The 51,825-nt window shown below is 67.7% G+C and carries 63 protein-coding genes and 2 tRNA genes (1 of these 65 only partly in view); 33 read left to right on the forward strand and 32 right to left on the reverse strand.

What is annotated here, in order from left to right:
• From EAO80_RS09360 to EAO80_RS09375, 4 genes are all read left to right on the forward strand, one after another.
• Positions 1-699: phosphopantothenate/pantothenate synthetase (locus tag EAO80_RS09360; protein ID WP_122089652.1), on the forward strand; the 699-nt coding region annotated here is incomplete at its 5' end.
• 140 nt (positions 700-839) lie between these two features.
• Entirely contained in the window at positions 840-1,415 is a 576-nt protein-coding gene (locus EAO80_RS09365; RefSeq protein ID WP_122089653.1) for a hypothetical protein, read from the forward strand.
• Positions 1,416-1,489: 74 nt separating this feature from the next.
• On the forward strand, positions 1,490-2,428 hold the full coding sequence (locus EAO80_RS09370) for a sulfide-dependent adenosine diphosphate thiazole synthase (RefSeq protein WP_122089654.1): 939 nt from the start codon (positions 1,490-1,492) through the stop codon (positions 2,426-2,428).
• Positions 2,429-2,545: 117 nt separating this feature from the next.
• Complete coding sequence (locus EAO80_RS09375) at positions 2,546-2,941, forward strand: acyl-CoA thioesterase (RefSeq protein WP_122089655.1); 396 nt, start codon at positions 2,546-2,548, stop codon at positions 2,939-2,941.
• Here the strand turns inward: EAO80_RS09375 and EAO80_RS09380 are convergent.
• From EAO80_RS09380 to dcd, 3 genes are read right to left on the reverse strand one after another with little or no spacing between them, the layout of a single operon-like run.
• Positions 2,936-3,586 (reverse strand): methyltransferase domain-containing protein, encoded by a 651-nt coding sequence (locus EAO80_RS09380; RefSeq protein WP_122089656.1) that lies wholly within the window; start codon positions 3,584-3,586, stop codon positions 2,936-2,938. The genes EAO80_RS09375 and EAO80_RS09380 overlap by 6 nt on opposite strands.
• Positions 3,583-4,485, reverse strand: coding sequence for a thiamine-phosphate synthase family protein (locus EAO80_RS09385; RefSeq protein ID WP_122089657.1), 903 nt, complete (start codon positions 4,483-4,485; stop codon positions 3,583-3,585). The genes EAO80_RS09380 and EAO80_RS09385 overlap by 4 nt, the downstream gene beginning before the upstream one ends.
• The gene (dcd, locus tag EAO80_RS09390; RefSeq protein ID WP_122089658.1) at positions 4,482-5,138 is read right to left on the reverse strand and encodes a dCTP deaminase; all 657 of its coding nucleotides are present in this window, start codon (positions 5,136-5,138) and stop codon (positions 4,482-4,484) included. Before dcd ends, EAO80_RS09385 begins: the two co-directional genes overlap by 4 nt.
• Before the next feature lie 83 nt (positions 5,139-5,221).
• Here dcd and pth2 point away from each other — a divergent pair, with 83 nt between their 5' ends.
• Both pth2 and EAO80_RS09400 read left to right on the forward strand, forming a co-directional pair.
• Entirely contained in the window at positions 5,222-5,560 is a 339-nt protein-coding gene (gene pth2, locus EAO80_RS09395; protein ID WP_122089659.1) for a peptidyl-tRNA hydrolase Pth2, read from the forward strand.
• Positions 5,561-5,613: 53 nt separating this feature from the next.
• On the forward strand, positions 5,614-6,249 hold the full coding sequence (locus EAO80_RS09400) for a DsbA family oxidoreductase (RefSeq protein ID WP_122089660.1): 636 nt from the start codon (positions 5,614-5,616) through the stop codon (positions 6,247-6,249).
• A gap of 1 nt (position 6,250) precedes the next feature.
• On the opposite strand, the gene EAO80_RS09405 is transcribed toward EAO80_RS09400, so the two are convergent.
• Positions 6,251-6,823 carry a small multi-drug export protein gene (locus EAO80_RS09405; RefSeq protein ID WP_245998547.1) on the reverse strand — a complete coding sequence of 191 codons (573 nt, stop codon included), beginning with the start codon at positions 6,821-6,823 and terminating at the stop codon, positions 6,251-6,253.
• Between the two features lie 27 nt (positions 6,824-6,850).
• Positions 6,851-7,192: a thioredoxin family protein gene (locus tag EAO80_RS09410; protein WP_122089661.1), complete on the reverse strand. Its 342-nt coding sequence runs from the start codon at positions 7,190-7,192 to the stop codon at positions 6,851-6,853.
• Between the two features lie 101 nt (positions 7,193-7,293).
• Between EAO80_RS09410 and mutS the strand changes: the two genes are divergently transcribed.
• Positions 7,294-9,915: a DNA mismatch repair protein MutS gene (gene mutS, locus EAO80_RS09415; RefSeq protein ID WP_122089662.1), complete on the forward strand. Its 2,622-nt coding sequence runs from the start codon at positions 7,294-7,296 to the stop codon at positions 9,913-9,915.
• Here mutS and nucS read toward each other — a convergent pair.
• Both nucS and EAO80_RS09425 read right to left on the reverse strand, forming a co-directional pair.
• Positions 9,912-10,649: an endonuclease NucS gene (nucS, locus tag EAO80_RS09420; RefSeq protein WP_122089663.1), complete on the reverse strand. Its 738-nt coding sequence runs from the start codon at positions 10,647-10,649 to the stop codon at positions 9,912-9,914. The two genes, mutS and nucS, sit on opposite strands and share 4 nt — an antisense overlap.
• A gap of 35 nt (positions 10,650-10,684) precedes the next feature.
• Positions 10,685-11,119 (reverse strand): DUF6735 family protein, encoded by a 435-nt coding sequence (locus tag EAO80_RS09425; protein ID WP_122089664.1) that lies wholly within the window; start codon positions 11,117-11,119, stop codon positions 10,685-10,687.
• Between the two features lie 263 nt (positions 11,120-11,382).
• Between EAO80_RS09425 and EAO80_RS09430 the strand changes: the two genes are divergently transcribed.
• From EAO80_RS09430 to EAO80_RS09440, 3 genes are read left to right on the forward strand one after another with little or no spacing between them, the layout of a single operon-like run.
• Positions 11,383-12,678, forward strand: coding sequence for a cobyrinic acid a,c-diamide synthase (locus EAO80_RS09430; protein ID WP_122089665.1), 1,296 nt, complete (start codon positions 11,383-11,385; stop codon positions 12,676-12,678).
• A gap of 34 nt (positions 12,679-12,712) precedes the next feature.
• On the forward strand, positions 12,713-14,044 hold the full coding sequence (truD, locus tag EAO80_RS09435; protein WP_122089666.1) for a tRNA pseudouridine(13) synthase TruD: 1,332 nt from the start codon (positions 12,713-12,715) through the stop codon (positions 14,042-14,044).
• A gap of 40 nt (positions 14,045-14,084) precedes the next feature.
• Positions 14,085-14,588 (forward strand): TspO/MBR family protein, encoded by a 504-nt coding sequence (locus tag EAO80_RS09440; protein WP_122089667.1) that lies wholly within the window; start codon positions 14,085-14,087, stop codon positions 14,586-14,588.
• 57 nt (positions 14,589-14,645) lie between these two features.
• Here the strand turns inward: EAO80_RS09440 and EAO80_RS09445 are convergent, their stop codons facing one another.
• Positions 14,646-15,413 (reverse strand): aldo/keto reductase, encoded by a 768-nt coding sequence (locus tag EAO80_RS09445; protein ID WP_122089668.1) that lies wholly within the window; start codon positions 15,411-15,413, stop codon positions 14,646-14,648.
• A gap of 77 nt (positions 15,414-15,490) precedes the next feature.
• Between EAO80_RS09445 and EAO80_RS09450 the strand changes: the two genes are divergently transcribed.
• Positions 15,491-16,216 carry a DUF2103 domain-containing protein gene (locus EAO80_RS09450; protein WP_122089669.1) on the forward strand — a complete coding sequence of 242 codons (726 nt, stop codon included), beginning with the start codon at positions 15,491-15,493 and terminating at the stop codon, positions 16,214-16,216.
• A 21-nt stretch (positions 16,217-16,237) separates the two neighbouring features.
• On the opposite strand, the gene EAO80_RS09455 is transcribed toward EAO80_RS09450, so the two are convergent.
• A complete protein-coding gene (locus EAO80_RS09455) occupies positions 16,238-16,678 on the reverse strand; it encodes a DUF5518 domain-containing protein (RefSeq protein WP_122089670.1) in 441 nt (146 codons plus the stop codon).
• 149 nt (positions 16,679-16,827) lie between these two features.
• Between EAO80_RS09455 and EAO80_RS09460 the strand changes: the two genes are divergently transcribed.
• The 5 genes from EAO80_RS09460 to EAO80_RS09480 are packed head-to-tail and all read left to right on the forward strand — an operon-like array spanning position 16,828 to position 18,186.
• Positions 16,828-17,100, forward strand: coding sequence for an eL43 family ribosomal protein (locus tag EAO80_RS09460; protein WP_122089671.1), 273 nt, complete (start codon positions 16,828-16,830; stop codon positions 17,098-17,100).
• Entirely contained in the window at positions 17,097-17,231 is a 135-nt protein-coding gene (locus EAO80_RS09465) for a DNA-directed RNA polymerase subunit P (RefSeq protein WP_122089672.1), read from the forward strand. Before EAO80_RS09460 ends, EAO80_RS09465 begins: the two co-directional genes overlap by 4 nt.
• Positions 17,228-17,497 (forward strand): KEOPS complex subunit Pcc1, encoded by a 270-nt coding sequence (locus EAO80_RS09470; protein ID WP_122089673.1) that lies wholly within the window; start codon positions 17,228-17,230, stop codon positions 17,495-17,497. Before EAO80_RS09465 ends, EAO80_RS09470 begins: the two co-directional genes overlap by 4 nt.
• Positions 17,498-17,535: 38 nt before the next feature.
• Positions 17,536-17,937: a prefoldin subunit beta gene (locus EAO80_RS09475; RefSeq protein WP_122089674.1), complete on the forward strand. Its 402-nt coding sequence runs from the start codon at positions 17,536-17,538 to the stop codon at positions 17,935-17,937.
• Positions 17,938-18,186 carry a DUF3194 domain-containing protein gene (locus EAO80_RS09480; RefSeq protein ID WP_122089675.1) on the forward strand — a complete coding sequence of 83 codons (249 nt, stop codon included), beginning with the start codon at positions 17,938-17,940 and terminating at the stop codon, positions 18,184-18,186.
• A gap of 30 nt (positions 18,187-18,216) precedes the next feature.
• Here the strand turns inward: EAO80_RS09480 and EAO80_RS09485 are convergent, their stop codons facing one another.
• The 3 genes from EAO80_RS09485 to EAO80_RS09495 form a co-directional block, all read right to left on the reverse strand.
• Complete coding sequence (locus tag EAO80_RS09485) at positions 18,217-20,118, reverse strand: DUF2070 family protein (protein WP_122089676.1); 1,902 nt, start codon at positions 20,116-20,118, stop codon at positions 18,217-18,219.
• Between the two features lie 82 nt (positions 20,119-20,200).
• Positions 20,201-20,749: a GMP synthase subunit A gene (locus EAO80_RS09490; RefSeq protein WP_122089677.1), complete on the reverse strand. Its 549-nt coding sequence runs from the start codon at positions 20,747-20,749 to the stop codon at positions 20,201-20,203.
• Between the two features lie 37 nt (positions 20,750-20,786).
• Positions 20,787-21,338: a DUF7097 family protein gene (locus EAO80_RS09495; protein ID WP_122089678.1), complete on the reverse strand. Its 552-nt coding sequence runs from the start codon at positions 21,336-21,338 to the stop codon at positions 20,787-20,789.
• A gap of 88 nt (positions 21,339-21,426) precedes the next feature.
• On the opposite strand from EAO80_RS09495, the gene EAO80_RS09500 reads away from it, so the two are divergent.
• Together EAO80_RS09500 and EAO80_RS09505 are read left to right on the forward strand one after the other, a co-directional pair.
• Positions 21,427-21,768: a DUF192 domain-containing protein gene (locus EAO80_RS09500; RefSeq protein ID WP_122089679.1), complete on the forward strand. Its 342-nt coding sequence runs from the start codon at positions 21,427-21,429 to the stop codon at positions 21,766-21,768.
• A 159-nt stretch (positions 21,769-21,927) separates the two neighbouring features.
• Positions 21,928-23,433, forward strand: coding sequence for a (R)-citramalate synthase (locus EAO80_RS09505; protein WP_122089729.1), 1,506 nt, complete (start codon positions 21,928-21,930; stop codon positions 23,431-23,433).
• On the opposite strand, the gene EAO80_RS09510 is transcribed toward EAO80_RS09505, so the two are convergent.
• The 10 genes from EAO80_RS09510 to EAO80_RS09555 all read right to left on the reverse strand — a co-directional run bounded on the left by EAO80_RS09510 (position 23,430) and on the right by EAO80_RS09555 (position 30,820).
• Complete coding sequence (locus EAO80_RS09510; RefSeq protein WP_122089680.1) at positions 23,430-23,750, reverse strand: HalOD1 output domain-containing protein; 321 nt, start codon at positions 23,748-23,750, stop codon at positions 23,430-23,432. The two genes, EAO80_RS09505 and EAO80_RS09510, sit on opposite strands and share 4 nt — an antisense overlap.
• Before the next feature lie 153 nt (positions 23,751-23,903).
• A tRNA-Ser gene (locus tag EAO80_RS09515) sits at positions 23,904-23,988 on the reverse strand.
• A gap of 95 nt (positions 23,989-24,083) precedes the next feature.
• A complete protein-coding gene (locus tag EAO80_RS09520) occupies positions 24,084-25,604 on the reverse strand; it encodes a cobyric acid synthase (RefSeq protein ID WP_122089681.1) in 1,521 nt (506 codons plus the stop codon).
• Positions 25,605-26,270, reverse strand: a complete 666-nt coding sequence (locus EAO80_RS09525) for a cob(I)yrinic acid a,c-diamide adenosyltransferase (RefSeq protein ID WP_122089682.1) — start codon at positions 26,268-26,270, stop codon at positions 25,605-25,607. It abuts the gene before it with no gap.
• A gap of 9 nt (positions 26,271-26,279) precedes the next feature.
• Positions 26,280-26,999 carry an adenosylcobinamide amidohydrolase gene (locus EAO80_RS09530; RefSeq protein ID WP_122089683.1) on the reverse strand — a complete coding sequence of 240 codons (720 nt, stop codon included), beginning with the start codon at positions 26,997-26,999 and terminating at the stop codon, positions 26,280-26,282.
• Entirely contained in the window at positions 26,992-28,002 is a 1,011-nt protein-coding gene (locus EAO80_RS09535) for a threonine-phosphate decarboxylase (RefSeq protein WP_122089684.1), read from the reverse strand. The genes EAO80_RS09530 and EAO80_RS09535 overlap by 8 nt, the downstream gene beginning before the upstream one ends.
• A 22-nt stretch (positions 28,003-28,024) precedes the next feature.
• On the reverse strand, positions 28,025-28,570 hold the full coding sequence (locus EAO80_RS09540) for an NTP transferase domain-containing protein (RefSeq protein WP_122089685.1): 546 nt from the start codon (positions 28,568-28,570) through the stop codon (positions 28,025-28,027).
• On the reverse strand, positions 28,570-29,304 hold the full coding sequence (cobS, locus tag EAO80_RS09545) for an adenosylcobinamide-GDP ribazoletransferase (RefSeq protein WP_122089686.1): 735 nt from the start codon (positions 29,302-29,304) through the stop codon (positions 28,570-28,572). The genes EAO80_RS09540 and cobS overlap by 1 nt, the downstream gene beginning before the upstream one ends.
• Positions 29,295-30,194: an adenosylcobinamide-phosphate synthase CbiB gene (gene cbiB / locus EAO80_RS09550; protein ID WP_122089687.1), complete on the reverse strand. Its 900-nt coding sequence runs from the start codon at positions 30,192-30,194 to the stop codon at positions 29,295-29,297. The genes cobS and cbiB overlap by 10 nt, the downstream gene beginning before the upstream one ends.
• Complete coding sequence (locus EAO80_RS09555) at positions 30,191-30,820, reverse strand: HAD family hydrolase (RefSeq protein WP_122089688.1); 630 nt, start codon at positions 30,818-30,820, stop codon at positions 30,191-30,193. Before EAO80_RS09555 ends, cbiB begins: the two co-directional genes overlap by 4 nt.
• A 176-nt stretch (positions 30,821-30,996) precedes the next feature.
• Between EAO80_RS09555 and EAO80_RS09560 the strand changes: the two genes are divergently transcribed.
• The 3 genes from EAO80_RS09560 (at position 30,997) to EAO80_RS09570 (ending at position 33,323) form a co-directional block, all read left to right on the forward strand.
• Positions 30,997-31,812, forward strand: a complete 816-nt coding sequence (locus EAO80_RS09560) for an ABC transporter substrate-binding protein (protein ID WP_211330672.1) — start codon at positions 30,997-30,999, stop codon at positions 31,810-31,812.
• Positions 31,813-31,817: 5 nt separating this feature from the next.
• Positions 31,818-32,867, forward strand: a complete 1,050-nt coding sequence (locus EAO80_RS09565) for an amino acid permease (protein WP_122089730.1) — start codon at positions 31,818-31,820, stop codon at positions 32,865-32,867.
• Positions 32,868-33,017: 150 nt separating this feature from the next.
• Positions 33,018-33,323: a phage repressor protein gene (locus EAO80_RS09570; protein ID WP_122089690.1), complete on the forward strand. Its 306-nt coding sequence runs from the start codon at positions 33,018-33,020 to the stop codon at positions 33,321-33,323.
• A gap of 195 nt (positions 33,324-33,518) precedes the next feature.
• Here the strand turns inward: EAO80_RS09570 and EAO80_RS09575 are convergent.
• Positions 33,519-33,592 (reverse strand) — tRNA-Tyr (locus EAO80_RS09575).
• Between the two features lie 132 nt (positions 33,593-33,724).
• Between EAO80_RS09575 and EAO80_RS09580 the strand changes: the two genes are divergently transcribed.
• From EAO80_RS09580 to ftsZ (EAO80_RS09590), 3 genes are all read left to right on the forward strand, one after another.
• Positions 33,725-34,225 (forward strand): double zinc ribbon domain-containing protein, encoded by a 501-nt coding sequence (locus EAO80_RS09580; protein ID WP_122089691.1) that lies wholly within the window; start codon positions 33,725-33,727, stop codon positions 34,223-34,225.
• 166 nt (positions 34,226-34,391) lie between these two features.
• Positions 34,392-34,571, forward strand: a complete 180-nt coding sequence (locus EAO80_RS09585) for a ribbon-helix-helix domain-containing protein (RefSeq protein ID WP_122089692.1) — start codon at positions 34,392-34,394, stop codon at positions 34,569-34,571.
• A gap of 3 nt (positions 34,572-34,574) precedes the next feature.
• A complete protein-coding gene (gene ftsZ, locus EAO80_RS09590) occupies positions 34,575-35,720 on the forward strand; it encodes a cell division protein FtsZ (protein ID WP_122089693.1) in 1,146 nt (381 codons plus the stop codon).
• A gap of 126 nt (positions 35,721-35,846) precedes the next feature.
• Here the strand turns inward: ftsZ (EAO80_RS09590) and EAO80_RS09595 are convergent, their stop codons facing one another.
• Together EAO80_RS09595 and ncsA are read right to left on the reverse strand one after the other, a co-directional pair.
• Positions 35,847-36,830, reverse strand: coding sequence for an aldo/keto reductase (locus tag EAO80_RS09595; protein ID WP_122089694.1), 984 nt, complete (start codon positions 36,828-36,830; stop codon positions 35,847-35,849).
• A 36-nt stretch (positions 36,831-36,866) separates the two neighbouring features.
• Positions 36,867-37,829, reverse strand: a complete 963-nt coding sequence (gene ncsA, locus EAO80_RS09600) for a tRNA 2-thiolation protein NcsA (RefSeq protein ID WP_122089695.1) — start codon at positions 37,827-37,829, stop codon at positions 36,867-36,869.
• Between the two features lie 78 nt (positions 37,830-37,907).
• Between ncsA and EAO80_RS09605 the strand changes: the two genes are divergently transcribed.
• Together EAO80_RS09605 and EAO80_RS09610 are read left to right on the forward strand one after the other, a co-directional pair.
• The gene (locus EAO80_RS09605) at positions 37,908-38,558 is read left to right on the forward strand and encodes a DUF7095 family protein (RefSeq protein WP_122089696.1); all 651 of its coding nucleotides are present in this window, start codon (positions 37,908-37,910) and stop codon (positions 38,556-38,558) included.
• Between the two features lie 69 nt (positions 38,559-38,627).
• On the forward strand, positions 38,628-39,095 hold the full coding sequence (locus EAO80_RS09610) for a DUF4442 domain-containing protein (protein WP_122089697.1): 468 nt from the start codon (positions 38,628-38,630) through the stop codon (positions 39,093-39,095).
• Between the two features lies 1 nt (position 39,096).
• Here the strand turns inward: EAO80_RS09610 and EAO80_RS09615 are convergent, their stop codons facing one another.
• From EAO80_RS09615 to EAO80_RS19685, 3 genes are read right to left on the reverse strand one after another with little or no spacing between them, the layout of a single operon-like run.
• The gene (locus tag EAO80_RS09615; protein WP_122089698.1) at positions 39,097-39,894 is read right to left on the reverse strand and encodes a class I SAM-dependent methyltransferase; all 798 of its coding nucleotides are present in this window, start codon (positions 39,892-39,894) and stop codon (positions 39,097-39,099) included.
• Positions 39,895-40,722: a deoxyribonuclease IV gene (locus tag EAO80_RS09620; RefSeq protein ID WP_122089699.1), complete on the reverse strand. Its 828-nt coding sequence runs from the start codon at positions 40,720-40,722 to the stop codon at positions 39,895-39,897.
• Positions 40,723-40,765: 43 nt separating this feature from the next.
• Positions 40,766-40,912: a hypothetical protein gene (locus EAO80_RS19685; protein ID WP_162993950.1), complete on the reverse strand. Its 147-nt coding sequence runs from the start codon at positions 40,910-40,912 to the stop codon at positions 40,766-40,768.
• A 288-nt stretch (positions 40,913-41,200) separates the two neighbouring features.
• On the opposite strand from EAO80_RS19685, the gene EAO80_RS09625 reads away from it, so the two are divergent.
• The 4 genes from EAO80_RS09625 to EAO80_RS09640 all read left to right on the forward strand — a co-directional run bounded on the left by EAO80_RS09625 (position 41,201) and on the right by EAO80_RS09640 (position 45,126).
• Positions 41,201-42,082, forward strand: a complete 882-nt coding sequence (locus tag EAO80_RS09625; protein WP_122089700.1) for a coiled-coil protein — start codon at positions 41,201-41,203, stop codon at positions 42,080-42,082.
• A gap of 133 nt (positions 42,083-42,215) precedes the next feature.
• Positions 42,216-43,211 (forward strand): signal peptide peptidase SppA, encoded by a 996-nt coding sequence (gene sppA / locus EAO80_RS09630; RefSeq protein WP_122089701.1) that lies wholly within the window; start codon positions 42,216-42,218, stop codon positions 43,209-43,211.
• A gap of 34 nt (positions 43,212-43,245) precedes the next feature.
• On the forward strand, positions 43,246-44,391 hold the full coding sequence (locus EAO80_RS09635; protein WP_211330673.1) for a DUF373 family protein: 1,146 nt from the start codon (positions 43,246-43,248) through the stop codon (positions 44,389-44,391).
• A 30-nt stretch (positions 44,392-44,421) separates the two neighbouring features.
• On the forward strand, positions 44,422-45,126 hold the full coding sequence (locus tag EAO80_RS09640; protein ID WP_122089703.1) for a diphthine--ammonia ligase: 705 nt from the start codon (positions 44,422-44,424) through the stop codon (positions 45,124-45,126).
• Between the two features lies 1 nt (position 45,127).
• Here EAO80_RS09640 and EAO80_RS09645 read toward each other — a convergent pair whose 3' ends face one another.
• A complete protein-coding gene (locus EAO80_RS09645; protein WP_122089704.1) occupies positions 45,128-46,105 on the reverse strand; it encodes a sugar phosphate nucleotidyltransferase in 978 nt (325 codons plus the stop codon).
• A 95-nt stretch (positions 46,106-46,200) separates the two neighbouring features.
• Here EAO80_RS09645 and EAO80_RS09650 point away from each other — a divergent pair, with 95 nt between their 5' ends.
• Positions 46,201-46,497, forward strand: coding sequence for a transcriptional regulator (locus EAO80_RS09650; RefSeq protein ID WP_122089705.1), 297 nt, complete (start codon positions 46,201-46,203; stop codon positions 46,495-46,497).
• 44 nt (positions 46,498-46,541) lie between these two features.
• On the opposite strand, the gene EAO80_RS09655 is transcribed toward EAO80_RS09650, so the two are convergent.
• Complete coding sequence (locus EAO80_RS09655) at positions 46,542-47,240, reverse strand: helix-hairpin-helix domain-containing protein (RefSeq protein WP_122089706.1); 699 nt, start codon at positions 47,238-47,240, stop codon at positions 46,542-46,544.
• 22 nt (positions 47,241-47,262) lie between these two features.
• A complete protein-coding gene (locus EAO80_RS09660; RefSeq protein ID WP_122089707.1) occupies positions 47,263-48,093 on the reverse strand; it encodes a shikimate dehydrogenase in 831 nt (276 codons plus the stop codon).
• Positions 48,094-48,193: 100 nt separating this feature from the next.
• On the opposite strand from EAO80_RS09660, the gene EAO80_RS09665 reads away from it, so the two are divergent.
• Complete coding sequence (locus EAO80_RS09665) at positions 48,194-49,513, forward strand: D-aminoacyl-tRNA deacylase (RefSeq protein ID WP_122089731.1); 1,320 nt, start codon at positions 48,194-48,196, stop codon at positions 49,511-49,513.
• 71 nt (positions 49,514-49,584) lie between these two features.
• On the forward strand, positions 49,585-50,742 hold the full coding sequence (gene ftsZ, locus EAO80_RS09670; protein WP_122089708.1) for a cell division protein FtsZ: 1,158 nt from the start codon (positions 49,585-49,587) through the stop codon (positions 50,740-50,742).
• Position 50,743: 1 nt separating this feature from the next.
• Here ftsZ (EAO80_RS09670) and EAO80_RS09675 read toward each other — a convergent pair whose 3' ends face one another.
• On the reverse strand, positions 50,744-51,825 hold the 3' portion of the coding sequence (locus EAO80_RS09675; RefSeq protein ID WP_122089709.1) for an iron transporter. The gene runs 1 nt beyond the window's last position; 1,082 of the gene's 1,083 nt are visible here — the last part of the coding sequence; its start codon straddles the right edge of the window (only 2 of its three bases are visible, at positions 51,824-51,825); the stop codon is at positions 50,744-50,746.

Here is a 51,825-nt window from a genome sequence, read left to right on the forward strand (position 1 = left end):
GTGACCCGCCACCGGATCGAGGACGGCGTCGAGAAGGGGATCACGAGCACGCAGGGGCTGATCGCACAGGGGCGCGGCGAGGCGTTCGACTACCTCTTGGGCGAACGGACCATCGACAGCGCCGACGCCGCCACCCGCGCCGCGGCTGCCCACCTTCTTTTGGCGCGCCACCCGGTACTTTCCGTCAACGGGAACGTCGCCGCGCTCTGTCCCGGCGAGATGGTCGACCTCGCGGAGGCGGTCGGCGCGGACCTCGAAGTCAACCTCTTCGGGCGAACCGAACAACGGGTCCAAGCGATCGTCGAGCACCTGCGTGACCACGGCGCAACCGGGGTCAAGGGGCTCGCGGCCGACGCTCGGATCCCAAACCTCTCACACGAGCGCGCGAAAGTGGATGCGGACGGGATCTACGATGCGGACGTCGTGCTCGTTCCCCTCGAGGACGGCGACCGTGCGGAGGCGCTGGGTGCGATGAATAAGACAGAGATCGTGATCGACCTCAATCCTCTCTCCCGCTCGGCCCGGGTCGCGGCGGTCCCGATCATTGACAACATCATTCGGGCCGTGCCGAACGTCGCACGCCACGCCCGCGAGCTTCGCGAGTCGGGTGCGGATCTCGAGGCGATCGTCGAGGCGTTCGACGCCGAGGCGACGCTCGCCGACGCCGAGCAGGTCATTCGTTCTTCGAGCGCCGACTGAGTTCGGCCGCTCGAGGGGAGATCGAACCGCAGGGCGACCGTGACGGCGGCGACGTATCGCCCGGGAAACGGGGCGGATGAACGGATACGGGCATCGACCCGGTCGACTAATGCGACGCTTCCCGTACGAACGGGTAGCCCATGGCCCACGACCCCTTTCCGACGGTGGACACGGATCGCCTCGAAACGGCTGGGTGGGTGCTCGACGAGCGAACCGACGATACCCTGTTCTCGCTCGCGTCGGTCCGCGTCGAGGGGCGGACACTCCTCTACGAACAGCCCGACCTCCGACGCCGGATCCGCGAAACCTGTGAGGAGGGAGACCTCCCGTGGCGGTTCTTCTTCGCGACCCGTCTCACGTTCGTGCCCCCGCTTGCCCCGGGGATCGGACCCATGAGCGTGTTTCCGATGGTGCTGTCCGAATCCCGCCGCGAGTTCGTCGCCGACCTCGAAGAGCAGGGGTTCGAGGCCGTCGAGCGCGAGCGAACCCAGCGAATGCGAATCGATTCGGGGGACCGGGTTCGACTCACGAAGTACGCCGCCCGATTCGAGACCGGCGACCTCGACACCGGGGTCGAGGCGTGGTTCGGCGTCTGGACCCGTTCCGGCGAGTTCCGGATCGCTGGCGGAGCCTACCCGACGGGCGAACTCCCCGTCGATCTCGATCCGACGAGCTACCGCGAGGAACTGCTCGACCTGATCCGGAGCGTCGCGTAGCTCACCGGTATCGTATCACTCCGACGAGAGCTACCGCAACGCCTTTCAACTACCCAGTAATATAACTTAGTGGTATGAGCCAGTACGAGCGCTTCAGCGACGTGGGCGAGGCGGACGTAACGCGCGCGATCGGCCAGGAGTGGACCGAGGAGTTCATGGACTTCTCGGATTCGGACGTCATCATCGTCGGGGGCGGCCCCTCAGGGCTGATGGCCGCGAAGGAACTCGCCGAGCGGGGCGTGAAGACGATGGTCGTCGAGAAGAACAACTACCTCGGTGGTGGGTTCTGGCTGGGCGGGTTCCTGATGAACAAGGTGACCGTGCGCCAGCCCGCTCAGGACGTTCTTGAGGACCTCGACGTCGACTTCAAGCTCGCGAGCGACACCGAAGGGCTCTACGTCGCGAACGGGCCCGAAGCCTGTTCGGGACTGATCAAGGCGGCGTGTGACGCCGGCGCGAAGATGCAGAACATGACGGAGTTCACCGACATCGTGATCCGTGAGGACCACAGAGTGGGCGGGATCGTGATGAACTGGACGCCGGTCCATGCCCTTCCACGGGAGATCACCTGTGTCGATCCCATCGCCGTCGAGGCGGATCTGGTGATCGACGCGACGGGCCACGACGCGATGGCGGTCACCAAACTCCACGAACGGGGCGTGCTCGATGCGCCGGGGATCGGCGACGCCGCGGCGAGTTCGGGCGGAATGGACGGGACCGACGACGATTCGTATGGCGCGCCGGGCCACGATTCCCCCGGACACGATTCGATGTGGGTCGGAAAGAGCGAGGATGCGGTCGTCGAGCATACCGGACTAGCGCACGACGGACTGATCGTCACCGGAATGGCGACCGCCACCACCTACGGTCTCCCGCGGATGGGCCCGACCTTCGGCGCGATGTTGCTGTCGGGAAAGCGCGCCGCCCAGGCCGCCCTCGACGAACTCGAAGTGGACTCCGATCCCGTCGAACTAACGGATCGGCAGGCCGCCGCGGCCGCGAGCGACGACTGATCAGCGATACGACCCTCAGTCCGAAAGGACCAGCATCTCCGTCGCCTCGGGCTAAAACTCGTAGGGAACCGGGACGGATCGCGGGAGTTATCTCCCTGATCCGTTTCGGACTACCCAATGGGTAGCTTCTCCTCCGACATTCAGGTCCGTTTTCGCGACATCGACGCCATGGGGCACGTGAACAACGCGGTCTACGCGACCTACGTCGAACAGGCCCGTACCGAGTACTTCAGACGGGTGCTCGACGAGGGCCTCGACGCCGTCTCGACCGTGCTCGCCTCGCTGGAACTCTCCTACGAGCGCCCGATCCTCCTCGACCAATCCGTGACCATCGAGATCGACGTCCCCGAGATGGGGCGGTCGAGCCTCCCGATGACCTACGAGGTCCTCGCCGACGGCGAGCGGGTGGCGACCGCCGAGTCGGTCCAGGTGTTTCTCGACCCCGAAACCGAGAAACCGAGTCCGATCCCCGAGCGCTTTCGCGAGCGCATCGCGGAGTTCGAGGGCTTATAGTACCGTCCCGGCGGTCAGCCGAACGAGTCCGAGCGCGCCGTCCGTGTGGACCGTCCGCTCACAGCGTCGTCCAACAGTTCTGTGCCCCACTGCAACCCGCCGGTCGAGTTCCTCGGTGGGATCGTTGAACCGACGCTTGCCCGGCGTCGAGGCGTAGACGAACGCCCGAAAGGGGAGGTTGATCAGCGGGCCGTACGCCCGGCGACTCCGTGCGGCGTTGAGCAGTGCGACCCGCCCGCCGGACCCGACGAACTCACACCAGCCCTCGACCACTGCCTCGGGATCGGGGAACATCCCCACGACGAAGGTGGCGACGACCGCATTCGCCCCCTGTAAGGGGGGAGCGGTGGCGTCCCCGCGCACGAGGTGAACGTTCTCCCAGCCCTCGCCGGCGACGTGCTCGCGTGCCCGGTCGAGCACGCCCCCCGAGACGTCCACGCCGATCACCGTTCCCTCGGGGCCGACTTCCTCTCTGAGAGAGGCGAGGTTCGCGCCGGTCCCACAGCCCATTTCCACGACTACGTCCCCGAGTTCGAGCTCCAGTGCCTCAGCCGTTCGTCTCCGCAACCCGGCGATTCCGGGGATCCCTCGCGAAACGTGATCGTAGAGGTCGGCCCACCGGGTGTAGAAGTCGGCGGCACTCATCGGAGCAGGGGTGTGATCGCCTCGGCTACCTCCGGGGCGTCCTCGCCGAGGACGTAGATCACGGGCTCGATCCCGAACCCGCCGGTCTGGGCGAGCACTGTCGCGTCGGGTTCCGATTTGAGCGCGGCGGCGATCGCCTCGTCCAGTTCCTCTTCGCCTTCGAACTCGACGACGGTGTGGCCCGTATCCGAGAGGAGCGCCGACAACGAGGGGTCGTACCGCACGTTCAGCGCCGCGTTCGCGTCGCTCCCGTGTTCTCGTGCCGTGAGGAGGACGTTCGCGACGTGCTCGCTGACGCCGAACTCCGGATCGCCGGGGATGGTCGCCCGCCCCTTCACGTCGAAGATCCGCCCCGGAACGCCCGCGACGTCGTCGATGGTGGTGGCCTCGGGGACGCACTCGACGAGGTTCGACCCGACGTTGGGGATCAGCCCCGCAAAGCCGCTTGCGTTCTCGAGGGCTCTGAGCCCCTGTCGGACCGACGAGAGCACTCGCTCGGTGGTCCGGAGTTCGCTTTCGGGATCGTGGATCCGGAACTCGCCCTCGTGGTCGGCGAGTTCGGGCATCGACTTCTCGTGGAGGCCCGCCATGAGATCCCCGCGGGTTTCGAGCCGGCGGATCAGCACTTCGGCCTCGATGAGTGCCTGCACCCGGCTCATGTCGCCCGTCGAGAGCCCCTCGCCGACCCGTGCGATGAGTTCCTCGACCCGGTCGTCCCCGAGGACGGCCTCGTTGCGGGCGACCTCGCCGTGGGCGTACTTCGAGACGGCACTCTGGCTGATACCGAGCATCCCCGCGACCTCGCTCTGGGTCAACCCCCGATCGCGGAGGTCCTCGGCGAGCATCGACCGGAAGGTCGGCAGGAACTCCTCGACGACGACCTCCTCGACGAACTTCATCGTCCCTTCCCCCCCGACTCGGCCGATCCGTCCGGAGCGGACTCGTCCTCACTGCCCTCGGCGGGTCGCTGATCGCCGCCGAACTCGTGATCGCCTTGAATCCGCGAGGCCTGTGGACCGCGCTGGTCCTGGTACTTCGAGCCGCGTCCCGACCCGTAGGGTCGCTCGGCGGGGTTTTTCATCTCGGTGAACACCAACTGGCTGATCCGCATCCCGGGGGTGAGCGCGACGGGCGCGGTCCCCAGGTTCGAGAGTTCGAGCGTGATCTGGCCCCGATACCCGGGATCACAGAGCCCCGCGGTGGCGTGGACCACGATGGCGAGCCGACCCAGCGACGAGCGACCCTCGACGTTGGCGAGCAGATCGGGGGGGATCTCGACGCGCTCCTTCGTGGTGCCGAGGACGAAGTCGCCGGGATGAAGGACGAACTCCTCGCCCTCGTCGATGACGGTTTCGGAGACGTATTCGGAGACCTCCTGCTCGCTACCCGGGTGGATACAGGGGATGTTCGCGCGCTGGAACTCCAGGAACTCGCGTCCGAGTCGCAGATCGACGCTCGCGGGCTGGATCTGCAGGTTGGGGTCGTCGAGGGGATCGATCACCAGATCGCCCCGTTCGAGGCGACGCAGGATATCGGCGTCCGAGAGGATCATACCCGAATCAATCGGGTGGGGTGGTGTAAACCTTCCCGATGGCGAGTAGCCACCGCTATAACCTTCGGCGAGCCAGAGACGATATGAAACAGGCGATCGTCGCCCGCACGGACATCGGCATGGGACAGGGAAAACTCGCCGCACAGGTCGCCCACGCCTCGCTGTCGGCCTACGAGGACACCGACAAGGGCGCGCGCACGGACTGGAAGGGCGGCGGCCAGAAGAAGGTCGTGCTGAAGGCCTCGGGCGAAAAGGAGATCTTCGAGCTCGCGGACCGCGCGGAGCGCGAGGGTGTGCCTCACGCGGTGATACGGGACGCGGGCCACACCCAACTCGAATCGGGCACCATCACGGCGCTCGCGGTCGGGCCCGCCGCCGACGATCGGGTGGATCGCGTGACGGGCCACCTCTCGCTGTTCTGATCCCGGGTCGCCGCGACCCGGCCGCTTTACCGGCTCGCCGCCCAACGGGAGCCATGAGCGAAACCACGGTCCAGAAGGAGCGGCTCACGATCTACGCCGACTACGTCTGTCCGTTCTGTTACCTCGGTCGAAAGTCCCTCGAACAGTACCAGGAAACCCGCGAGGACCCTCTAGAACTCGACTGGCAGCCCTTCGACCTGCGAAGCGACAAACGGGGGCCGGACGGTGAGATCGATCACTCGGTAGAGGACGGAAAGGACGAGGAGTACTTCGAGCAGGCGAAGGAGAACGTCCGGCGGCTACAGGAGGAGTACGGCGTCGAGATGGCCCAGGAGATCACGACGGCGGTCGACTCGCTGCCCGCACAGGCCGCCTCGCTGTACGTCAAAGAGCGCCACCCCGAGCGCTGGCAGGAGTTCGACGAGGCGATCTACGCGGCCCTCTGGACGGAGGGCCGGGACATCGGGGATCGAGAGGTGCTCGCCGACCTGATCGAGAACGCGGGACTCGATCCCGAGGAGGTACTCGAAGCGAGCGAGGACGACGAGATGCGCGAACGCCTCGACGAGCACTTCGCTGAGGCCCGCGAGCGAGGCGTGACCGGCGTACCGACCTTCGCCTACGACGGGTACGCCGCCCGGGGTGCGGTACCGCCCGAGCAGCTCGAACGATTGGTCGAGGGGGAGTGAGTCACAGTCCCGCGACGAAGTCGAAGCCGTAGTAGGAGACGGCGGTCAGGATCACCGTCCAGAGGGCGATGCTCGCTGTCAGCCACGCCCCGACGGCCCGTTTTTCGGAGCCGGTCGCGAGCGCGATGAGCGCCGCGAGATGCACCCCAGTGACCATCGGCGAGCAGAGCGCCAGCCCGGCCAGCCCGTAGCGGTCCCAGATGGCCCGTGCCCGACCTCCGGCCCGCTCGCGCGGCTCTCCCTCCGTCCGGCGCCTCGTCCACCAGGCCCGCACCCGGCCGTGGAAGGCGATGACCGCATAGACCGACAGGGCGTTCCCGAGGAAGGCGAAGACGGCGACAGCGACGGCGTTCATCCCGAGGCCGATCCCGACCGGGATCACGAGGAAGATCTCGAACCACGGGATCGCGGCGAACAGGAAGACCAGCGCGTAGCCCAGCGGTCCGCCCGATTCGACGAACAGGTCGGTGGCCGAGCGTGCGGCGGATACGGGTTCGATAGCGATCACGAGCAGTCCGACGACGAGCCATGGGGGGGACCGACGTCTCAGGATCGAAGCGACACGCATCGTCATCGTCTCAGACGCCGTCGGTTTTAGATCCTATCGATCGTCGGTGTGTTCCTCGATGAACCCGAGGATCTCCTCGGCGCCCTGAAAACCCTTCGCCAGCCGGGCCACCCGCTGACCGTCCTCGAACAGCACCAGCGTCGGGACGCTCCTGATGTCGTACTCCTCGACGAGCGAGAGGTCCGTCTCCGGGTTGAGCATGACGACCCTCGCGTCGGTCGCCCGCTCGACATTGCCCAGTACGGGCTCGATCGACTGACAGAGCGTACAGCCCTTGGTGTAGAACTCCGCGAGCACGACGTCGTGTCCGTCCACGATCCGGTCGAGCTCCTCGCCGGTATCGATTCGCAGCGGCGTTTCGGCGGTCGCGCTCATGGGTACCCTAGAAGCTCCATCCGGTTAGGTGGATCGCCCGGAATCGCCTCACGAGAGCTGGTTCCGAGGGGTATTTCCACCCGGAGAGCCTCCTCTCTCCCATGGACGCGGCGCTCGGCGCGCCGGAGAAGATGCGAGCGCGCCACGAGGAGCTGACGCCGATGATGCGCCAGTACTGCGATCTCTGTGCGCAGTACGACGGGTCGCTGGTGCTCTTTCAGGTGGGGGACTTCTACGAGACGTTCTGCGAGGCCGCCGAGGTCTCGGCGCGGCTCTTGGAGATCACGCTGACGAAACGCGAGGATTCCACAGGGAGCTACCCGATGGCGGGCATCCCGATCGGTAGCGCCGAATCCTACATCGAGACGCTGCTGGACGCCGGCTTCCGGGTCGCGGTCGCGGATCAGGTTCAGGACCCCGAGGAGGCGAGCGGCGTGGTCGATCGCGCCGTCACGCGGATCGTCACGCCCGGCACCCTGACCGAGGACGAACTACTGCGAAGCGAGGACAACAACTACGTCGCGGCGCTGGCTCGCGAGGGCGAGAGCGCGGACGGCGAGGAGTACGGGCTGGCCTTTCTCGACGTTTCGACCGGCGACTTCGTCGCCACTGGGTCGAGTTCGGAGGAGACGATCAGGGACGAGATCAGCCGCTTTGCGCCCGCTGAGGCGATCATCGATCCCGGGTTAGAGGGGTTCGACGGGTTCGACGCAGACTGCATGGTCACGCCGTACGACCCCTCGGCGTTCGAGCTCGAGGGGGCCCGCGAGCTGCTCGATTCGTACTTCGGCACCCCCGAAAAACGGCTGGCGAGCGACGCCGAGATCAGCGCCTGCGGCGCGCTGCTCTCCTACGCCGAGTACGCCCGCGGCGGGCAGGACGGCCGTCTGGACTACCTCAACCACCTCACTCGGTACGAGCCCCGCGAGTACATGCTGCTGGACCGGGTCGCACTCCGTAGTTTGGAACTGTTCGAGCCGCGGGCGGTCGGCGGCGACGGCGAGCACACTCTCTTGGGCGTTCTCGACGAGACCGCCTGCGCGCTCGGTCGACGAAAGCTCACCGACTGGCTGCGCCGGCCCCTGCTGGATCCCGACCGGATCGAGGCCCGACTCGACGCCGTCTCCGAGTGGACGACGCTCGTCGGCGCCCGCGAGGAGGTTTACGACCTCCTCTCGGAGGTCTACGACGTCGAGCGCCTGATCGCGCGGGTCTCGCGGGGTCGGGCCAACGCCCGGGACCTGCGCGCGCTGAAGGACACCCTCGATACGGTCCCGGAGATCCGCGCGGCGATGGAGGGCGTCGAGAGCAACACCCTCCGCGAACTCCGGGGAGAGCTCGACGAACTGGAGGAAGTGCGGGACTTGATCGACCGCGCGATCAGCGAGAGCCCGCCGATCGAGATCACGGAAGGCGACGTGATCGCGCCGGGCTACGACGCCGGTCTCGACGAGCTACGAGAGACCGAGCGCGAGGGCAAGGACTGGATCGACTCGCTCGAGAAACGGGAACGCGAGCGCACCGGGATCGACTCGCTGAAGGTCGGGTTCAACCAGGTGCACGGCTACTACATCGAGGTCACGAACCCCAACCTCGATCGGGTGCCCGAGGACTACACCCGCAGACAGACCCTGAAGAACTCCGAGCGCTTCTACACGCCCGAACTCAAGCGTCGCGAGGACGAGATCATGGCCGCCGAGGAGCGCGCCGACGACCTCGAGTACGAGCTGTTCGTCGAAGTGCGTCGGGAAGTCGCGGACGAGTCCGAGCGGGTGCAGGCGGTCGCCGAGACGCTGGCGACCCTCGACGTGCTGGTCTCGCTCGCCGACGTCGCCGCGAAGTACGGCTACGCCCGCCCCGATATCGACGAAAAACCGGGAATCGACATCGAGGGCGGTCGACATCCGGTCGTCGAGCGTACCCAGGAGTCGTTCGTTCCAAACGGGGCCGAACTCTCCCCAGAGGAACGCCTCGCGGTGCTGACGGGCCCGAACATGAGCGGGAAGTCGACCTATATGCGCCAGGTCGCGCTGATCGCCATCCTCGCCCAGATCGGGAGCTTCGTGCCCGCGAGCCGGGCTCGAATCGGGATCGTCGACCGGGTGTTCACCCGCGTGGGCGCGAGCGACGACATCGCCGGGGGCCGGTCCACCTTCATGGTCGAGATGAGCGAGCTCGCGACCATCCTCAGAGGGGCCAGCGAGCGCTCGCTGGTCCTGCTCGACGAGGTCGGACGGGGAACGAGCACCGCCGACGGGCTGGCGATCGCCCGCGCCATCACCGAGTACGTTCACGACGAGGTCGGCGCTATGACGCTCTTTGCGACCCACCACCACGAGCTCACCGCGCTCGCCGACGAACTCCCTAGTGCCTTCAACCTCCACTTCGCGGCCACCCAAACCGACGACGGCGTCACCTTCCGTCACGACGTCTCGCGGGGAGCTGCCACTGCGTCGTACGGGATCGAGGTCGCACGCGCTGCGGGCGTGCCCGAGCACGTCGTCGAGCGCTCGCGCGCGCTCGTCGCGGAGGACGCTCTGGAGAACGCGACCGACGGCGGACGCGCTGTCGGCGACGACGGTACGGGGTCGGCCCCGGCTCCTTCGGAACCGATGTCCGATCCCCTCGCCGATGAACTCCGCTCGCTCGACGTCGCGAACATGACGCCCATCGAGGCGTTGACGACGCTCGACCGGCTGAAACGCGAGGTCAACGAGGATTAAGGCGAGAGCGCGACGAACTCGAACCCCTTCTTCGCGAGCAGCCGGCGGGCACGATCCGTCACCGAGGGTGCGACCAGTATCCCGCGGATCTCGACGCCGGCATGGAGGTCGCGTTCGAGCGCCTCGGCGTAGCGGTTCAGCTGGCCGACCGCGTCGGGACCGACCCGTCGGCGTTTCAGTTCGAGGATCACGACCCGGCCCTCCCGGTCCTCTCCATAGATATCGATCGCGCCAGCCGGAGTGTTCCGTTCGGTGGCGAGCGGCCGAAAGCCCGCCTCGATCAGTTCGGGCTCCTTCAGGATCCGGCGTTTCATGTCCTCCTCGGTCCCCGTCACCGAGAGCTCCGCGCCGCCCTCGCCGTCGGCCCCGACGTCGAAGACCGCGAGATGGGCGACCCGCTCGAAGCGCACCGCGAGCTTCTCGTCGGGGTTCGAGCGCCGGCTGTGGAGTTCGAGGGTTCCGTCCTCGAGTCGCGCCTCCTGCTCGCTGCCCGGGGGCTGCCAGTTGATCGGCTTCTGGCCCTCGTCGGTGTGGACCAGTACCGTTCCGTCGGGTTTGCACATGACGTGGCGTCGTCCGGGTCCCAGGCTGCTCTCCGCGCGGCCGTCGTACTCGACGGTGCACTCGCCGAAGAGCGTCGCCAGCGCGCCCCGCTCGATCGCGCTCGCCAGCCGGTCGTGGGCCTCCGCGGCGCTCGGTTCCGAGAGCGCGACGATCTTCTCGGTCGCTGTCACTGTCGTCCCTACCGACTCCGCGGGTAAAAGCCACGCTATCGCTGCGGAACGACCACTTCCGTCGTCCCGGCGAACCCCCGGACCCGGCTCTCGAGGTAAACCCACGCGGCCCGTTCGTCGAGCAACCCCGATTCGATCGCGTCGCCGAGCGTTGCCTTTATCGCATGGGTCCAGCCCCTGAGGTACTCCTCGCTCAGTCCCGCTTCGGGCCTGAGAGCGATACAGGCCCCGCCCATCGGGGTCAGGGAGTCGGCCGTTGGGACCGAGAACGGGAGGACGAAGTAGTCCGTCTCCCGATCCTCGCGGACGACGACCGTTTCATGGCTCCGAAAATCGACGGACTCGAAGACCGCGCGCCGCGAGAGGGCGCTCGCGACCGGCTCCGCCTCCCGCTCGGAGTGCTCGCGGCACTCGGCGAGCGTGTAGGCGCCGTTGGCGAGCCGCTCGGCGACGAGGGTTCTGCGGGCCACGCCCCCCTTGGCCCCGCCATCGCGTATAAACCTCCGTGGCTATCCGAACCGGGCAGGCGAGAGCGGCTTGAGGAGTCCCCTGTCGTTCCCGAGCAACCGATCCGCGAACAGGTCCGCCACCGCCGGCGCGAGGTCACGCCGAGCCCGCTCATGGCCGTCGCAATGGGGAGTCCTCGATCCTTGTCGCGCCGACCAGCGGTCGTCCGTCGGGGGTGATAATAGTTCCCGTGGCGTTGATACCCCGGGGCTGCGTGTGTCGGGGTATGAAGGGATTCGTCATCGCGGGGACCGCCTCGGGCGTTGGGAAGACCGTCGCCACGCTCGCGGCGATCCGCGCGCTTTCCGCGGCGGGCTACACCGTCCAGCCGGCGAAAGCCGGCCCCGACTTCATCGACCCGAGCCACCACGCTGCGGTCGCCGGGCGCGCCTCGCGCACGCTCGACCCGTGGCTCTGTGGCGAGTCGGGAATGGCGAGAAACTACTACCGCGGCGAGGGCGAGGTCTGCGTCGTCGAGGGGATGATGGGGCTGTACGACGGCGATACGAGCACCGCCCGGATCGCCGAACGCCTCGATCTGCCCGTCGTCCTCGTCTGCGATGCGAGCGCCGGCATGGAGAGCGTCGCCGCGAGCGCCCTTGGCTTTCAGGAATACGCTTCCTATGCCGGCCACGACATCGACGTGGCGGGGATCGTCGCCGGGCGGGCCCACGGTGGGCGCCACGAGCGGGGGATCCGCGAGGCGCTGCCCGATTCGCTCGCGTATTTCGGACGGGTTCCGCCGACCGAGGGGCTCGAGATCCCTGAACGCCACCTCGGACTCCACATGGGCGGGGAGGCCCCCATCGATCTCTCGACGCTCGACGAGGCCGCCGCCCACCTCGATAGCGAAGCGCTCGCCGAGGTCGCGCGTGCACCGCCGCGACCCGACCCCGTCGAACCGTCCCCCGCCACCGGAAAACGGGTCGCGGTCGCCCGCGACAGCGCGTTCTGCTTTCGGTATCCCGCGACGATCGAGCGCCTGCAGGAACGCGGCGAGGTCGTCCCCTTCTCGCCCGTACGGGGCGACGCGCTGCCCGACTGTGACGGCGTCTACCTCCCCGGCGGCTACCCCGAACTGTACGCTGGCGCGCTCGCCGAGAGTTCCGCCCTCGAAACCCTCGCCGAGCGCGCGGGCGAGGGACTGCCCGTCTTCGGGGAGTGTGGCGGGATGATGGCGCTTTCCGAGTCCCTGACGACCGTCGAGGACGAGAGCTACCGGATGGCCGGGGTCCTCCCTGCCGACATCGAGATGCGCGAGCGGTATCAGGCGCTCGATCACGTCGAACTCCGGGCGCGCGAGGATACCCTGTCCGCCAGGGCAGGCCAGTCCCTCCGGGGCCACGAGTTCCACTATTCGAGTGCCGAGGTGGGTTCGGATGCTCGCTTTGCCTTCGACGTCGAACGCGGGAACGGGATCGACGGCGAGCACGACGGCCTGATCGAGTACGACGTGCTCGGAACCTACGCCCACGTCCACGCCGAGAGCGGCGCGTTCGATCGCTTCTGCGAGGCGCTCTGAGAGGGTTTATCCGCCCGCCGGGACGAGATCCGGTATGAACGATCGTCTCCGAGCCGCACATCCCACGGAGCGCGAGGTCGGCATGGAGTACTACGCCAGTAGCGCCGAGGGGATCGGCGGGACGATTCGCGACCGCGACGAGGACTTCCGGGTCCGCGAGATCGAGGACTTTTCGACCCAGCCGATCGACGCCGACCCCGACGCCTACCCGCATCTCGTGATCCGCGCGACCCTCCGGGGCTGGGACACCAACGACTTCGCTCGCCGGCTCTCCGATGCAATGGGGGCGAGCCGCGAGCGGGTCTCGTGGGCCGGCACGAAGGACAAACGCGCCGTGACGACCCAGCTGTTCAGCGTCATGAAGGGCGATCCCGATGCGCTTCCCGACATCCGTGACGCGGAGATCGAGGTGGTCGGGCGCGCCGGTCGGGACCTGCAGTTCGGCGACCTGGCGGGCAACGCCTTCGAGATCCGGGTTCGCGACGGCGATCCCGAGCGGGTCGACGCGATCACCGAGGAACTGCGCGCGTTCGGCGGCGGTTCCGTCGGCGTGCCGAACTACTTCGGCCAACAGCGCTTCGGCAGTCGTCGGCCCGTCACCCACCGGGTGGGCCTGGCGATCGCCCGCGAAGACTGGCGCGGCGCGGTCATGGAGTATCTCGGCAATCCCCGCGAATCGGAGCCCGAGGACACGCAGGCGGCCAGAGGATACGTCGGCGAGACGGAGGACTGGGCGGGCGCGCTCGAACGTTTCCCGCGAAAGCTCGGGTTCGAGCGCGCCATGCTCCACCGGCTGGTCGAGGACGGGGCGACAGAGCCCGAGGACTTCCGCGCCGCCCTCGAAACCGCGCCCACCAACCTCCAACGGCTGTTCGTCAACGCCGCCCAGTCCTCCGTGTTCAACCGGATCTTGAGCGAGCGGCTGAAACGGGGCCTGCCGTTCGACCGCGCGGTCGCGGGCGACGTGGTCTGTTTCTCGGATGCCGCCGCTCCGGAGGGTCTCGTGCGCCCCGATACCGGCAGAACCCAGCGTGTGACTGAAAACCGTGTCGAGACGATAAACCGCCACGTCGAGCGCGGGCGGGCGTTCGTCACCGCGCCGCTCGTCGGCACCGAAACCGAACTCGGCGCGGGCGAACCGGGCGGGATCGAACGCGAAGTGCTCTCGGAAGTCGGCATTTCAACTGCCGATTTCGAGCTGCCCGGCGAGTTCGGCTCGACCGGCACCCGCAGAGCGATCCTGCTGACGACCGACCTTTCGGTCGAGGACGACCCGCTCGCGTTCGACTTCGTGCTCCCGAGCGGCTCGTATGCGACCGTTCTGCTTCGCGAGTACTTGAAGTGTGACCCGCGCGATCTGGGCTGAGACGGGGTAGATTCATCCTCGTGGCGGTCCTACAACGGGTATGACAGAGTTCTCAGTCGCCGGCGTTCGGATCACCCGTCGCGAGGTCCTCGGTGCGCTCGCGGCCGCCGTCCTGATCAACCTGGTCGGGGCGCTCGGCGTTCCCTTTACGACCCCCGACAGCGCGTGGTTCCAGGCGCTCGACAAGCCGTGGTTCTACCCGCCGGGTGCGGCCTTCGGCGTCGTCTGGACGGTCCTCTTTTCGCTCATGGGGATCGCCGCGTTCCTCGTCTACCGCCACGGTGTCGAGAACCGCGCGGTGAGGATTGCCCTCGGCCTCTTCGCCCTCCAGATGGTCGTCAACGTCGCGTGGTCGCCGGCGTTTTTCGCCGCCCAAGAGCTCCTGCTCGCGTTCGGGATCATCGTCGTCCTCTGGGCCCTGATCGTCGCGACCATCGCCGCCTTCTCGTGGGTAGACCGCCGCGCGGCCCTCCTGTTGGTTCCGTACCTCGCGTGGGTCTCCTTTGCGGCCGTGTTGAACTACTCGATCTGGGCGCTCAACTAGCCCTCCTCGAAACTCGTTCCCCTCCGGAGCTACTCGCAGGACGGGTTTGAACCGTTACTACTCGAACAGCTTCCCTTCCTCACCGATCCCGTCGATGCGCGCCCGCTCTTCGCGTGTAAGCTCGATTCCACCGGCCACGAGGTTCGCCTCCAGATGGTCGACGCTGCTCGCCTTCGGGATCGGGACGACGCCATCCGTGCCCGCGAGCCACGCGAGGCTCACCTGCGCCTCGCTGATCCCGCGCTCGGCGGCGATCCCTCCCAGAACGGGATCGTCGAACACCTTCCCTTGGGCCAGCGGCGAGTACGCCACGAGCGTGTGGCCGTCCTCGCGGGCGTATTCGAGCAGATCGTCCTCCCGGTAGAACGGGTGGCGCTCGACCTGGTTGGCGGTGATCGGCGAATCGAGGATCTCACTAGCTTCCTCGAACTGGGCGGTGGTGAAATTGCTCACGCCGACGTGCTCGATCAGCCCTTCGGCACGGAGCTCGTCGAACGCCGGCAGCGTCGCCTCGGGATCGTAGGCCTCGATCGGGCGGTGGACGTAGAGCAGGTCGACGCGGTCGAGACCCAGTCGGTCGAGGCTCTCCTCGGTACTCCGGCGCACGTCTTCGGGCGCGAGGTCATCGGCCCAGACCTTCGTCGCCACCGTCAGCTCCTCGCGGGGCACGTCGGCGCGGGAGATTCCCTCGCCGACGACGTCCTCGTTCTCGTAGATCTGGGCGGTGTCGAGGTGGCGATAGCCGATCTCGATCGCGCGGGCGATGGCGTCCGGGTCCTCGATGCCCATCGTGCCGAGGTCGATCTCCGGGAGCTGTAGTTCCATGTCCTCCCCTCGGGAGCCCGCGTCGAATGGCTGTCGGAAGCGGTCGGGTTTTACCCCAGGGAGCGGTAGGGAGTCCAATGCGGTGTCGCGCGTGTCACTCGGAGATCGACAAACCGGGCGATTACTGTCTGGTCTGTCGCTCGCCGAACGCCGACGGCGTGGTCTGCGAGATCGCCCGCGACCGGGTCGCGCTGACGATGCTCCACGAGGACGAGATCCTCGGCGAGACGATCATAACTACCGTTCCCGAATCCGGCGATCCCGCCGAGGTCGTCGAGCGCCGGAACTTCGCGGGCCGGGTCGCAGACGAGATCCGGAGGAAACGTCCCGAGGCTGTCTACGCCGCCGGGGATCGCGAGGTCCTCCGGGAGGTCCGCGCCCAGTTGCACTACGACTTCTATCGCGTCTCGGACGACGACCCCGTCGAGGCCGTCCGCAGTCGGCTCGGCGAGCCCGCGCTCGCGACCGTCGAAACACCGCCGAAGGAGAAGATCGGCGGCAGCCACTCGACGCTGATCGGCGGGCGCACAGGGATGAAGGTGATCCACCACGTCGCGGGCCATCCACACGTCAAGAAGGTGATCCCGGGACCGATCGACGCCGGCGGCAGCGGCTCGCGTTCGGGGTTGCGTGCGAAGGCGACCCGCGCCGGACGAAACGGCAACGTCCGGCTGCTGTTGCGGGACGGGTCGAGCGTGCAGGAGAACCGGGTCGTGACGACCGCCCCCGACCGCGAGACCGGCGAGCGGGTCCGGGCGGACTTAAACGACCTTCTCGAGGAGGAGGGCTACGGCGTGAGTTAGCCGAAATCCGGCCGGATTCAGTCAGTTCCTGACGGCGATCCTCCGAACGCGATCCACGAGCCGGTGTAGTAGGTCGCCGCCGACTGCACACAGGGCTCCCACTACCACTACTAACAGAACCCCGCCGATCAGGACGATCGGGCCGGCGACGAGGAGAAACGCCAGTCCGAACGAGTCCGAGAGAGGCTGGCTGATGAGGTCGATCACCCACCAGACGACGACCGGGATTATACCGACAAGCGCGGTCTGTGCCCCGGCATGAGTGGATCCCATTGGCCGGTCCGCAGAGAGATAGCCGGCGAGCACACACGCGAGGAAGAGCGCCTCGCCCTCGACTGAGCTCGGATCCTCCTGCCAGTTGAGGGCGACGGTCGCCGGGATCGAGGCGAGCCCGAGCAGCGTCGCCGTTCGCAGATCGTCGTCGAACCACTCGGCGACGTTCCACGAGGACGTGGTCGGCATCACCTACGAAATATACGTCATCTGACTTGATCGTTCGGGCTCGGCCGCGTTGCGGACGGCCCGAGGCGATCCGTACCCGGCGGTTTCGGACCCGGAGAGGGGTGCGGTTCAACAGGCTTATGTGCGCCCTGCGGGTAGTGACTGCCACTATGGCTAGAAGCAAATCGGGACGCGTCGGCAGCGCGGGACGCTTTGGCGCGCGCTACGGTCGCGTCGCACGCCGCCGGGTCGCGGAGATCGAGGACGACATGGAACACGCCACCGTCGACGGCGACGACGTCACCCGCGTGGGGACGGGCATCTGGAAGAACGAGGAGACCGGAGAGGTCTTCGCGGGCGGCGCCTACCGACCCCAGACGCCCGCCGGGCGCACCGTCTCGCGCTCGATCCGCGCGGCCCTCGACGAGTCGGACGACGAATGAGCTACAAGTGTTCGCGGTGCAAACGCGACGTCGAACTCGACGAGTACGGCGGCGTCCGCTGTCCGTACTGCGGCCACCGCGTGCTCCTCAAGGAGCGCAGCCGCGACGTCAAGGAAGTCGGCGTCGAGTGACGTCCGATCGGCTCCACGACGCTTCTCTTCGCTTCGACTACGATGACCAGCGCCGCGCCCGCCTCGTCGAGCGCTCGGTCCGTCCCGAACTCGAGGAGCTGGCCGACGAGCGCTCGCGGGCGTCCGTCTCACGGGACGGGGCGACCCTGTCTGTTCGGATCGAGGCGGGAGATCTCGTTGCCCTACGTGCGGCGGCGAACACCTGGCAGACGCTTATCGAGGTCGCAGAGCGGAGCGCGGCGGCGGTCGACCTCGTCGAGACGTAAAACGGGGGTTTTTCAGTCCGGACCACCTCGGTCGGGGTATGCAGGGTAACCTACCGCCGGAAGCACAGGAGAAACTCGAACAGCTCCAGGACCTTCAGGAGACGGCCCAGCAGGTCGCCACCCAGAAGAACCAGACCGAATCGACCCTCAACGACTCGCAGAACGCCCTCGAAACCCTCGAGGACGTCGACGAGGACACTATGATGTATCGCGAGGCCGGCGAGCTGCTGATCGAGACCGACCGCGAGACCGCAGAGGAGGAGCTCTCGGAGAAGGTCGACAGCCTCGAAGTCCGCCTCGAGACGCTCAAGAAACAGGAAGAGCGCGTCCAAACCCAGTTCGAAGAGCTCCAGGAGGAGCTCCAGCAGATGCTCGGCGGCGCGGGCGGCGGCCCCGCGGGCCCGGCAGGCGGCCCCAGCCCCGGCCCCGGCGGCGCGTAGATGGAACCCGCAGACGAAGAGGTCGTGCGAACAGCGGCTGAGGCCGCAGAAGGGCTGGTCTTTTCGCGGTATCGCCGCTCCGAAGTCGACGACCTCGACGTGACGGTGCGCTTCGAGGAGGGGATCCTCGAGGTCGACGTCTACCTGAACGTCGAGGACGAGAACGCGGACCGAGTCGCAGAGGACGCCGTCGCGGCCGCCGAGTCGGCCGTCGACGAGCTGTTCGCCGAGGACGGCGGATCCGAGTGAGCTGATCTCAGAAAGGCGCCTCGGCACGTTTTACGTCAGGACCAACAGCAGGAGGCTCACGGCCAGGACGGCGACGGTGACCGCGACGGCGAACGCGCTGCCGAGCGTCACCGCCGCGTTGGCCGTGCTGGCGAGCGATTCGGTCCGGTCGTTGCCGAACACCGTTACTGCGGTTCGTTCGCTCGCCAGCCCGGCCTCGACGGGTTCGAGGTCGTCGAGCGCGGTCCCGACCAGTCGGCCCACGAGCGCCTCGAGGTCGTCGTGATCGATCGCGGCTCCGACCTGGTTCGTCGCCTCGACCGTGTTGACGACGTGGGTATCGGTGGTCAGCACCTCCGCGGCGTCGACCCCGTCGAGCGCCCCCAGGAGCCGGTCGCGAAGCCCCGGCTCCATGTTGTTGCCGTCGATCAGCACGTAGGCGGTGGTGTGATCGCCGACCGCGACGACGGCGACCCGCACGCCGAGCGGACCGATCCCCTCCTCTGGCGTCCACTCGGTTCGATCCCAGGCGGTCCCCAGGCGGAGTCGGCCGTCGTCACCGTCGACCATTCGCTCGCCGGCCTCGGTCGCGGCCTCGATGAGGTCGAACGAGCGCGTGCTGCCGGGCGTGACGTGGCCCAAATCGGGGCCGGACAGCCCGTTGTTGCTGTTGTGGGCGTCCGCGACGAGCGCGTCCTCGAGGCCAGCGGCCCGCGCTTGCGCCCGGGCGGTGAGCCCGACGCCGTAGTCGACGTCGTCGGCGAACCCCGGCGCGAACGTCGAGACCAGCAGGCCGCCGTCGCCGAAGCGCTGGCCGAGCACCGACGCCTCGCCCGCCCGGACGCGGACGCCCGCGCTCGCGCTCGGGGCGTAGTCGATCCGGTCGTGGGCCCGTCTGGCCGCTTCGAGCAGCGAGTCCACCTCGCGCTCGGTGACGAGGTTGAAGTCGTGGCCGGCGGTCGCGTGCGGGGGAAACGCGAGCCCGTCGGCCTGCCGGGCGATCCGGGTCGGGACGTTGCCGCCGCCGATCTCGCCCATCGGCCCCGGATGGATCATCGGGAGGACGAACCGGGCCTTTTCCTCGCCGCCCGGTCGGCGAAAGGCGAGCACCGTGACCGGGACGATCGCCTCCTCGCCGAGCTGCTCGAAGAACACCTCGAGCTCGCGAGAGCCCTCGGCGACGTGGCCGATGAAACCCCGGAGGAAATCGAGCACCGAGACGCCGAAGCTGCGCCGCCACGGCCGGTCGATGGCCGCGAGAAAGAGGTGGACGCCGAGGGCATACAGCGCACAGAGAACGATCAGAAGCGAGAAATGTCGCGGTGCGAGCCCCGTGAGCGCCGCGGGCGCCTCCTCGGTACGGATCAGATAGGGTCGAAGCGAGCCGTCGAAAACCGGGCCGCCGATCTGGACGTACCGGTAGGTACCCCCGTAGACGAACAGCAACGCGGCCGCGACGGCGGTCTGGATGCCCGCGGGGATCGTGGCCACGGGCAGCGACGAACGGGACACCGCCATCACCACGAGCAGGCGCACGGCGAACACCGACGCCAGCCCGACGACGAGCGCGTCGAAGATGAACGGCTGGCCGAGACCGACGAGCGTCCCGACGACGTCCGCACACACCAACACGGCGACGACGAGCAGCTCCCCCGCGAGCGCGAGCAGCGCAGACCGGTTCGGCGTGAACTGCCCGCCGAGAAACCGATCGACGCCGGTCGTCGCGACCGCCGCGACGATCGTCGGCACCCAGACGTAGAAGATCCCCTGCCAGGCGTCGTGGCCGACGACCCGAAGCTCGGCGATCGGTGCGGTGGCTCCCGCCGCCGAATCGAACGACGCGACGCCGACTACGGCCGCGACACACAGCCCGACCGCCAGGCTGGCGTGCCACCGTGGCGCCCGAAAGACGTACCGCGAGAGGTCGGCGAGATCGCTCTGGGCCGCCGTCATTCTCTACGCCTCCGGTTGCCAGCAGGGTAAACGTTCGCTCGTGGCGCTCGCGAGCCCGGGGGCGGCTTCCCGACCGGCCGGTTCAGTCACGACAGCGGGCGGCGAAGTTCTCGAAGACTTCCTCGCCCTCCTCGGTGTGGGCGACTTCGGGATGCCACTGGACCCCGTAGAGCTCCCGCCGTTCACACCCCATCGCTTCGATCCCACAGATGTCGCTTTTCCCGGTGAGCGTAAACCCCTCGGGCAGCTCTTTGACCTCGTCGCCGTGGGACGCCCAGACGCGGGTTTCGGGCGCGAGTGAGCCGACCAGTGGATCGGTTTCGTCGACGATCTCGACGGTGACGTCGGCGTAGCCGCCGTACTCGCCGCTGCCGACCCGGCCCCCGAGCTCGTCGGCGATCACCTGCATGCCGAGACAGATCCCTAGCACTGGAACGTCCAGATCGAGGTACTCTCCGCAGTTGCCCGCTCGGTCGATGTCCGGCCCGCCCGAGAGGACGAGCCCGTCGGCGTCGATCTCCTCGGGCGGCGTGTCGTTGTCGATCGTTTCCGTATCGATCCCGAGGTCGCGCAGCGCGCGACCTTCGAGGTGGGTGAACTGGCCGTGGTTGTCGACCACGTCGATTCGCATACCCTGGGTAACTGATGGGGGGCCAAAAGGGGCGCGATCAGCGCTCCTCGCGTTCGCGCTCGCTCGCGCGCCGAAACCCGAGTTCGTCGAGTTCGCGACTGCGCCTGTCCTCGGCTGCCGCGAGCGCCGAGGCGCTCGGCGACGCGTCGTCGTCGATGCGTGCCCACGAGCCGTGGACCTTCGCGTGACACCACCGACAGAGGACGACCGTGATCTCGTGGGCCGGCTTCCCGTCGGTCCCCTCCCGGTCGCCGGGATCGTCCGCGTCGTCGGCATACGAGAGGTGGTGTTCCTCGAGCAGGGGACGTTCGCCCGTATGGGCCATGCGGCGCTCCTCGAGCCCGCAGCGGCGACACGTTCGCTCGTTCGCCCGCGAGCGAAAGTGCGGACAGTCGCGCCATTCGACGCCGTCCTCGCTCGCGACACAGGCGTACTCGGCCGCACGTCGGTCGCGCGCGAACTCCGGGTTCGCCTCCGGGCGCTCGATCGCGAACCGACAGCGCCCGTCGTCGGTGCAGTGATCACAGCGCTCGGCGTGTTCGTAGGGGTCGTCGACGCCGACTGAGGTTCCTTTCGGCGTGTGTTCCATTTCCCGGGATACACCCCGTTTCGAGCGATTCGGCCAAAAGGGTTCCGCGGGCCACAAGGCTCATGTCATCGGTTTTCCCACACCATCTGTGCGCCTCGTTCACCGTGACCTCGACATCGTCGTCGCCTCGAACGTCGAGGTCGCAGACTCGTTTCTCGCCCGCGCCCGCGGGCTGATGTTTCGCCGGCAGCTACCCGATGACTACGGACTCGTTTTCGAGTTCGGAAAACCCGTCACGCGGTCGTTACACATGCTGTTCGTCCCGTTTCCGATCGACGCCGTCTGGCTGGTCGACGGGGAGGTCACCCACACCGCACGTCTCGACGCCTGGACCGGCTTCGGCCGGGGCCGGGCCGACACGATCGTCGAGCTCCCGGCGGATGCGGGCGGGGGGATTCGCGAGGGAGACCGGATCGAGGTGGCGCGCTGACCGGGATCTCCGTCGGAACCGGCAGTTTGATATGCAGTGTCTCCCTCGGTTGGAGTACAATGGAGAGCAACCCTCACCATTCGGACTCGGAGGATAGAGGAAGTCGGGGCGACCCGGCTGGATGCGAAATTCTCCCCCGAATATAATCGCTTTACCCAACTGTTGGATTCGATCGACTCGGTAGACCTTCTCGATACCACGCTCCGCGACGGCGAGCAAGCGCCGGGTATCTCGCTCTCCCCGGAGGAGAAAGCCGAGATCGCCCGCACGCTCGACGCCGCTTCCGTCCCCTACATCGAGGCCGGTAGCGCCTGCACCGGCGAGGGCGAACGGCGCACCATCTCGCGGGTGACCGACCTCGGGCTCGACGCCACCGTGACGAGCTTCGCCCGCGGCGTACAGAGCGACGTCGACCTCGCACTCGATTGTGGCGTCGACGGCGTCAACCTCGTGGTGCCCGCGAGCGACCGCCACATCGAGGGCAAGGTCGGCTCTACGCGCGGGGACGTGATCGAGCGCACCGTCGAACTGGTCGACTATGCCACGGATCACGGCCTCTGGGTCGAGGTCATCGGCGAGGACGGCTCGCGTGCGGATCCGGACTACCTCGTCGACCTGCTCGGAAGCGCGCTCGACGCCGGTGCCGACCGCGTTTGTTATGCCGACACGGTCGGCCACGCGGGTCCCGAGGCCGCCTACGAGGCCGTCTCGCGGCTCGCCGAACTCGGGCCGACGAGCACCCACACCCACGATGATCTCGGGCTGGGAATGGCCAACGCCCTCGCGAGCGTCGCGGCGGGCGCGGACCTCGTTCACGCCACCGTCAACGGCGTCGGCGAGCGCGCGGGCAACGTCGCCACCGAGGAGGTGGCGATCGCGCTCGATCACTGCTACGGCGTCGAGACGGTCGATACCACGCAGCTGTACGACCTCGCGGGGCTCGTCTCCCGGTACACCGGCGTGCCCCTGCCCCCGAACAAGGCCGTCGTCGGCGAGAACGCCTTCGCCCACGAGAGCGGGATCCACACCGACGGCACCCTGAAGGACGAGCGGATGTACGAGCCCTACTCCCCCGAAAAGGTGGGTCGCGAACGCCGGCTCGTCCTCGGGAAACACACCGGGCGGGCGGGTGCGCGCGCCGCGCTCGCAGAACACGACGTCGAGGTGAGCGAGGAGGACCTCGCGGAGATCGTTCCGCGGGTCAAGGGACTCGCCGACCGTGGAAAACGCGTCACCGACGCCGACCTGCTGGCGATCGCCGAGGACGTGCGCGGTACCGAGCGCGACCGCCGGGTCGAACTGCTCGACCTTACCGCCGCGAGCGGCGGCGACACCCCGACCGCGAGCGTTCGCCTGCGGGTCGACGACGACGAACGGGTCGCAAGCGGCGTCGGCAGCGGGCCGGTCGACGCGGCGGTATCGGCGGTCCGCGAGGCGCTGGGCTCGGCGGCCGACGCCCAGCTCGACTCCTATCACGTCGACGCGATCACCGGCGGCACGGATGCCGTGGTGACCGTCGAGGTAGCGATGTCGCGGGGCGATCGCACGGTGACCGTCGCGCGCAGCGACGCCGACATCACGCGCGCGAGCGTAGTGGCGATGGTCGACGCGCTCGATCGACTCCTCGTCGACGAGCCGGCGCCGATCGTCCCGGCGGACGACTAATCCTCGATCCGACGCAGTTCGACCTCGCCGGTGGCATAAACGGTGATTCGGTGTTCCTTGAGCGGGAACTGGACGATCCCGTTGTCGCGGTCGGTGCGGTGACGGACGGGTCTGAACAGCCCGTCGAGACAGTCCGGATCGATCACGTCGGCGAGCACCCGCGAGGAGGGCCCCTCGACGTCGACGGCCTCCTCGATGGCCTCGATGACGGTCGTACTGAGCGCGCGCCGGCTCTCGAAGTCGTGAGTCGTCCGATAGACCGGCGATCCCTCCCCGACGGACACGGTGCGATCGCTGGGACGACCCTCGTCGGTCATGGACTATCGACCCTTGGCGACGCGCACATAATATATTCGACCATTAACCTCCACGCATAAATATGTTATCGCTTACCGGAGAAATCGCCCCGGCGCTGGAAGCAGCGAAACGGCCCGGTCGGTATCGGGTTCGTCGATCGGAACGGCAGAAAGCGCCGAGGGAGAGATTTGAACTCTCGAGTCCGTAAGGACAGCAGATTTCGAATCTGCCGCCTTGGCCAGGCTAGGCTACCTCGGCTCGTCCCTTTCTACACGCGAGTGTATTTTAGTTGTTTCGCTTTCATTAGTGATACTGATTGACACACACGGGAGCAACCAAACTTATCAATTTTACTATATTTGTGGCGAATCGAACCCGAGCGCGTCGAGCGCGAGGTGGTCCGCGACCAGCCTCGCGGCCCGGTCGTAGGGTGAGGTCCGGTCGGAGGAGTCGGGACGCTCGCGGCCGGCGTGCTCGAAGACGTGGTCGAGAAACGCCTCGCGTACGATCCGGTTTTCGAACACGCCATGGAGATAGGTTCCGAGCGTACGGCCGGTTGCCGCGCCTTCCTCGTCGAAGGGACGGGCGGCAGGACCCGTCAGACGGCTCTCGCCCATGTGGATCTCGTAGCCCGTCACCCGACCGCGCGCGCCCGCGAGCGGGCCGACCCCACGGAGTTCGCGCTCGACGCGCTCGACGCGTTTCTCCTCCGAGAAACGCGTTTCGACCGGCAGGAGGCCGAACCCCTCGATCACGTCCTCGTCGCCGGTGCCCTCGACGGCGGCGTTCGTGATGCGCTCGCCGAGCATCTGATAGCCGCCACAGAGTCCGACGATCGGGCCCGAAAACTCGCGAAGACGGTCGCCGAAGCCAGCCTCGCGGAGTTCGAGCAGGTCGTCGACGGTGTTCTTCGTTCCGGGGAGCACGACCGCGTGTGCGCCGTCGAGCACCGACTCGGGCGGGCCGTAGGCGACGCCGACGCCCTCCTCGCGTGCCAACGGTTCGAGGTCGGTGAAATTGGAGATCCGCGAGAGGCGAGGAATCGCGATCCGCACTCCCTCCGGGTCGCCGTAGACGGTCGTCTCGCCCGCTGCGGGGAGCGAGACGCTGTCCTCCTCCGGGAGACCGGGGTCGTCGTAGGGGAGCACCCCGAGGACGGGGACGCCGGTTCGGTCCTCGATCTCCTCGATCCCCGGTTCTAGGAGGTCGGAATCGCCCCGGAACTTCGTGATCAGCGCGCCGACCACCCGCTCGCGGCAGTCCTCCGGCATGAGTTCGAGGGTGCCATAGAGGCTCGCGAACGCGCCGCCGCGTTCGATGTCACAGACCAGCAGGACCTCCACGCCTCGCGGGCCGCCCGCTCGCCCCTCCGACGCGCCCCGATCCGCGAAGCGGGCGGTCTCGACATTCGCCAGATCCCGGTCCGCGAGGTTGATCTCCGCGATACTTCCTGCGCCCTCGGCGATCACCACGTCATACTTCGCGGCGAGGCGCGCGTGGGCACGGCGGGCGGCCTCGCGGGCGCGCTCCCAGCCGTTCTCGTAGTACTCGCCCGCCGCGACGTTTCCGACCGCCTCGCCGTCGATTATCAGTTGACTCTCGCCGTCGCCGCGTGGTTTGAGGAGCACGGGGTTCACGTCGGTGGTCGCCTCGATCCGGGCGGCCCGCGCCTGCACGTACTGGGAGACGCCGATCTCGCCGGCCTTCGTCGGATCGCCGGCCCGCGGGACCGCACGGGCGTTGTTCGACATGTTCTGGGCCTTATACGGTGCGACGGCCACACCCTGATCGGCGAGGTGGCGACACAGCCCCGACGCGACCGTGCTCTTGCCGACGTGGCTCGCGGTCCCGGCCACCAGAAGGGTGCGGGCCATTCAGTACTCGGTGCCCTTCCGGGCGCGCTGGCCCTCCTCGAACTGGTGTTTCTCCTTTTTCACATGGGTCACGAGGTCCGCGCCGTCGTAGAGGTACTCCGGCTTCTCGTGGCCCCCCGTTAGAACGAGTTCGAGATCGGCGGGTTTGTCCTCGATCAACTCGACGAGGTCGTCGGGATCGACCAGCCCCCTGTTGGCGGCGTAGACGACCTCGTCGAGGATCAGCATGTGCACTCCTTTCTCGGGCTTGCCGTCGAGCGCGAGCGGTTCGTCGAGATCCGCCGCCCGTGCCGCCTCGACCAGCTCCCGTGCGCGCTCGAACCCGGCGTCGGCCTCGCTCTCGTGGTCCGTGTCCTCGCTGCCGTCGCGCATGCCGTGCCAGCCGTAGTGGCCCGCGTTCTCGTAGGAGAAGCTCGGTATCGCTCGGATCGCGTTGTACTCGCCCCGGACGTCCTCGACGCTCGAGGCGCCGCCCTTCATGAACTGGAGCATATGGACCCGATAGCCGTGGCCCGCGGCGCGAAAGCCCATCCCCATCGCCGCCGTCGTCTTTCCCTTCCCGTCGCCCCACCAGAGCTGGACGCGCCCGAACTCCGCGGGCGCGCTCGATTCGATCTCGTGGGCTTCGGGCGTCCGTCCCCGTCCAGGGGTGTTCTCGAGAGCCATACCCACCCCTTATCGTGGATCCACTTCGTCCGTTCGGTCCCCTACCCGGTAGACTGCGGCACGCTCGGTCGTCTCGACCCCGTACTCGGCCTCGGACGGGGTCGGGATCTCCCGCTCGGAATAGCGCGAATCGAGGCTTGCGACCACCGCCTCCCGCACGCAGGCGCGGGTCGCGGCGCCCACCGGTGTCGCACTCCCGGTGAACTCGACGGGCTCGCCCGCGGGGTCGCAGGCCGCGACGACGGCGTCGGTGGTCGTCCCCGGGACGCCTGCCCGCTCCATGAGGGTCGCGGCCTTGGCCTCCGCGGCCACGGTCAGGAGGTTCGCGAGCGCGCCGCCCCGACAGTCGCGGGTCGTCCCGACGATCACGTTGACCGTCCCAGCCCCCTCCTCGGCCGGCACGCTCGGCTCCCCCGAAGGCGCCATCGGCAGCGCCGCCGGGTTCGAGACGCCGGCGGTGGCGATCGCCTCCACGGGGCCGTAGCGTGCGCCGCGGGCGTGTTCGAGGTCGACGCCGGTCAGCAGCGCCGGCCCCGGGCGCTCGAACCGCGCGCGCTCGCGTCGGGTTGCGACGTAGCTCGCGAGGTCGGTCCGCCCCCAGCTCTCGGGAACCGAGACGTTGTACGCCACCGGTCCCTCCGAGAAACCACCGTCCCAACCGGTGCTCAGCCACCGAGTCCCCTCGCGTTCGACCCGTAGAACGCCCTCGCGGACCCGCGTCTCAAACATCGAGGAGGACCTCGATCAGTCGATCGTTCTCCTCGGGGGTCCGGACCGCGACCCTGACGTGGGAGTCGAGCCCGCGAAAGGAGCGGGCGTCCCTGACCGCCAGATCACCCTCGCGGACCCGGTCGAGCACCCGGTCGACCGACCGCGCGCCGGTGTCGAGCAGGAGGAACGGGGCCTCGGAGGGCACGACGTTATACTCGCTTTCGAGGGTCTCAGCCATCCGCGCGCGCTCGGTCCGGACGCGCCGACGGGTCTGCTCGACGAACCCGTATTGGGCCATACAGTGGGCGCCGACCGTGGCGGCGGGGGTTCCGAGGTTCCAGGCCCGTCGGGCGTTTTCGAGGCGCTCGCGGCGCTCGCCAGTCGCGACCAGGAACCCCGCCCGGAGTCCCGGCAGCCCGAACAGCTTGGTCAGCGATCGGGCGACGACCGCCCCCACACGGCCCGCCATCGAGTGGCGGTCGGTGAACCCCAGAAAGGCCTCGTCGACGAGCAACGCGGTGTCGGCCTCTCGGCAGCGCGCGAGGAAATCCAGCAGATCGCCCGACTCGTAGGCCGTCCCGGTGGGGTTGTTCGGGTTGCAGACGATCGCCATCGCGTGGTCGGCCGGGTCGCTCTCGCAGACCTCGTCGTGGGCGACGAACTCCACATCGGCGCCCTGGAGGTGAACCTCGCGGGCGTACTCGCCGAAGCTCGGGGTCGGGACGAGCACCGATTCGTCCCGCGAGACGGTCGTCGCGATCGCGAGCCGGATCCCCGCGAGCCCGCCCGGCGTCGGCACGACTCCCTCGGGCGGACAGTCGACGTACTCGCCCGCGGCGCTGCGGTACTCCGGGTAGGCGTCGTCCGGATAGCGCCTCGACCGGGCGAGCGCGTCCCCGTAGACGTCGGCGACCCCTGGCGGCGTTCGCGGGTTGACGTTCGCGCTAAAATCGATGACCTCCGGCTCGGAACAACCCCCGTGTGGTACGCGTCCGACCCTCGCCGCCGTGTCCGGATCCATACCGACGCATGACCGCGCGGGGTTAGAAGCGTTCGGACGCCACGCGTTCGGCGACCGCCAGGTCGGCCGGTTCGTTCACGTTGATCGCGAGCCCGACCCGATCCACCCTCTGAACCGACTCTTCCCCCTCTCCAACGACGTTCACTCCGGTCGGCGCGAGCGCGCGCCCCTCGCGTTCGAACCGCGTTCCGACGCTGACGCCGAGGGCACGCTTTCGCTCGACGGGCACACAGACCGTGCGCGACCCACGTTTATACCCATCGAGGGCGGCCCGGACGTCCGCCGGCAGGAGGCAGGGCAGGTCCGCGGTGAGGGTCACGACCGGCGGGTCGATCGCGCTGAGCGCCTGTGAGAGGTCCTCGACGTAGCCCGCGCCGGACGTTTCGATGATCGGGACGCGACCGGCGAGACGTGCCCGCGTCTGGGGAGTGTGTGTCGAGGGGGCGGCATGGACGGTCCCGACGACGGGCGCGACGGCGTCGAGCACCCGGTCGACCATGGGCGTTCCCCCGACTTCGACCAGCGGCTTCTCGCCCATCCCGAGACGGGTGCCCCGCCCGCCGCACATCACCAGAGCGTCCACGCGATCACCCCCGCGTGCAGTGCGAGGACCCGCCCGAGTTCGTTCGTGGCCCCGAGCACGTCGCCGCTGATCCCGCCCAGTCTGTAGTGCGCCCACCGGCCGAGCAGCGCACCCGACAGCGTCGCACCGCAGACGGCCGCCAGCGCCGGCACCGAGATGAGTGCGGCGGGAACTGCGGCCGCAAGAGGCGCGAGGAGCGTCCCCGATTCCTGTCCGACGAACTGTGAGCCCAGTCCCTCGTGGGCCAGCTCGCCGAGACGGATCAATAGAGCGACGGCGAACTTCGCGCCGACCTCCGCGGCCAGCACGATCCCGGCGGCCGCGGCCAGCGGCAGCCCCGCCAGCGCCACCCCCGCGAGCGCCAGCCCCGCGAGGACGATCCCGAGCGCGAGGAGCGCCCCGACGCCGACCGTCGTATCGCGCATGACCGCGCGGCGCTTCTCCCGGTCGCCGTGGACGACCGCCGCATCACCCAGGTCCGCGACGCCGTCGGCGTGGTTGACGCCGGTGACGAGGTAGACCACGGAAACGAAGGCGAACGCGGTGCTCGGCCCGGGGAGCGGGAGCAGGAAGGGGACCGAGAGGAGCGCCCCGACGACGTAGCCCGCGATCGGGAAGGCCGCCGGGCTTTCGCGAAACGCTTCCCAGGCGCGCTCGTCGCGGCCGACCGGCAGGCGCGTGAGGAAGCCGAGCGCCCCCCGGAGGGCGTCTACAGCCATGCGACCACCCCGGCAAGGGCGTACGAGAGCGCGCCCGCGAGCGCGACGATCCTGACCCCGCGGCGGGCGTCGGCCCCCGTCGGCAGGTCTCTAGAGGGATTTAGGACGTAGACGCCGGGTTTTTCGAGGCGCACGTCCAGCAGGCCGGCGAGCGTCGCCATCGGCCAGCCGGAGTTGGGGGAGGGCGGCGCGCCGGCCCACTCGCGGGCGCGAACGAGCGCGCCCGGTCGGCGGGCGGCGAGCGCGAGCAGGGCGGCGCTTGCGCGTGCGGGCAGCCACATGACGTAGTCATCGAGGCGGGCGCTCGCGGTGCCGTGGGGCTTCTCGGGGTAGCCGAGCGTCGAATCGAGCGTGTTGACCGCCTTGACCCAGGCCGCCCCACCGGCCCCGAGCGACGGCGAGAGCGGGGCGAGCAACGCGAACGCGGAAAGCGGTGCGACCAGCCCGTCCGCGAGGTTTTCACTGGCGCTCTCGACGGCGGCGCTCCGAAGTTCGCCCGCCGAGAGCTCCTCGGGGGTACGCCCGACGAGCGCCCGCACCGCCTCGCGCGCCCCTGCGAGGTCGCGCTCGCTTTCGTCGATCACCGTCCGCGCGACGTCCAGCAACATTCGCAGGCTCGTCGTGGCGAACAGCGCGCACCCGGCGGCGAGGATCCCGAAAAAGGGACCGAGCGAGCCGGCCAGCGCGACGAACCCCGAAACAGCGCCCGCGACGAACAGCGGACAGAGGAAAGCGATGGCCAGCCCCGCCGTTCCGGGATGACTCCACTCGCGGTCGGCTCGCTCGACCGCCCGGCCGAACCACGCGACGGGATGGACTTCTGTTGGTGGTTCTCCCAGCGCGAGTTCGAGGCCGACGGCGAGTGCGAGCGCCGCGAGCACGAGGCTCATCGCTCGCGCTCGCAGTCGTCGAGCAGCGCGGGCACCTCCGACAGCGCGATCCCATCGAGGACGATCGCGCGCCCGCCACAGGTCGCGATCCCGCCGTCGGCGACGGGCGAGTCCCCGACGTGCGTGAGCGTTTCGACGGACGTTCCGAGCCCGGTGGCGACCGCCTCGAACGCCTTCGGGTGGGGTTTCCGCCAGCCACAGTCCACGCTCGAAACGACCGCGTCGAACTCCCCGCGCAGGTCCGCGCGGATCAGCGTCCGGGCGACCAGTTCGGGCACGCTGCAGTTCGAGAGCAGGCCGACGGGCCCCAGTTCGTGGGCCGCCACGATCGCCTCGCGGGCTCCCTCTCGGACTTCGACGTCGGGGTCGAACGCCGCGATCACGGCTCGTCTGGCCGCGTTCTCCGGGACGTTGACCCCACAGGCGGCGAGCGCCCACGCGACGTGGGCGTGAAGGGGAACCTCCGCGCCCTCGGGAGCGTCGATCTGCGGGGTGCGGTAGGCCTCGTCCCATTCGGTGGGGACGTCGACGCCGCGGGCGGCGAGTTCGGCCGCGATCGCCCGTGCGGGATCGTCGGGCTTCGGCGCGCGGACCAGCGTTCCGAACAGGTCGAACGATACTGCCACTACCCCGTGATTGGCGAACGCGGACTTGAATCGCTCGGTCGTCCCGGCACCGGGTGCCCTGGCCTGCGAGCCGCCCGCCCCCGAGACAGTCCGCGAATCGGTCCGCGGGCGGAGAACGCGACCGCAAGCAGAAGTATGAGGGGACTGGCTGTGGGAGCCTCCATGGATATCGATGGTTGAACAGCGCTGTCTATCGTCTCCCGGTAGTATCGCCACCGCGAACCGATCAGGACGGTTCCGTCGAGCGAGCCCCGACGCCGGACGGACCGACGACGGATCCGACGGTTCGCGAGGCGATCAGCTACTGTCTCGACGCCGACGAGGCCGTCCGGGAGTTCGTCGAACCGATGGGCCGGCGGGTCTATAGCCCCCTTCCGAGACGGGTCGCCGAGGAGTGGGACCTGCCCGTCGAGCAGTGGGCCGCGATCCCGAATCCGAAGAACACGGAGCGCGTGAAACGGCTGTTCGAGGAGGCAGACGAGACGAGCGGCCAACTGAAGATCCTGACGTCGAAGGACCCCGTCGCAACGGAGTTCGCCGAGGCGCTGGCGGGCGGGCTGCGGGACGCCGGTCACGGCGCGCTCGTCACCTCGAAACCGTGGTCGAGCTACCTCGAGACGGTCGTCACGGGTGCTGCGAGCGATTACTCGTTGTTCGTCGGTGAGATCACGGGCACCTCGGATCCGGACTCGTTTCTGTACCCGACGTCCCACGAGAACATGGCCGGGAAGACCAACGGCGTCTTCGAGCGCGACGACGAGGTGATGGAGCCCATTTTGCAGGCCCGGACCACTCTCGATTGGATGCGCCGCCGGGACCTCTACGAGACGGCGATTACGGGACTGCTCTCGGATCGGGCCCTCCTACCGCTCTGTTCGATGACCAACAGCTTCGCGACGACCGACCGGGTCCGGGACTTCCGGGTCCATCTGATCCCCGAGGTCAATCCGCGACTCGCGGGCACCGACCCCGTCGTGGAGGTCCGGTCGTGAGCGAGATGTTCGGCGTGGGGACGGCCGTTGCGCTCGGCGTGGGCGGGATCGTCGGCGGGGGGATCTACGCGGCGATCGGGATCGTCGTCGCGGCGGCCGGCGTGCTGACGTGGTTCGCCTACTCGCTCGCGACCGTCGTCGTGCTCTGTTGTGCCTACTCGTACGTCAAGCTCAACGAGATCACCGACAACAGCGGCGGTTCGGTGTCCTTCCTCGAGGAACTGACCGACCGGACGACGGTCGCGGGCGTCATCGGGTGGACTCTCGTCGTCGGCTACATCGGTACGATGGCGATGTACGCCTACGCGTTCGGTGCGTACGGCCGGATGATGCTCGGCATCGAGTACGTCTGGGGGCTGCCGATACGGCAGTTCCTCTCCGTGTTCGTCATCGCCGCCTTCGTCGGGCTGAACCTGTTGGGGGCGGGCTCGACGGCCGCCGTCGAGCGGTATCTCGTCTTCGTCCAGGCGGGGATCATTGGCCTGTTCGGCCCCATCGCGCTCTGGTTCGGCTTCTCGAACCAGATTCTCCAGATAGGGTTCTCCGAACTCGGCCGCTCGCTCTCGAGTTTCGATTTCAACCCGATCATCGCCGCCTCGGTCGGTTTCGTCTCCTTCGAGGGGTGGCAGCTGCTCTTTTACGACCAAGAGCAGTTCGACGACCCCGACGAGACGATCGCGAAGGGGATCTTCATCTCGATCCCGATCGCCGCGTTCATCTACGTCCTCGTCGGGTTCGTCATCACGAGCCTGCTGCTCGAGGAGGTCGTCGCCGCCCAGCCCGAGGCGGCGCTGCTCTACGGCGGGCTCGTGATCTCGAAGTGGCTCGCGCTCGCCAACCGCGACCGCGGGACCATCAACGCCCTCCCGCCGCTGGTCGGTACCGTCGGGTCTGCCGCCTTCTTCGTCATGCTTACGTGGTATCTCTACGCACAGCTTCCGTCGGTCTTCTGGCTCGTCGTTCTCATCGCGGCCGCGGTCTTCACCGTCGAGGCGGTCTACTTCGAGCGCAGGTCGATCGCGCAGGGGCTTCGCGAGGCCGAACGACAGCTGTGATATCTGCCGTGTCCGACCGCCTCTTGTGATGTTGATGCGGTTCGATTCGCCCTCGCGTTCGAGAATCCCGTCGTCGTATCGCTGACTTTGGCGAGCGCTCGCGCCTCGTCCCCGCGAAGGGGACTAATACCCTCGTCCCGAACGGTCCGTATGGCCGACGGAGTCCTCTCGCGACTGCTGCAGGGCGGGTTCAGGGAACAGAACGCGCGCCTGCGGATCGACTGGATGACCCACACCGACGAACGGATCCTGGAGCTGCTCGCGGAGGAACCGGCGACGCCGAGTGCGGTCGCCACACGCCTCGAGAAGAGCGAGGAGTACGTCGCCGACCGCTGTCGCCAGCTCGCCACCCGCGAGCTGCTCGCGCGCGAGGACGGCGTGTATCGCCTCGCCCAGCGGGGACGGCGCTACCTCGACGGCGAACTCGACCCGGAGAAACTGGCCGACGACGCCTGAACACTGCGGCCGTCTATCGGTCTTTGTCGGGCGACATGTGTGTCGGTCGAACTGCACACGAACTGCGGGGCGCTCATTGCGGTCAACTGTACCATCCGTCTTCACCAGCGAGCGATTGGTTCGCTCGATCCATAGTACGAAACGGATACCGCATCGCGCCGCGAGCCGCTCGGTCCTCATGTGCGTTCGGAGAAGTCCGCTCTCCCCGATTCGAACGGGGGACAAGCCGATCTACAGTCGGCTGCTCTACCAGGCTGAGCTAAGAGCGGGCGACACCTACCGGTCGTGCGTTTCCGGACTTAAGGGTTGTTATTCACCCGAACCCGTCCCCGACGGGAGACGCGCGTCCGACGCGATCCTAAACGTTGATATACTCGGGGTAGCTATAAACGCCCAGTTCGATGAGCAAGGTAACCTTTCGCGCGGACGACGACCTCGTTGCCCGCATCGAGGCGATGGACACCTCGAAAAGCGAGGTCATGCGCGAGGCGCTCCGCGCGTACCTCGGCTCCGAGCCCAGCGCGCCCGGCGGGACCGAGGGTTCGCTCGATTCGCTCATCACCGACAAGATCGACCGACGGATCGACGACCGACTCGCCGGCGGCACCGACCTCACCGTCACCGTCGCGATCGAAGACGACCGAGTTCGGACCGAACGCGACGCGAAAGCGGCGCAAACGACGCAAACGGACGAAGACACGCCCGACGATTCGACCGGGCGGGAACACGCCTGCCAGCAGTGTGGCGAACCCCTCGAAGACGCGCACGCCTACTGTCCGAACTGCGGCGAGAAGGCCACGGACCCCGCGACCTGTCACTGCGGGATCGAGCTCCGATCGGACTGGGCGTTCTGTCCCGACTGCGGCCGTCGGACGCCCGCCGCGGACGTGCTGGACCCCTGACGGGCGAATCGGCCGGTAGTTTTAATAGTTCCCGCGGGTACGGTACGGCCATGTAAGACACGTCTTACGTGCTGGCCATCGACTCGCCACGGATGGGGCGGGTCTGGCCGTTTTGTAAGACACGACGACTGCATTTCGGTCCTCGTCTTACACAAGGGGAAGAATCATGGAACGTGTGACACTGCGAATCCCGGAACAACAGATAGAAGAGGTCGAACGAATGGTCGAGACGGGGCAGTTCCCCAACCGCAGCGAGGCGATCCGCGCCGCGGTTCGGGAGATGCTCGACGAGCGGGGTGTTGGCCAGGACACCCAGCAAACCGAACGCACGTGGGCGAAGGTGTAACCGATGCAGGACATCGTCCGCGACGCGCTCGACAACGCCGAGAGCGAGCAACAGCGCAAACGTGAGCTCAGCGACGCCGAGGAGTTCGGCGATCCGCGGATCGTCATCGTCGGCTGTGGTGGTGCCGGTAACAACACCGTCAATCGGCTCTACAACATCGGCGTCGACGGCGCCGAGACGGTGGCGATCAACACCGACAAACAGCACCTCCAGATGATCGAGGCCGACACGAAGATCCTCGTCGGCAAGTCCCTGACCAACGGACTCGGTGCCGGCGGCGACCCCGAGATGGGCGAGCGTGCCACCGAGATGGCCACCGGCACCATCGAGGAGGTGCTCGGCGACGCGGATCTCGTGTTCGTCACTGCCGGTATGGGCGGTGGCACCGGCACCGGCGCGGCACCCATCGTCTCGAAGATCGCGAAAAACCAGGGCGCGATCGTCGTGGGTATGGTCTCGACGCCGTTCAACGTCGAGCGGGCTCGTACGGTGAAAGCCGAGGAGGGACTCGAGAAACTCCGAAACGAGGCCGACTCGATCATCGTGCTCGACAACAACCGCCTGCTCGATTACGTCCCGAACCTCCCGATCGGAAAGGCGTTCTCGGTGATGGACCAGATCATCGCCGAGACGGTGAAAGGAATCAGCGAGACGATCACCCAACCCTCGCTGATCAACCTCGACTACGCCGACATGACCGCGATCATGAACCAGGGTGGCGTCGCCGTCATGTTGGTCGGCGAGACCCAGGACAAGAACAAGACCGAGGAGGTCGTCAACGACGCGATGAACCACCCGCTGCTCGACGTCGATTACCGCGGCGCTTCGGGTGGCTTGGTCCACATCACCGGCGGCCCGGACCTCACGCTGAAGGAGGCCGAGGGCATCGCCGACAACATCACCGAGCGCCTGGAGGCCAGCGCCAACGTGATCTGGGGCGCGCGCATTCAGGAGGAATACAAGGGCAAGGTCCGGGTGATGGCGATCATGACGGGCGTTCAGAGCGCCCAGATCCTCGGCCCGAGCACGCAGAAACAGGCCGACCGCTCGCGGGCCTCGATCGACGGCCGGCAGGTCGACGCCGGTGCCCAGAGCGACGGCGGCCAGGACGAGCTGGAGAAGAACAACGGGCTGGACGTCATCCGCTGACCGCGACGCGACGGCCTTCTTCCTGCCCTCCGTTTTTCGACCCGTCAGCCGACGGCCCGTTCCGATAGCCAACCCCGATGGTCGGATACGTCTCCGGCCCAGCCGTTTTCACCGTGAACGCGGCGACTACCAGCGGTGATGGACTGCCGGCACGACGTGGTGGTCGTAGACGTCCCGAACCGCCCGGTGCTGTGCGTCGTCGGGCGCCGGGAGGTCGGCGGCTTCGACGTTCTGGCGGATGTGTTCGGGGTTCGTCGAGCCGGGAATCACCGTACTGACGGCGTCGAAACTCAGGATCCAGCGCAGTGCGAACTGCGCCATCGTCGCGCCCTCGGGGACGACCGGTCGGAGTTCCTCGACGGCCTCGACACCGTCCTCGAGGGGAACGCCCGCGAACGTCTCGCCGCGATCGAACGCCTCGCCCTCACGGTTGTAGTTGCGGTGGTCGTCCTCCGCGAACTCGTCGTCGGCGTCGATGGTTCCCGTCAGTAAGCCCGAGGCTAGCGGCACCCGGACGATCACGCCGACGTCGCGGCGTTTGGCCTCGCGGAAGAACAGCTCCGCGGGTCGCTGGCGGAACGGGTTGAATATCATCTGGACGGTCTGTACGCCGGGGTACTCGATTGCCTTGAGTCCCTCTTCGACCGTCTCGACGCTGACGCCGTACTCGTCGATTCGGCCCTCGTCTGCGAGGCTCTCGAGCGCGTGGAAGACCGCCGGACGGTAGTAGGCCTCCGTGGGCGGGCAGTGCAGTTGGAGCAGGTCGATCGTCTCGACGGCGAGGTTCTCCCGGCTCCGATCGACGAAGGTTCTCAAGTTGTCCTCCGTATAGCCCTCGACCTCGTGGGGCGAGAGCCGGCGGCCGGCCTTGGTGGCGACGACGGGTTCCTCCTCGCGCTCCTCGAGGACGGCGGCGATATGCCGTTCGCTGCGGCCGTCGCCGTAGACGTCGGCCGTATCGATGAAGTCGACCCCGGCGTCGAGCGCGGCGTGGATCGCGCTCCGGCCCTCCTCGTCGGAGACCTCGCCCCAATCGGAGCCGACCTGCCAGGTGCCGAGTCCGATCTCCGAGACGGTCCAACCGGTGCGTCCGAGCGGGCGCTGTCGCATGGTTCAACCGGGAACGCCAGTCGCTTGTAGCTTCGCCTACACCGCCTCGATCGCCGCCAGCAGCGAGCACTTTCGACAGATCTCTCGAGTCGTGGTCGAGCCACAGCGCTCGCATTCCTTCAGGTCGGCGCTGCGGTCGTCGAGTTCGTCGGAGACGATTCCTCCGAGCTCCTCGTAGCCGGCCATGATCGAGTGGCGCGTCCCGGGATGGTTCTCCTCTAGGTCGTAGAGTAGACGCTGGATCTCGCCGCGATAGGCCTCGCTCGAATGGGGACATTCGGTGATGTGGGCCGGGAGGTCCGTCAGATGGGCGTAGAGCGCGACCTCCTTTTCGGGGACGTCCCGTAGGGGCTTGGCCCGCGGGACGAACTCGTCTCCCTCCTTCCGTTCGCCGAATCCCCCGAGTGACGCGTCGAAGTGCTTGGCGATCTGGGCGACGTCACCCTCCAAGAAATTCATCAGCGCGGTCTGGGCCTCGTCGTCGAGGTTGTGACCCGTCAGCAGTTTGTCCGCATCCAGTTCCTCGGCGTATTTCGAGAGGAGGTCCCGGCGGAACACGCCGCAGTACGCGCAGGCGGCCATGTCCTCGGGGTCGTCCTCGACGACGTCGTCCATCCGAACGCCGAACTCCTCGGCGTAGCTGACGACCTCATGGCGAATCCCGATCTCCTCGGCGAGTTCGACACAGGCGTCCAGACTCTTATCACGGTAGCCCTCGATTCCCTCGTGGATCGTCAACCCCACCAACTCGACGCGGGGGTCCTCCTCGAACGTCTCGTGGAGAACGTGTGTGAGAACGACGCTGTCTTTTCCTCCTGAAAGGCCGATCACCCACGTCTCGGGGTCCTCGGGGGTCGCGTCGTCCGACAGAAGGGAGTCCTCACGGATCCGTTTTCTGACCCGCCGGTCGACGCTCTCGAGGAAATGTGCTTCACAGAGATGCGCCCCGGAGTACGCCGCGTGCATGACCGCCTCGCGGTCGCACTTCGTACACTCCATCGCCCGATCCTAACCCGGCTCGGCGTATGACGGTTTCGCTCCGAGGGGGTTTTGGCCCCCCGCACGCAAGGGTTGACAATGGATCGAAGCGCGGCGGTCGAGCGGGTCGAACGGCTGGTCGAGACGGTCGAGTCCGACCCCATGCCCGTCCCCGTTCGCGAGATCTGGGTCTACGGCGAGGTTTCGCTCGGGCTCGACCCCATCGAACGCCTCGACGTCTATCTCACCAAGGACGTCCTGCTGGGCGGCGGGGGCGATAGCGACCGAAGCGAGGAGTTCGAGGAGCGATACGGCGTGAAGGGGATCGGGGGGACGGTCAGAAGCGAGTGGGCCGAGACGTTCCCCGAACATATTCGCGCAAACGACAACGGCTACGCCGCCCCGGAGAAGTGTCTCGCGGCCCATCTCATCGGCGACGACGAACCGATCCACCTCGAGGTCTGTAACGCGAGCTTCGAGGACAACGTCACCCAGCGCCTCCAGGGCGCGAAGATGCGAAACGACTACGAGCAGATCCTCGACCCCCGTGGGGTCTGTCTCTGGGTCGACGGCAGGCGTAGCGAGGAAGCCTTCGGGAAGCTGCGTTCGGGCGAACTCGTCCTCCCCACCCTTCCCGAGGCCCTCGGGATGCTCGGAATGGACGAGGGCGAGGCGAGCGAGGCCGCAGAGACCCTACAGGCCTACCGCGAGCGCCAGCAGGGCGCGACGGTGCGGGGCGACGTGGTCTGAGCTCGGAAACTCCTCTCCGTTCGCGCCCCGTTTGACAACTCCTTTCGTAGACTCCCGCCATCCCCCGCCATGTTCGACGCCCTCCGCGCGCGGCTCTCCCGGCACGTCTTCAACCTGTTTCCGGCCTATCGGGGCACCGGCGGCCGGATCACCCACATCGCGCCCGACTGGCAGGAGGTCCGGATCGAGCTCCCGCTGAACTGGCGGACGAAGAACTACGTCGGTACGACGTACGGCGGCAGCATGTACGGCGCCGTCGACCCTGTCTACATGATGATGCTCATCCGAACCCTCGGCGAGGAGTACGTCGTCTGGGACAAGGAGGCCGAGATCCGCTTCAAGAAGCCCGGAAGAGGGACGCTGTACGCGACCTTCCGGCTGTCCGACGAGGAGCTCGACGCCATCCGTGCGGAGCTCGAACGGACCGACTCGACCGACCGCGTCTACACCGTCGACCTCATCGACGAAGAGGGGATCACTCACGCCACAGTAAGAAAGACGCTTCACGTCACGACCGACCAGGGGAAGGCGGCCTGAACTATGCGTCGACCCGACCGACGGTCACGTAGAAAGGCACCCGTTCGACCCGCTCGTACTCGCCGGCCTGCATCTGTCCGATCGCCTCGCGGCCCATCTCGCGCCACTGGGCGCGTAGCTCGTCGAACTCCCCGGCTTCGAGGGATCCCTCGAGCATGGTCTCCCGGTCGCTCTCGATCCCCTCCCCGGTGGCCTTGCGCTTCGCGCTTTCGAGCGCCGCATCGTCGTAGGGCGGTTTCACGACCGTCTCGTGGTCGTACCGTCGCGTTCGCACGTCAGACAGTCCGGCTTCCTCGAACAGGTCCTTACTGTCCGCCCCGAGGGTGACGTCCGTCCCGACCCCCCCGATGTAGTGCTCGCGGGCGCGCCGGGCAAGCGCCGACTCACTTTCCACCGTCGACTCGACCTCCACCCCGCCGTTGTCGGGTTCGATCGCACAGACGAGGTCCGAAGAGACCCGCGTGAACTCCCCGACCGCCCGGCGGGGCACGGGGAGGTTGATCAGCAGGGCCTGACAGGTCACCAGATCGATCGCGCCGTCCCGAAGGGGCAGGCGGGTCGCATCGCCCGCCAACACCGGGACGTGGTCGTAGGCGGACGCGAGCAGGTTCCGGTCGGCGTCGATCCCGATCACCTCGGCGGGACTTTCACGTGCGAGCACGCGCGTCAGCTCGCCCGTCCCGCAACCGACGTCCGCGATCCGCTCTCTTTCCTCGAGCTCGAGGTCCGCGAGCGTCCCGACCTCCTCCCACATCCCGCGGCGCGTCTCTTCGAGGTAGTCGGCGTCGAACCGGCGCATCTACCGTCGGAGCTCCCGAACCCGGTCGATGTTCCACTCGTAGCTCTTGCCGTCCTCGGTGGGCGTTTCGAGCACCAGCGGAACGTCTTCGAGATCGGGGTGGTTGATGATGGTTTCCATCCCCTCGACCCCGATCAGGCCCTCGCCGACGTGGGCGTGTTCGTCCTTGTTCGTCCCGCAGGCGTGTTTCGAGTCGTTGAGGTGGATACACCGGAGGTGTTCTATTCCTACGACGTCGTCGAACTCCTCGACGGTCCCCTCGACGCCTTCGGCAGTAGAAAGGTCGTAGCCCGCGGCGAAGGCGTGGGCGGTGTCGACACAGACGTCCAGGTCGTGCTCGCTGGCTTCGAGCACTTCGGCGAGGTGTTCGAACTCCCCGCCGAGTTTCGTGCCCGATCCCGCGTCGCTCTCGATCAGGATCGTCACGTCCTCGGGAACGTCGAGTTCGTCGAGCGCTCCCGCGGCGTTCTCGAGTCCCCCCTCGACGCCCGCGCCGGTGTGGGCACCGAGGTGGACGTTGACGAACTCGATCCCCAACTGCTCGGCGGCGTCGAGTTCGGCCTGCATGCTCGCGACCGACTTCTCGCGCAGGTCCTCCTTCGGCGTACAGAGGTTCACGAGATACGAGGCGTGGATGACCCACGGCCCGTCGAGGGTTTCGAGCGTCTCCTCGCGAAACCGTTCGGCCTCCGCCTCGTCGATTTCGGGGTGGGCCCAGACCTGCGGGGACGTGGTGAAGATCTGCCCGCAGTTGCCGCCCACATCGAGCTGTCGCGAGACGGCGTTGTCGACGCCACCGGCGATCGAGACGTGTGCTCCGACGTGCATGCCGGAGGGAGCCGGCGGGAAACGATAGGGGCTTCGACTTCGATCACTCGCGGGCGACCGTGATCGTCATCGCACCACGGACACTCGTCGGCGTGGCGAACGCACCCGTCCCCTCGACGGTGAGTGCCCGGCGTTCGTCGGTCAGTTTCCGGTCGCACTCTTCACAGCGACAGGCGATCCGTTCGATCATACCGATCGAAGGGCCCCGAGATCCCTTCCTTCGAGCCATGGACGGATCGGAAGTGGACGTGGTTCGCGTGTTTTCGCCCGAGTTCAGGGTCCTTGGTACCGTTTTACAACCTTTCATGACCGCAACAGTTAAATCGATCGTGCCTGTACTAAGAGGTACCAGAACGCCACCGGCGTGACGGCAGTATCGCTCGAAAAAATGAGAGGGCATCCTTATACTGGGTTGGTTGCGACGAGGAGTGTGTACTGCCGGGTTTCGGTGGAGGGATGGCTAACGGATTAACTACGCATGGTAGACGAAAGCAAGAACATCGAGATCAGCGACTCCGATCTCGAAAGCGACTCGAAAGGACAGCTCATCAAACTCGCCGGCAAGCTCCGGGACCGACGAAACGACCTCAACCAGATGGCCTCGAAGCGCGCCGGAAAGCGCGACGAGCTCAACGCGGCGACCCGCGAGAAGGTCGACGAGGCCCAAGAACACCGGGAGAAACGCGACGAGTTGAACGAGCAGGTCCAGGAGCACAAACAGAAGCGAAACGACCTCAACGCCGAGGCAAACGAACTGTTCGACGAGGTCGAGAGCCGCAAGTCGGACCTCGAACTCGACGACGGCAAGGGGCTCGACGAGCTCGAAGAGGAGATCGAACAGCTCGAGTTCAAACAGCAGACCGAGGTGCTCTCGACGGAGGACGAGCGCGAACTCATCGAGAAGATCGAAAACAAGCGCGAGGAGTACCGCGAGCGCCAGGAGAAACTCGAGGGTAACGACGACCTCGAGGGGCTCGTCGAGGAGGCAGAAGAGGTCCGCTCGGAGGCCTCCCAGCATCACCAGAAGGTCACCGAGCTCGCCGATCAGGCCCAGGAGCACCACAACGACATGATCGAGGCCTATCGGGAAGCCGACGACATCAGGGACGACGCCGACGAGATGCACGAGGCGTTCGTCGAGGTCCAGGAGGCCGCCGACCAGCACCACGAGGACTTCGTCCGCGTCCAAAAGCGTCTGCGCGAACTCGACAAGAAGGAGGAAAAGGCCCGCAAGTCCAACCGCGAGCAGGAACGCGAGGAGGCCAAGGAGGAAGCCGAGGAGATCTATCAGAAGTTCAAGGAGGGCGAGACCCTCGACACCGAGGACCTGATGAAGCTCCAGAAGACCGGCCTGCTCTAGGACCGGTTTCTCACCTTTCTGCGGTCCGATCTCCGCCGCCCGCAGCGACGTCACTAGGGGGCGGACCGCCGTCTCCGTTCTCAACCTTTAATCAGCCTCCGGCCCGATCGACGAGTATGACCCGGAGGTCCGTATGAACGCGAGCGGGATCGGACGACTGGCCGTTTCGCTGCTCGGAGCGCTGCTCGCCGTCGCCGTCGGCTACGTGCTGTTCTTCGAACTGCCGACGACGGGCGTCGAGCTCGTCGGGGTCCTGTTAGTGATCGCCACCGGCCTGATCGGCCTGCGGATCGCGGGTCGGCTCGCCGGAAGCGCCTTTACGACCTACAACGTCGCCCAGGTGGCCGTCGAGGGGCCCATCTCGCGGGACGGTGGAGGCGGGCGGTTGCCGAGCGGGCCCACCACCACTCCCACCGACGACATCGTCGAGCAGATCGAGGCCGCGGACGCCGACGAGACGGTCGAGGGACTCTTGATGAAGCTCAATACGCCCGGCGGCGAAGTCGTCCCGAGCGACGACATCCGAAAGGCGGTCGTCGAGTTCGACGGGCCGACGATCGCCTACGCGACCGACGTCTGTGGCAGCGGCGGCTACTGGATAGCGAGCGGCTGTGACGAGCTGTTCGCCCGCGAGGCCAGCCTCGTGGGGAGTATCGGCGTGATCGGCTCGCGGGTCAACGCCGCCGATCTCGCCGAGCGTGCAGGGCTGTCCTACGAGCGCTTCGCCGCCGGGAAGTACAAGGACGCGGGCGTGCCGCTGCGCGAGATGGAGGAGGACGAGCGCGCCTACCTCCAAGGACTCATCGACGACTTCTACGGGCAGTTCGTCGAGCGCGTCGCCGAGGGCCGCGAGCTGAGCGAGGAGACGATCCGCGCGACGGAAGCCCGCGTCTACGTCGGCGAGGAGGCGCTCGAACTCGGCCTAGTTGATTCGCTCGGCACGCGCGAGGACGCAAAAGACCGCCTCGGCGAGGTCCTTGACCTCGACCCCGACGTCCGGGAGTTCGAGCCCGACCGCGGGATGATGGCGCGGCTCTCGGTCGGGAGCGCGTCGGTCGCCTACGCGTTCGGGGCGGGGATCGCGAGCGTGGTCGGCGACTCGGACCGCGAAATCGACGTGCGCCTGTAGGTTTTTATCCGGGCGGCGTCTGTGTGGGCACATCGTGAGTACGTTGGTGGTGTGTCTCGATCGGTCAGGTGCGATCGCGGAGGCCGCGGGCGTCTCTCCCCCCGTCGTCGGCTGGGAGGCGGTTCGATCGCTCGTGATCGACGTCGGTCTCGCGGACCCGGAGGACTCCCGGGTCAACTGCCTGCTCGAAACCCTGCGGGTGGCCCGCGAGCTCCGGGACGGCAATGAGGCGGTGACCGTCGCGGTCGTCACGGGTGGGGCCGACGCGGTCGGGGCGGGCCGGTCGATCGCTGCCCAGATCGAGGCGCTTCGGGCCGCCCACGCCGTCGACACCGCGATCATCGTCACCGACAGTGCCGAGGACGAACGGTTCGTCCCGGTTATCGAGAGCCGCCTGTCGGTCGATTCCGTCGACCGGGTTGTGGTCCGCCAGGCCCGCGACATCGAATCGACGTACTACCTGCTCAAACAGTTCCTCGGCGACGAGGAGCTCCGCCAAATCACGCTCGTCCCGCTCGGGCTGGCGCTGATCGTCTTTCCCGTTCTGCTCGCGTCGATGGGACCGGTCGTCGCCGTCGCCTCGCTGACCGCCGTCTTCGGGCTGTTCCTCCTGTATAAGGGGCTGGGGATCGACAGCTACCGCTCGACGCTGTCGGCGAACCTGCGCGGGGCGCTGTACTCGGGGCAGGTATCGGTCGTGACTTACGTCGTCGCCGTGGGACTGGCGCTGGTGGGCGTCTTCGTCGGCGTGCTCGGCGTCTCGGGGTTCGACTCGGGCGGGGGCGTTCTCGTCCCCGCGATGGGCTTCGCTTACGACAGCATTCCGTGGCTCGCGATGGCCGCGCTCACGGCGAGCACGGGCCGTCTGATCGACGAGGCGATCCGCGACGAGCCCGTCCCCACCTCGTCGCTGAACCTCCCGTTCGGGGTGATCGCGCTGGGACTCGTCGTCCGGGGGTTCTCGGCGTATTTCCTGCAGCGAAGCGCGGCGATGGCCCACTCGACGGTACCGTCGCTCGACGTCGGGACCGTCTCCGTCGAGGGGTTCACCCTCGCGCCGATCCAGCAGCTCGCCGCCTTCGTCGTCGCGGGCGTCGTCATCAGTCTCGTCGGGGTCCGGGCCTCGACGCGCTTTGCCGGCGCCCCCGAGGCCGAAGCGGACGCGGAGGCGACCGACTGAGCTTTACCGCTCAGGGCACAGTCCCTCCGTATGACGAACTGGATCGCGCTCTTCTCGGGCGGAAAGGACTCCTCGTGGGCGCTGTATCGTGCGCTCGAATCCGGGCTGGCGGTCTCGCGGCTGGTGACCGTCCACCCCGCCGCTGACTCGTACATGTACCACGTGCCCGCGACCGACCTCGCTGCCCTCGCGGCCGAGAGCATCGGTATCGAACTGCTCGAAGTCGACTCCGCGGTCGGGGCCGAGGCCGTCGCCGATTCGGGCGCGCAGGGCGACGCCGAACTCGAACCGCTCGAAGCCGCCCTTTCGGAACTCGACGAGTCGCTCGGGGTCGATGGGCTGATCGCCGGCGCGGTCGAAAGCGAGTTCCAGACCAGCCGGATCGCCGCGATGGCCGAGCGGCTGGGCGCCGAGACGTTCACGCCGCTGTGGGAGCGCGACCCCGTTTCGCTCGCGGAGGCGATGCTCGATGCGGGCTTCGAGATCCGGATCGTGCAGGTCGCCGCGGCCGGCCTCGACGAGTCGTGGCTCGGACGAACCCTCGATCGCGAGGCACTCGACGAACTGATCGCCCTCAACGAGCGCTACGGCGTCCACGTACTGGGAGAGGGCGGGGAGTTCGAGACGCTCGTCACCGACGGACCGCATATGGACCGCCCGATCGAGATCGAATACGAGACGGAATGGGGGGAGGGCCGCGGAACCCTGACGATCACCGACGCACGATTGGGGTGAGCTACGCGTCGGAGTCGTCGCCGTTGATCCTCGTGTGGGCGCCGATGAGCGCGCCCGCGAGGTTGATCCCCTCGACGTGGGTGCCCTCGTCGATGATCGTCCCCCGGAGCTCGCAGTCGGTGACGGTCACGTCGGGGAAGATCACCGAGCGCTCGGCGGTGACGCCGTCGAGGTGTGCGCCGGCCATGACGTGGACGTTCTCGCCGACCGTGCTGTTCTCGACGGTTGCGTCGGGGTGGATGTGGCTGTCGCCGTCGAGGAACCACTCGACGGCGTCGAGGTAGCTCTCGGGGGTGCCGATGTCGTACCACGCCTCGTCGAACGTGAAGGCATATACTTCGCCCCGCTCGACGAGCCACTGGATGAACCAGCCCGGCTCGTCGGGGTTGTTGTCGTCGGCCAGATACTCGTCCAGTCGGTCGAGGTCCTCGGCCGGAAAGCCGTAGCAGGCGATCGAGGCGAGCGTGCTCGCGGGCTCTTCGGGTTTCTCCTCGAAGCCGACGACCCGGTCGCCCTCCAGGTCGACGATCCCGTACTGGCTCGCCCGGTCGTAGGAACCGACGTCGTAGGCCGCGAGCACGGGCTCCCCTTTGGTCTCGAAGAAGTCGATGAACTCGCTGATGTCGAAGCTGATCAGGTTGTCGCCCGCGATGACGAGGGTGTCCTCGGAGAGGGTCTCGCGCTCGACGAGCTGGGCGAGCGCACCGACGACGCCGAACTTCTCGTCCTCCTCGCTGGTCTCCTCGACGGAGACGCGCGGTTTCTCGAAGCGACTCGCCTCGATGTGTGCTTCGAACTCCTCGGCGAAGCGCTCGTTGGTGCTGACGTAGACGTCCTCGATCCGGTCGTCGGCTTCGAGACCCGAAAAGACCTGGTCGATGACGGTCTCCTCGCCGACCGGCAGCACCATCTTCGGTCGATGTTTCGTGATCGGCCACAGCCGCGTCGCGTACCCGCCAGCCAGCACGATTGCGTCCATACTCGCGTATCGTCACCCGGTGGTAAGTCGTTTTTCCTGTCCGGCGCCGAGCCGGCCCGACAACGGTTTTGTTCCCCGGTCGCCTCGGAACCCGTATGCGCGAACCGACCGGTACGACCCGCGAACGCATCGCCGCCCGCCTCCGCGAGGGGCCCGCGACCCCCAGTGCGCTCGCCAGCGAGTTCGCGATCACGACCGGGAGCGCCCTCTCGCACCTCGAGCACGTCTCGCGTTCGGTCGACGGCGACGCTGGCGACGAACAGTTGTTGGTTTCCCCGCCGGAGTGTCGCGAGTGTGGGTTCTCGGGGTTCGACGACCCGCTGAACGTCCCCTCGCGGTGTCCCTCGTGTAAGACCGAATCGATCGAGGAGCCGGCGTTCGTTCTCGAATAGCGTCGCCGCGGCGCTCGAAGCCCGTGAAAACGCGTCCCTGTGGACTACCGGGACCGTGCGCGGTCGATCCAGCCCTGGAGGCGCTTTTCGGAGAGCCCGGTCGACTCGGAGAGTTCGCCGGCGTCGGCCGCCGCGAGGTCGGCGGGCGAATCGACACCGGAATCGGAGAGTTTCGTGGCGTACGAGGGGCCGATCCCCTTGATCTCCCGAAGGGTCCCCTCCGAAACCGACTCCGATGACGGCTCGCCGACCGGCCCGGACGCCGCTTCCGGGTCGCCCGTCTCGTCCCCGATGTCGGGCTCGGCGTTCCCATCCACATCCGGTTCGGGCTCGGACGTCGCGTCCGGTTCGGTCCCGATGTCGGGATCGGGTTCCTCCTCTCCGTTCGACTCCGACTCGGGTTCGACCATCTCCATCGGCTCTGATTCGGGTCCGGCCGGGTCGTCCTCGGTAGCCTCGGCGGACCCGTCGGTGCTCGGGCCGTCGACCTCGGGGTCGACCGAGGGCTCCGGATCTGCCCCCGAGTCGGGCTCGGCGGTCGGTTCGTCCTCGGCCACGGGATCGGGTTCGGCGGCCTCGGAGCCCGGAGCGGGCGTTTCTGGTTGGGCCCGCTCGTCGGCGGTGGCGTCCGATTCGGGGTCGCGCTCGACCGTGACACCGGCGGTGTCGGTGCCCTGCCGACCGCTGTTCGACTGCCCGCCGTCGAGCCCGAGCAACGATTTCAGCTTGTTCAGCAGTGCCATTGGAGGTGGTATACGCGCCGACCTACTTAAAAGCGCCCGACGAATCCGACAGTTCCCCCCGCAGTGACTCGTTCATGGCGTCGACCGGGGCCTCCTGTCCGGTCCACTGTTCGAGCGCCTCGACCCCCTGATAGAGCAACATCCACGCCCCGTCGATCGTCTCGGCACCGGCTTCGTTCGCCTCCCGAAGCAGGCGGGTTTCGAGCGGCTGGTAGACGATGTCCATCACCGTCAGGCGGCGATCGAGCAGGTCGGCGGCCACCGGCGAACGGTCTCCCTCCATCCCGACGCTCGTGGCGTTGACGAGCACCTCTGCGTTGGCGAGCAAGCTCTCGAGTTCGCCGAGGCTGTGGCCCGTCGCACCCGGTACGGCCTGTGCGAGCTCGGTCGCGTGCTCCTCGGTCCGGTTCGCGATCGTCACGGTCGCCCCGGCGTCGGCGAGCGCGAACGCGATCGCCCGCCCGGCCCCGCCGGCTCCGATCAGTACCGCTCGCGCGCCGTCGAGAGCCACGTCGTGGTGTTCGAGCGCCCGGCGGGCACCGACCGCGTCGGTGTTGTACCCGACCGGGGTGCGGTTCTCACCCTCGAACCCGATCGTGTTGACCGCCCCGATCCGGTCGGCCAGATCGTCGAGTTCGATCATCGTCACCACGTCCTGTTTGAACGGGATCGTCACGTTCAGTCCCTTGATTCCAAGCGCTCCGGCCCCCCTGATCGCGGCCTCGAGCGATTCGACCTCCGGTTCGAAGGTGACGTACCGGGCGTCGATCCCCAGCTCCCGGTAAGCCGCCTCGTGCATCGGTGGCGATAACGAGTGTCCCACCGGATTGCCAAGCAGCCCGTAGACGTCCATGCGTGGAGTATCCGACCGACGCGGCATAACACCCCGGGAACCCGTGATCGAGTGCCCGGGGGAGCGACGCGTTTATTCGCGAACGCCGCGAACGCCGCCCGTGATCGGAATCGTCGTCAGCCGTGCGGATTCGGCCTCCGAATCGATCGGCGAGCAGCTGCTCGAGCTCGCCGACTGGCGCGAACGCGAGGGCTCGGACCGACCCGATGGGGATGGAGGCGGGAGCTACTACACCCTCGAAACCGAGAGGGCGAGCTTCGAACTCCGCACGTTCGGGGAGTGGCACCTCGAACTGGACGGCGTCGCGGAGGCGTTTTCGGATCCCGACCTCGTCGTCTTCGCCTCCCGGCATTCGGGCGAGACGGGGCCGCTTCTCACGGCGCATTTCACCGGCAACTTCGGTCCGGCGGAGTTCGGCGGGCGTGCCGGCGAGCTCGCGGCGGCCGCGCCGGCGGCGCACAAGCGGCTGCTGGAGGGCTTTCGCGAGCACGCCCCCGACGGCTACGAGGTCGGCATGGAGTGTACCCACCACGGACCGACCTCAGTAGGAGCACCCTCGCTCTTTGCGGAGTTGGGAAGCGGCGAAGCGGAGTGGGAGGACGCCGCGGGTGCCCGCGCGGTCGGTCGGTCGATCCTCGATCTGGAGGGCGTTACCCACCAGGAAAGACAGGTCGTCGCCTTCGGCGGCGGCCACTACGTGCCCCGTCCCACGCGAATAGTGACGGAAACGCCGTGGGCGGTGGGACACATCGGTGCCGACTGGTGTCTCGAGGAGATGGGGCCGATCGACCCCGACGTGATCGACCGGGCCTTCGAGCGAAGCGGGGCCGAAATCGCGGTCATCGACGGCGAGCGCCCCGAACTCGAATCCGTCATCGAGGAGCTCGGCTACCGGGTGGTGAGCGAGACGTGGCTCCGGGAGGTCGATGGCCGGGACCTCGACCTCGTTGCCCGACTCGAATCCGAACTCGACTCCGTCGAGGCGGGGCTCCGATTCGGCGAGCACGGCGGACCGTTCGAGGTCCGCCCGCTGCCCGTCGAGCTGATCGGGACAGCCCGCGCGGTCGATCCCGATGCTGTCCGCGAGGCGGTCGAGCGCTACACTGTCGCCTTCGGGACTACGGAGGGCGGATCCGAGGTCGGCGAGCGCGCGGCTTTCGCGAGCGACGCCGATCGGGAGGCGCTCCTCGAGGATCTGGTCGGAGTTCTCGACCGGGAGTACGAGGTCGAGCGGCGGTCAGACGGGGTACTCGTCCGCGAGCGGGCGTTCGACCCGGAGAAGGCGGCGACCCTCGGCGTCCCCGAGGGGCCGAAGTTCGGGCGCCTCGCGTCGGGCGAGCCCGTCGAGGTCGACGGCCGGACCATCGATCCCGATGCGGTGACGTCCGAGGAGATTAGGACGTTGTCATATTCTCCCTGAACCGGTCGGACGCGTGTCGGACGGAAACGGGAACAATCATTACGATGGGTACATTACGAGCGCGCAAGACAATGGACTCGATCATTCAGGACGCCGTCGACAACGACGAGGCCGAGCAGGCGGCGCCGGGAGACGACACCGAGGACGCCGAGGACGACGGCGTCGCCCCCGAGGTCAGCGAGTCGGGGCAGATGACCGACGAGGAGCTTCGCAACGTACTGGAGGACCTCCAGACCAACATCACCGTCGTGGGCTGTGGCGGCGCCGGCGGGAACACCGTCAACCGGATGGAAGAGGAGGGGATCCACGGCGCGAAGCTCGTCGCCGCGAACACCGACGTCCAGCACCTCGTGGAGATCGAGGCCGACACCAAGATCCTGCTCGGCGAGCAGAAGACCCGCGGCCGGGGCGCGGGCTCGCTCCCGCAGGTCGGCGAGGAGGCAGCGCTGGAAAGCGAGGACGAGGTCAACGACGCGATCCAGGGCTCGGACATGGTGTTCGTCACCGCAGGGCTGGGCGGCGGGACCGGCACCGGGAGCGCGCCGGTCGTCGCAAAGGCCGCCCGCGAGTCGGGTGCGCTCACCATTGCCATCGTCACGACGCCCTTCACCGCCGAGGGCGAAGTCAGGAGAACGAACGCGGAGGCCGGGCTCGAACGCCTTCGGGACGTCGCCGACACCGTGATCGTCGTCCCGAACGACCGCCTGCTCGATGCCGTCGGCAAACTGCCCGTCCGGCAGGCGTTCAAAGTCGCCGACGAGGTGCTCATGCGCTCGGTGAAGGGGATCACCGAGCTGATCACCAAACCCGGGTTAGTGAACCTCGACTTCGCGGACGTTCGAACCGTTATGGAGAAGGGCGGCGTCGCCATGATCGGGCTCGGCGAAAGTGACTCCGAGTCGAAGGCCAAGGACTCGGTGAAGTCGGCGCTCCGATCGCCCCTGCTCGACGTCGACATCTCGGGGGCGAACTCCGCGCTGGTGAACGTCACCGGCGGCAACGACATGAGCATCGAGGAAGCCGAGGGCGTCGTCGAGGAGATCTACGAGCGCATCGACCCCGACGCCCGCATCATCTGGGGCACCTCCGTCGACGAGGAGCTCGAGGGTGCGATGCGGACGATGATCGTCGTCACTGGCGTCGACTCCCCGCAGATCTACGGTCGGGAGGAAGAGCAACAACAGGAACAGTCCGCCGGGCAGCTACAGGACATCGACTACGTCGAGTAAGTCAGTACTCGATCTCGATCGCGGGCATCTCCAAAAAGGCCGTCTCGTAGCCGTCGTGTCTCGCGATCTGGGGAACCGAATCGATTTCGATGCGAATCACGTTGCCTTCTTCGAGTGCCACCGGCGCGCCGTAGTGAAAGCCGAGCTCCGCATCGAGCGTCGCCGTCAGCGAGTCCTCGAAGACGGACTCTCCTTCCCGAGTCACCCGTGTGGAGAGGGCCATCAGCGGGAGCATGACGCGGTTGTGCGGCGTGCGCGGCGAGACGGCGAGATACGGGCCATCGAAGCGCTCCGCGTCGAGGGCGACGACGACGAACTCGGCGTCGCCGCTCCGTTCGGCTCCGATCAGCTCTCCCGGCAGCTCCTCGGCCGGCGGCACGGTCGACTGGGGCATGTGGTGGGTCCCGTGGTCGCCGCCCGCGTGCGCCATCTCCTCGTGGTCCATCAGGTCGAGTTCGCCGCGCTGGCCCCGCCTGCTCTCGTCGATCAGCTCGAACCCGAGGTCGTAGACGACGTCGGTGTCGAACTCGAAGTCGAACTCGGCGGTGCGGGGCTCTTCGAGGGCCCCGCCGAGCTCGCCGACGCCCCGCGCGTCCGCCGGGTTGATGCGGAGGGTCGCGGTGTACTCGCCCTCCTCCTCGATCGCGAGGTTGTCCCCGTAATGAAACCCCATGCGCTGGGAGAGCATCGCCCAGAGCTGGCCGGCGTAGGGCGTTCCGTCCCCGCCCTCGACGGTCATGCGGACGTCCGCCGGGACGACGACACCCGATTCGGTCTCCCAGACGCTCGCCATCAGGTGCAGCGCGTCGTCGTCGGTGATCTCGACCCTGTTGGTCTCCGTGCCGGTGATCGTCCAGAAGCGGTGTGGGTAGGTATACGAGAGCGAAACGGTGTACTCGCCGGCCTCCACGAACCCGTAGGTCCCCATTTCCTCGACGGAGGCGGGGACGTAGGCGGCGTCGGGGCGGTCCTCGACGATCGGGGGGTCGCGCCAGGCCGACTGGGTCTCGAAGACGCCGGTACAGCCCGCCAGCCCAGACGTTCCGAGGAGGGCGCCGGCTCGCAGGAAACCGCGGCGGTTCA

This window comes from Halalkalicoccus subterraneus (genome assembly GCF_003697815.1).
Taxonomy (GTDB): domain Archaea; phylum Halobacteriota; class Halobacteria; order Halobacteriales; family Halalkalicoccaceae; genus Halalkalicoccus; species Halalkalicoccus subterraneus.

What these genes read in the sequence shown, in the direction of transcription:
- EAO80_RS09370 (WP_122089654.1), top strand. Translation starts at nt 1,490, where the DNA reads ATGAGCCAGTACGAGCGCTTCAGCGACGTGGGCGAGGCGGACGTAACG.
- EAO80_RS09565 (WP_122089730.1), top strand. Translation starts at nt 31,818, where the DNA reads ATGTTCGGCGTGGGGACGGCCGTTGCGCTCGGCGTGGGCGGGATCGTC.
- EAO80_RS09640 (WP_122089703.1), top strand. Translation starts at nt 44,422, where the DNA reads ATGACGAACTGGATCGCGCTCTTCTCGGGCGGAAAGGACTCCTCGTGG.
- cobS (WP_122089686.1), bottom strand. Translation starts at nt 29,304, where the DNA reads ATGGCTGTAGACGCCCTCCGGGGGGCGCTCGGCTTCCTCACGCGCCTG.
- EAO80_RS09595 (WP_122089694.1), bottom strand. Translation starts at nt 36,830, where the DNA reads ATGCGACAGCGCCCGCTCGGACGCACCGGTTGGACCGTCTCGGAGATC.
- EAO80_RS09530 (WP_122089683.1), bottom strand. Translation starts at nt 26,999, where the DNA reads ATGTTTGAGACGCGGGTCCGCGAGGGCGTTCTACGGGTCGAACGCGAG.
- EAO80_RS19685 (WP_162993950.1), bottom strand. Translation starts at nt 40,912, where the DNA reads ATGATCGAACGGATCGCCTGTCGCTGTGAAGAGTGCGACCGGAAACTG.
- EAO80_RS09620 (WP_122089699.1), bottom strand. Translation starts at nt 40,722, where the DNA reads ATGCACGTCGGAGCACACGTCTCGATCGCCGGTGGCGTCGACAACGCC.
- EAO80_RS09460 (WP_122089671.1), top strand. Translation starts at nt 16,828, where the DNA reads ATGGCTAGAAGCAAATCGGGACGCGTCGGCAGCGCGGGACGCTTTGGC.
- EAO80_RS09540 (WP_122089685.1), bottom strand. Translation starts at nt 28,570, where the DNA reads ATGTGCGGCGGGCGGGGCACCCGTCTCGGGATGGGCGAGAAGCCGCTG.
- cbiB (WP_122089687.1), bottom strand. Translation starts at nt 30,194, where the DNA reads ATGAGCCTCGTGCTCGCGGCGCTCGCACTCGCCGTCGGCCTCGAACTC.
- ncsA (WP_122089695.1), bottom strand. Translation starts at nt 37,829, where the DNA reads ATGGAGTGTACGAAGTGCGACCGCGAGGCGGTCATGCACGCGGCGTAC.
- EAO80_RS09440 (WP_122089667.1), top strand. Translation starts at nt 14,085, where the DNA reads ATGACAGAGTTCTCAGTCGCCGGCGTTCGGATCACCCGTCGCGAGGTC.
- ftsZ (WP_122089693.1), top strand. Translation starts at nt 34,575, where the DNA reads ATGCAGGACATCGTCCGCGACGCGCTCGACAACGCCGAGAGCGAGCAA.
- dcd (WP_122089658.1), bottom strand. Translation starts at nt 5,138, where the DNA reads ATGATCCTCTCGGACGCCGATATCCTGCGTCGCCTCGAACGGGGCGAT.
- EAO80_RS09495 (WP_122089678.1), bottom strand. Translation starts at nt 21,338, where the DNA reads ATGGAACACACGCCGAAAGGAACCTCAGTCGGCGTCGACGACCCCTAC.
- truD (WP_122089666.1), top strand. Translation starts at nt 12,713, where the DNA reads ATGAACGATCGTCTCCGAGCCGCACATCCCACGGAGCGCGAGGTCGGC.
- EAO80_RS09465 (WP_122089672.1), top strand. Translation starts at nt 17,097, where the DNA reads ATGAGCTACAAGTGTTCGCGGTGCAAACGCGACGTCGAACTCGACGAG.
- EAO80_RS09615 (WP_122089698.1), bottom strand. Translation starts at nt 39,894, where the DNA reads ATGCGCCGGTTCGACGCCGACTACCTCGAAGAGACGCGCCGCGGGATG.
- ftsZ (WP_122089708.1), top strand. Translation starts at nt 49,585, where the DNA reads ATGGACTCGATCATTCAGGACGCCGTCGACAACGACGAGGCCGAGCAG.
- EAO80_RS09610 (WP_122089697.1), top strand. Translation starts at nt 38,628, where the DNA reads ATGTTCGACGCCCTCCGCGCGCGGCTCTCCCGGCACGTCTTCAACCTG.
- EAO80_RS09450 (WP_122089669.1), top strand. Translation starts at nt 15,491, where the DNA reads ATGCGGTGTCGCGCGTGTCACTCGGAGATCGACAAACCGGGCGATTAC.
- pth2 (WP_122089659.1), top strand. Translation starts at nt 5,222, where the DNA reads ATGAAACAGGCGATCGTCGCCCGCACGGACATCGGCATGGGACAGGGA.
- EAO80_RS09625 (WP_122089700.1), top strand. Translation starts at nt 41,201, where the DNA reads ATGGTAGACGAAAGCAAGAACATCGAGATCAGCGACTCCGATCTCGAA.
- EAO80_RS09385 (WP_122089657.1), bottom strand. Translation starts at nt 4,485, where the DNA reads ATGAAGTTCGTCGAGGAGGTCGTCGTCGAGGAGTTCCTGCCGACCTTC.
- EAO80_RS09525 (WP_122089682.1), bottom strand. Translation starts at nt 26,270, where the DNA reads ATGGCTCTCGAGAACACCCCTGGACGGGGACGGACGCCCGAAGCCCAC.
- sppA (WP_122089701.1), top strand. Translation starts at nt 42,216, where the DNA reads ATGAACGCGAGCGGGATCGGACGACTGGCCGTTTCGCTGCTCGGAGCG.
- EAO80_RS09475 (WP_122089674.1), top strand. Translation starts at nt 17,536, where the DNA reads ATGCAGGGTAACCTACCGCCGGAAGCACAGGAGAAACTCGAACAGCTC.
- EAO80_RS09445 (WP_122089668.1), bottom strand. Translation starts at nt 15,413, where the DNA reads ATGGAACTACAGCTCCCGGAGATCGACCTCGGCACGATGGGCATCGAG.
- EAO80_RS09490 (WP_122089677.1), bottom strand. Translation starts at nt 20,749, where the DNA reads ATGCGAATCGACGTGGTCGACAACCACGGCCAGTTCACCCACCTCGAA.
- EAO80_RS09535 (WP_122089684.1), bottom strand. Translation starts at nt 28,002, where the DNA reads ATGGATCCGGACACGGCGGCGAGGGTCGGACGCGTACCACACGGGGGT.
- EAO80_RS09520 (WP_122089681.1), bottom strand. Translation starts at nt 25,604, where the DNA reads ATGGCCCGCACCCTTCTGGTGGCCGGGACCGCGAGCCACGTCGGCAAG.
- EAO80_RS09430 (WP_122089665.1), top strand. Translation starts at nt 11,383, where the DNA reads ATGAAGGGATTCGTCATCGCGGGGACCGCCTCGGGCGTTGGGAAGACC.
- EAO80_RS09660 (WP_122089707.1), bottom strand. Translation starts at nt 48,093, where the DNA reads ATGGACGTCTACGGGCTGCTTGGCAATCCGGTGGGACACTCGTTATCG.
- EAO80_RS09585 (WP_122089692.1), top strand. Translation starts at nt 34,392, where the DNA reads ATGGAACGTGTGACACTGCGAATCCCGGAACAACAGATAGAAGAGGTC.
- EAO80_RS09485 (WP_122089676.1), bottom strand. Translation starts at nt 20,118, where the DNA reads ATGACGGCGGCCCAGAGCGATCTCGCCGACCTCTCGCGGTACGTCTTT.
- EAO80_RS09655 (WP_122089706.1), bottom strand. Translation starts at nt 47,240, where the DNA reads ATGGCACTGCTGAACAAGCTGAAATCGTTGCTCGGGCTCGACGGCGGG.
- EAO80_RS09405 (WP_245998547.1), bottom strand. Translation starts at nt 6,823, where the DNA reads ATGACGATGCGTGTCGCTTCGATCCTGAGACGTCGGTCCCCCCCATGG.
- EAO80_RS09375 (WP_122089655.1), top strand. Translation starts at nt 2,546, where the DNA reads ATGGGTAGCTTCTCCTCCGACATTCAGGTCCGTTTTCGCGACATCGAC.
- EAO80_RS09650 (WP_122089705.1), top strand. Translation starts at nt 46,201, where the DNA reads ATGCGCGAACCGACCGGTACGACCCGCGAACGCATCGCCGCCCGCCTC.
- mutS (WP_122089662.1), top strand. Translation starts at nt 7,294, where the DNA reads ATGGACGCGGCGCTCGGCGCGCCGGAGAAGATGCGAGCGCGCCACGAG.
- EAO80_RS09365 (WP_122089653.1), top strand. Translation starts at nt 840, where the DNA reads ATGGCCCACGACCCCTTTCCGACGGTGGACACGGATCGCCTCGAAACG.
- EAO80_RS09570 (WP_122089690.1), top strand. Translation starts at nt 33,018, where the DNA reads ATGGCCGACGGAGTCCTCTCGCGACTGCTGCAGGGCGGGTTCAGGGAA.
- EAO80_RS09605 (WP_122089696.1), top strand. Translation starts at nt 37,908, where the DNA reads ATGGATCGAAGCGCGGCGGTCGAGCGGGTCGAACGGCTGGTCGAGACG.
- EAO80_RS09480 (WP_122089675.1), top strand. Translation starts at nt 17,938, where the DNA reads ATGGAACCCGCAGACGAAGAGGTCGTGCGAACAGCGGCTGAGGCCGCA.
- EAO80_RS09380 (WP_122089656.1), bottom strand. Translation starts at nt 3,586, where the DNA reads ATGAGTGCCGCCGACTTCTACACCCGGTGGGCCGACCTCTACGATCAC.
- EAO80_RS09400 (WP_122089660.1), top strand. Translation starts at nt 5,614, where the DNA reads ATGAGCGAAACCACGGTCCAGAAGGAGCGGCTCACGATCTACGCCGAC.
- EAO80_RS09580 (WP_122089691.1), top strand. Translation starts at nt 33,725, where the DNA reads ATGAGCAAGGTAACCTTTCGCGCGGACGACGACCTCGTTGCCCGCATC.
- EAO80_RS09645 (WP_122089704.1), bottom strand. Translation starts at nt 46,105, where the DNA reads ATGGACGCAATCGTGCTGGCTGGCGGGTACGCGACGCGGCTGTGGCCG.
- EAO80_RS09410 (WP_122089661.1), bottom strand. Translation starts at nt 7,192, where the DNA reads ATGAGCGCGACCGCCGAAACGCCGCTGCGAATCGATACCGGCGAGGAG.
- EAO80_RS09455 (WP_122089670.1), bottom strand. Translation starts at nt 16,678, where the DNA reads ATGCCGACCACGTCCTCGTGGAACGTCGCCGAGTGGTTCGACGACGAT.
- EAO80_RS09510 (WP_122089680.1), bottom strand. Translation starts at nt 23,750, where the DNA reads ATGACCGACGAGGGTCGTCCCAGCGATCGCACCGTGTCCGTCGGGGAG.